53 protein-coding genes and 2 pseudogenes (1 of these 55 only partly in view) are annotated in these 57,671 nt (G+C 42.1%); 17 read left to right on the forward strand and 38 right to left on the reverse strand.

Translation table 11 applies throughout. The features are described from left to right. The coding region (locus HWQ58_RS26055; protein ID WP_292869255.1) for a CHAT domain-containing protein at positions 1–2,671 on the reverse strand (2,671 nt) is incomplete at its 3' end. An 81-nt stretch (positions 2,672–2,752) separates the two neighbouring features. Beyond that, the gene (locus tag HWQ58_RS26060; RefSeq protein WP_292869258.1) at positions 2,753–3,079 is read right to left on the reverse strand and encodes a hypothetical protein; all 327 of its coding nucleotides are present in this window, start codon (positions 3,077–3,079) and stop codon (positions 2,753–2,755) included. A 336-nt stretch (positions 3,080–3,415) separates the two neighbouring features. Here HWQ58_RS26060 and HWQ58_RS26065 point away from each other — a divergent pair, with 336 nt between their 5' ends. Further along, positions 3,416–4,120 carry a mobilization protein gene (locus HWQ58_RS26065; RefSeq protein WP_292869611.1) on the forward strand — a complete coding sequence of 235 codons (705 nt, stop codon included), beginning with the start codon at positions 3,416–3,418 and terminating at the stop codon, positions 4,118–4,120. A gap of 241 nt (positions 4,121–4,361) precedes the next feature. Continuing rightward, a complete protein-coding gene (locus HWQ58_RS26070; protein ID WP_292869260.1) occupies positions 4,362–5,084 on the forward strand; it encodes a class I SAM-dependent methyltransferase in 723 nt (240 codons plus the stop codon). Between the two features lie 8 nt (positions 5,085–5,092). On the opposite strand, the gene HWQ58_RS26075 is transcribed toward HWQ58_RS26070, so the two are convergent. From HWQ58_RS26075 to HWQ58_RS26085, 3 genes are all read right to left on the reverse strand, one after another. After that, positions 5,093–5,650 carry a DUF202 domain-containing protein gene (locus tag HWQ58_RS26075; protein WP_366838645.1) on the reverse strand — a complete coding sequence of 186 codons (558 nt, stop codon included), beginning with the start codon at positions 5,648–5,650 and terminating at the stop codon, positions 5,093–5,095. A 416-nt stretch (positions 5,651–6,066) separates the two neighbouring features. Next, positions 6,067–6,771 carry a hypothetical protein gene (locus tag HWQ58_RS26080; protein ID WP_366838647.1) on the reverse strand — a complete coding sequence of 235 codons (705 nt, stop codon included), beginning with the start codon at positions 6,769–6,771 and terminating at the stop codon, positions 6,067–6,069. Between the two features lie 13 nt (positions 6,772–6,784). Further along, positions 6,785–7,495: a cadmium resistance transporter gene (locus tag HWQ58_RS26085; RefSeq protein WP_292869263.1), complete on the reverse strand. Its 711-nt coding sequence runs from the start codon at positions 7,493–7,495 to the stop codon at positions 6,785–6,787. Between the two features lie 321 nt (positions 7,496–7,816). Between HWQ58_RS26085 and HWQ58_RS26090 the strand changes: the two genes are divergently transcribed. Then, positions 7,817–8,779, forward strand: a complete 963-nt coding sequence (locus HWQ58_RS26090) for a LysR substrate-binding domain-containing protein (protein WP_292869266.1) — start codon at positions 7,817–7,819, stop codon at positions 8,777–8,779. Positions 8,780–8,887: 108 nt separating this feature from the next. Here HWQ58_RS26090 and HWQ58_RS26095 read toward each other — a convergent pair whose 3' ends face one another. The 4 genes and pseudogenes from HWQ58_RS26095 to HWQ58_RS26110 form a co-directional block, all read right to left on the reverse strand. Then, complete coding sequence (locus tag HWQ58_RS26095) at positions 8,888–9,256, reverse strand: pentapeptide repeat-containing protein (protein WP_292869269.1); 369 nt, start codon at positions 9,254–9,256, stop codon at positions 8,888–8,890. After that, entirely contained in the window at positions 9,246–9,560 is a 315-nt protein-coding gene (locus tag HWQ58_RS26100; protein ID WP_292869272.1) for a hypothetical protein, read from the reverse strand. The genes HWQ58_RS26095 and HWQ58_RS26100 overlap by 11 nt, the downstream gene beginning before the upstream one ends. Before the next feature lie 179 nt (positions 9,561–9,739). Next, a complete protein-coding gene (locus tag HWQ58_RS26105) occupies positions 9,740–10,270 on the reverse strand; it encodes a hypothetical protein (protein ID WP_292869275.1) in 531 nt (176 codons plus the stop codon). A 121-nt stretch (positions 10,271–10,391) separates the two neighbouring features. Beyond that, positions 10,392–10,481, reverse strand: a pseudogene (locus HWQ58_RS26110) (DNA-binding response regulator); the annotation flags it as partial. Positions 10,482–10,670: 189 nt separating this feature from the next. On the opposite strand from HWQ58_RS26110, the gene HWQ58_RS26115 reads away from it, so the two are divergent. Genes HWQ58_RS26115 through HWQ58_RS26125 form a run of 3 tightly spaced genes read left to right on the forward strand, consistent with a single transcriptional unit; the run spans position 10,671 to position 15,681 of the window. Then, a complete protein-coding gene (locus HWQ58_RS26115) occupies positions 10,671–11,651 on the forward strand; it encodes an ABC transporter substrate-binding protein (RefSeq protein WP_292869278.1) in 981 nt (326 codons plus the stop codon). 9 nt (positions 11,652–11,660) lie between these two features. Continuing rightward, positions 11,661–14,324 carry a hybrid sensor histidine kinase/response regulator gene (locus HWQ58_RS26120; RefSeq protein ID WP_292869281.1) on the forward strand — a complete coding sequence of 888 codons (2,664 nt, stop codon included), beginning with the start codon at positions 11,661–11,663 and terminating at the stop codon, positions 14,322–14,324. Next, positions 14,314–15,681, forward strand: coding sequence for a diguanylate cyclase (locus HWQ58_RS26125; protein WP_292869282.1), 1,368 nt, complete (start codon positions 14,314–14,316; stop codon positions 15,679–15,681). The genes HWQ58_RS26120 and HWQ58_RS26125 overlap by 11 nt, the downstream gene beginning before the upstream one ends. Positions 15,682–15,757: 76 nt before the next feature. On the opposite strand, the gene aat is transcribed toward HWQ58_RS26125, so the two are convergent. Continuing rightward, a complete protein-coding gene (gene aat, locus HWQ58_RS26130) occupies positions 15,758–16,333 on the reverse strand; it encodes a leucyl/phenylalanyl-tRNA--protein transferase (RefSeq protein WP_292869284.1) in 576 nt (191 codons plus the stop codon). 102 nt (positions 16,334–16,435) lie between these two features. Here aat and HWQ58_RS26135 point away from each other — a divergent pair, with 102 nt between their 5' ends. Beyond that, complete coding sequence (locus tag HWQ58_RS26135) at positions 16,436–16,765, forward strand: hypothetical protein (RefSeq protein ID WP_012410384.1); 330 nt, start codon at positions 16,436–16,438, stop codon at positions 16,763–16,765. A gap of 70 nt (positions 16,766–16,835) precedes the next feature. Here the strand turns inward: HWQ58_RS26135 and rpsN are convergent, their stop codons facing one another. From rpsN to HWQ58_RS26165, 6 genes are all read right to left on the reverse strand, one after another. Then, positions 16,836–17,138: a 30S ribosomal protein S14 gene (gene rpsN, locus HWQ58_RS26140; RefSeq protein ID WP_292869287.1), complete on the reverse strand. Its 303-nt coding sequence runs from the start codon at positions 17,136–17,138 to the stop codon at positions 16,836–16,838. Positions 17,139–17,214: 76 nt separating this feature from the next. After that, positions 17,215–17,904, reverse strand: coding sequence for an endonuclease III (gene nth, locus HWQ58_RS26145; protein WP_292869291.1), 690 nt, complete (start codon positions 17,902–17,904; stop codon positions 17,215–17,217). After that, positions 17,880–18,980 (reverse strand): RIP metalloprotease RseP, encoded by a 1,101-nt coding sequence (gene rseP / locus HWQ58_RS26150; RefSeq protein WP_292869294.1) that lies wholly within the window; start codon positions 18,978–18,980, stop codon positions 17,880–17,882. The genes nth and rseP overlap by 25 nt, the downstream gene beginning before the upstream one ends. 124 nt (positions 18,981–19,104) lie before the next feature. Beyond that, positions 19,105–20,385: a serine--tRNA ligase gene (gene serS / locus HWQ58_RS26155; protein ID WP_292869297.1), complete on the reverse strand. Its 1,281-nt coding sequence runs from the start codon at positions 20,383–20,385 to the stop codon at positions 19,105–19,107. A gap of 193 nt (positions 20,386–20,578) precedes the next feature. Beyond that, positions 20,579–20,920 carry a hypothetical protein gene (locus HWQ58_RS26160; protein WP_292869300.1) on the reverse strand — a complete coding sequence of 114 codons (342 nt, stop codon included), beginning with the start codon at positions 20,918–20,920 and terminating at the stop codon, positions 20,579–20,581. Between the two features lie 317 nt (positions 20,921–21,237). After that, positions 21,238–21,816 carry a DUF3611 family protein gene (locus tag HWQ58_RS26165; RefSeq protein WP_292869303.1) on the reverse strand — a complete coding sequence of 193 codons (579 nt, stop codon included), beginning with the start codon at positions 21,814–21,816 and terminating at the stop codon, positions 21,238–21,240. A gap of 616 nt (positions 21,817–22,432) precedes the next feature. On the opposite strand from HWQ58_RS26165, the gene HWQ58_RS26170 reads away from it, so the two are divergent. Next, positions 22,433–22,780, forward strand: a complete 348-nt coding sequence (locus HWQ58_RS26170) for a PadR family transcriptional regulator (protein WP_104909191.1) — start codon at positions 22,433–22,435, stop codon at positions 22,778–22,780. A gap of 52 nt (positions 22,781–22,832) precedes the next feature. Then, positions 22,833–23,363, forward strand: coding sequence for a cofactor assembly of complex C subunit B (locus tag HWQ58_RS26175; RefSeq protein ID WP_292869307.1), 531 nt, complete (start codon positions 22,833–22,835; stop codon positions 23,361–23,363). 449 nt (positions 23,364–23,812) lie between these two features. Here the strand turns inward: HWQ58_RS26175 and HWQ58_RS26180 are convergent, their stop codons facing one another. Beyond that, positions 23,813–24,130, reverse strand: coding sequence for a DUF3155 domain-containing protein (locus HWQ58_RS26180; protein ID WP_041566316.1), 318 nt, complete (start codon positions 24,128–24,130; stop codon positions 23,813–23,815). 288 nt (positions 24,131–24,418) lie between these two features. Between HWQ58_RS26180 and HWQ58_RS26185 the strand changes: the two genes are divergently transcribed. Next, positions 24,419–25,774 (forward strand): HAMP domain-containing sensor histidine kinase, encoded by a 1,356-nt coding sequence (locus HWQ58_RS26185; protein ID WP_292869310.1) that lies wholly within the window; start codon positions 24,419–24,421, stop codon positions 25,772–25,774. 396 nt (positions 25,775–26,170) lie between these two features. Here the strand turns inward: HWQ58_RS26185 and HWQ58_RS26190 are convergent, their stop codons facing one another. The 4 genes from HWQ58_RS26190 to HWQ58_RS26205 form a co-directional block, all read right to left on the reverse strand. Then, positions 26,171–27,058 carry an aldo/keto reductase family oxidoreductase gene (locus HWQ58_RS26190; protein WP_292869313.1) on the reverse strand — a complete coding sequence of 296 codons (888 nt, stop codon included), beginning with the start codon at positions 27,056–27,058 and terminating at the stop codon, positions 26,171–26,173. Positions 27,059–27,183: 125 nt separating this feature from the next. Further along, positions 27,184–27,939: an SDR family NAD(P)-dependent oxidoreductase gene (locus HWQ58_RS26195; protein ID WP_292869316.1), complete on the reverse strand. Its 756-nt coding sequence runs from the start codon at positions 27,937–27,939 to the stop codon at positions 27,184–27,186. 91 nt (positions 27,940–28,030) lie between these two features. Continuing rightward, positions 28,031–28,996: an NADP-dependent oxidoreductase gene (locus HWQ58_RS26200; RefSeq protein ID WP_292869320.1), complete on the reverse strand. Its 966-nt coding sequence runs from the start codon at positions 28,994–28,996 to the stop codon at positions 28,031–28,033. A gap of 311 nt (positions 28,997–29,307) precedes the next feature. Beyond that, positions 29,308–29,445, reverse strand: a complete 138-nt coding sequence (locus HWQ58_RS26205; RefSeq protein WP_292869627.1) for a hypothetical protein — start codon at positions 29,443–29,445, stop codon at positions 29,308–29,310. 8 nt (positions 29,446–29,453) lie between these two features. Here HWQ58_RS26205 and HWQ58_RS26210 point away from each other — a divergent pair, with 8 nt between their 5' ends. Continuing rightward, positions 29,454–30,218, forward strand: coding sequence for an AraC family transcriptional regulator (locus HWQ58_RS26210; RefSeq protein WP_292869617.1), 765 nt, complete (start codon positions 29,454–29,456; stop codon positions 30,216–30,218). A 405-nt stretch (positions 30,219–30,623) separates the two neighbouring features. On the opposite strand, the gene HWQ58_RS26215 is transcribed toward HWQ58_RS26210, so the two are convergent. The 4 genes and pseudogenes from HWQ58_RS26215 to HWQ58_RS26230 all read right to left on the reverse strand — a co-directional run bounded on the left by HWQ58_RS26215 (position 30,624) and on the right by HWQ58_RS26230 (position 37,971). Continuing rightward, positions 30,624–31,865 (reverse strand): S-layer homology domain-containing protein, encoded by a 1,242-nt coding sequence (locus tag HWQ58_RS26215; protein ID WP_292869323.1) that lies wholly within the window; start codon positions 31,863–31,865, stop codon positions 30,624–30,626. 417 nt (positions 31,866–32,282) lie between these two features. Then, positions 32,283–32,864: pseudogene (locus tag HWQ58_RS26220) on the reverse strand (S-layer homology domain-containing protein); the annotation flags it as partial. A gap of 1,707 nt (positions 32,865–34,571) precedes the next feature. Continuing rightward, complete coding sequence (locus tag HWQ58_RS26225; RefSeq protein WP_292869326.1) at positions 34,572–35,285, reverse strand: conjugal transfer protein TrbI; 714 nt, start codon at positions 35,283–35,285, stop codon at positions 34,572–34,574. A gap of 403 nt (positions 35,286–35,688) precedes the next feature. Continuing rightward, entirely contained in the window at positions 35,689–37,971 is a 2,283-nt protein-coding gene (locus tag HWQ58_RS26230) for an NACHT domain-containing NTPase (RefSeq protein WP_292869329.1), read from the reverse strand. A 162-nt stretch (positions 37,972–38,133) separates the two neighbouring features. Here HWQ58_RS26230 and HWQ58_RS26235 point away from each other — a divergent pair, with 162 nt between their 5' ends. Further along, complete coding sequence (locus HWQ58_RS26235) at positions 38,134–38,331, forward strand: hypothetical protein (protein ID WP_292777771.1); 198 nt, start codon at positions 38,134–38,136, stop codon at positions 38,329–38,331. 330 nt (positions 38,332–38,661) lie between these two features. Next, on the forward strand, positions 38,662–41,688 hold the full coding sequence (locus HWQ58_RS26240; RefSeq protein WP_292869332.1) for an SMC family ATPase: 3,027 nt from the start codon (positions 38,662–38,664) through the stop codon (positions 41,686–41,688). Between the two features lie 18 nt (positions 41,689–41,706). Here HWQ58_RS26240 and HWQ58_RS26245 read toward each other — a convergent pair whose 3' ends face one another. The 13 genes from HWQ58_RS26245 to HWQ58_RS26305 form a co-directional block, all read right to left on the reverse strand. Then, on the reverse strand, positions 41,707–43,128 hold the full coding sequence (locus HWQ58_RS26245; protein ID WP_292869335.1) for a peptidoglycan-binding protein: 1,422 nt from the start codon (positions 43,126–43,128) through the stop codon (positions 41,707–41,709). Positions 43,129–43,393: 265 nt separating this feature from the next. Continuing rightward, positions 43,394–43,903, reverse strand: a complete 510-nt coding sequence (locus tag HWQ58_RS26250; RefSeq protein ID WP_292869619.1) for an SH3 domain-containing protein — start codon at positions 43,901–43,903, stop codon at positions 43,394–43,396. A gap of 288 nt (positions 43,904–44,191) precedes the next feature. Next, positions 44,192–45,703 carry an AAA family ATPase gene (locus HWQ58_RS26255; protein ID WP_292869338.1) on the reverse strand — a complete coding sequence of 504 codons (1,512 nt, stop codon included), beginning with the start codon at positions 45,701–45,703 and terminating at the stop codon, positions 44,192–44,194. Between the two features lie 183 nt (positions 45,704–45,886). Beyond that, positions 45,887–47,041, reverse strand: coding sequence for an AAA family ATPase (locus HWQ58_RS26260; protein WP_292869340.1), 1,155 nt, complete (start codon positions 47,039–47,041; stop codon positions 45,887–45,889). 106 nt (positions 47,042–47,147) lie between these two features. Next, positions 47,148–47,792, reverse strand: a complete 645-nt coding sequence (locus HWQ58_RS26265) for an AAA family ATPase (protein WP_292869343.1) — start codon at positions 47,790–47,792, stop codon at positions 47,148–47,150. A 241-nt stretch (positions 47,793–48,033) separates the two neighbouring features. Further along, positions 48,034–48,552 (reverse strand): YceD family protein, encoded by a 519-nt coding sequence (locus HWQ58_RS26270; protein WP_292869346.1) that lies wholly within the window; start codon positions 48,550–48,552, stop codon positions 48,034–48,036. 161 nt (positions 48,553–48,713) lie between these two features. Beyond that, positions 48,714–49,241 (reverse strand): R3H domain-containing nucleic acid-binding protein, encoded by a 528-nt coding sequence (locus HWQ58_RS26275; RefSeq protein ID WP_292869349.1) that lies wholly within the window; start codon positions 49,239–49,241, stop codon positions 48,714–48,716. Next, positions 49,238–50,389 (reverse strand): membrane protein insertase YidC, encoded by a 1,152-nt coding sequence (gene yidC, locus HWQ58_RS26280; protein WP_292869352.1) that lies wholly within the window; start codon positions 50,387–50,389, stop codon positions 49,238–49,240. The genes HWQ58_RS26275 and yidC overlap by 4 nt, the downstream gene beginning before the upstream one ends. Positions 50,390–50,434: 45 nt before the next feature. Beyond that, positions 50,435–50,560, reverse strand: coding sequence for a hypothetical protein (locus HWQ58_RS26285; RefSeq protein WP_292869355.1), 126 nt, complete (start codon positions 50,558–50,560; stop codon positions 50,435–50,437). A 48-nt stretch (positions 50,561–50,608) separates the two neighbouring features. After that, the gene (locus HWQ58_RS26290) at positions 50,609–51,001 is read right to left on the reverse strand and encodes a PH domain-containing protein (protein WP_292869358.1); all 393 of its coding nucleotides are present in this window, start codon (positions 50,999–51,001) and stop codon (positions 50,609–50,611) included. Further along, on the reverse strand, positions 50,988–51,410 hold the full coding sequence (rnpA, locus tag HWQ58_RS26295) for a ribonuclease P protein component (RefSeq protein WP_292869361.1): 423 nt from the start codon (positions 51,408–51,410) through the stop codon (positions 50,988–50,990). The genes HWQ58_RS26290 and rnpA overlap by 14 nt, the downstream gene beginning before the upstream one ends. Positions 51,411–51,435: 25 nt before the next feature. Next, positions 51,436–51,570, reverse strand: coding sequence for a 50S ribosomal protein L34 (gene rpmH, locus HWQ58_RS26300; protein WP_099102484.1), 135 nt, complete (start codon positions 51,568–51,570; stop codon positions 51,436–51,438). Between the two features lie 179 nt (positions 51,571–51,749). Beyond that, a complete protein-coding gene (locus HWQ58_RS26305; protein WP_292869364.1) occupies positions 51,750–52,262 on the reverse strand; it encodes a DUF2808 domain-containing protein in 513 nt (170 codons plus the stop codon). A 799-nt stretch (positions 52,263–53,061) separates the two neighbouring features. Between HWQ58_RS26305 and HWQ58_RS26310 the strand changes: the two genes are divergently transcribed. The 4 genes from HWQ58_RS26310 to HWQ58_RS26325 all read left to right on the forward strand — a co-directional run. Further along, positions 53,062–54,228, forward strand: a complete 1,167-nt coding sequence (locus HWQ58_RS26310; protein ID WP_292869367.1) for a Re/Si-specific NAD(P)(+) transhydrogenase subunit alpha — start codon at positions 53,062–53,064, stop codon at positions 54,226–54,228. A gap of 31 nt (positions 54,229–54,259) precedes the next feature. Next, entirely contained in the window at positions 54,260–54,553 is a 294-nt protein-coding gene (locus HWQ58_RS26315) for an NAD(P) transhydrogenase subunit alpha (protein ID WP_292869370.1), read from the forward strand. Further along, complete coding sequence (locus HWQ58_RS26320) at positions 54,550–55,956, forward strand: NAD(P)(+) transhydrogenase (Re/Si-specific) subunit beta (RefSeq protein WP_292869373.1); 1,407 nt, start codon at positions 54,550–54,552, stop codon at positions 55,954–55,956. The genes HWQ58_RS26315 and HWQ58_RS26320 overlap by 4 nt, the downstream gene beginning before the upstream one ends. A 545-nt stretch (positions 55,957–56,501) precedes the next feature. Further along, positions 56,502–57,671, forward strand: partial view of a tetratricopeptide repeat protein gene (locus HWQ58_RS26325; RefSeq protein WP_292869376.1) — the 5' portion only. The gene runs 372 nt beyond the window's last position; the window shows 1,170 of its 1,542 coding nt (coding positions 1–1,170); its start codon is at positions 56,502–56,504; its stop codon lies off the right edge, out of view.

Consider the following 57,671-nt stretch of genomic DNA (forward strand, 5'->3'; position numbering starts at 1 on the left):
CGCCGATTTGTTCATCGATGGCAAGGGATTGTTGATAAAGGGCGATCGCTTCTTCTATTTCTCCTTTATTGGCTTTGATCTGTCCTAAGTTGATCAACGTCGCCGCTTTGCCTTGGACATCGCCGATTTGTTCATCGATGGCAAGGGATTGTTGATAAAGGGCGATCGCTTCTTCTATTTCTCCTGTATTGGCTTTTAGCAGTCCTAAGTTGTTAATAATTGCTGCTTTTTCTTGTTCGTCTTCTGCTGGACAGCTATCCAGGGCTTTTTGATAATGCTCTTGTGCTTTACTGACTTCACCCAGTTGGTGTTCAGAGTAAGCTAACTCATGTAACACGAAGTAATTTTCAGCAAGTTCTAAAGTTGATTTGCATAGTTGAACAGCTTCCCGAAATCGGCTTTGATTTCTCCAACGCCTTGCCAACTTTGTCGTTTCTAAAGCAATATCATCTACTTCTCCTCGCAACGCCAGTCGATGAATTTCTAAGCATTCTTCATCACTTGTGTTTTCTATCTCCTCATACCACAAACGATACAACACCTCAGCCGCTTGCTTATACAAAACTTCCCCATCCTCTGGTAATTGCACAGGCAAAATACGCGGCACTCGTAACGCCTCATCATAGCTCACTTCCAACAGCCCCAACGCCACCGCCTGACTAATATAATGTTCCAAATTGGGGATACTATCACAAACTGCGGCTAAAGCTTCCCTGGGTACTGGCAACTCAAACACCAATCCCCGTGACAAAATCTCTTGCATGGTTGAATCCATCTGTTGCAGCAGCGCCTCTGCCAAAACTTGCTCTCGCAACTCCACCGGATCTGCTGCTAACTGATTCAAAATTGCCGCCACATCAACTGTTGCATTTTGCAGAATCTTATCCAACCATTCCAGCAAGCGGGGATTCCCATCTGCTAATTTTTGCGCCTGTAATTTTAACGCCTCATCCACCTGAGATGTAGCATTAAAGGCTGTGAGGCGACTAAACTTTTTTTGTAAATCTGCACCTTGCAGTGCATCTAAAGGCTGCTTGTGGAAATACTGCAACTGGGTAAATTCAAAATCGTAACGGCAAGTAATAATGATACGGTGCGATGTGTAATTGTCTCTAATTGCCCAAACTAAAGCAGTCAATACCTCTGCTGCTTCCGATTGCAGCACATAACTCTCATCACGGGGTTCTAAATTCACTTCAAAGTTATCTAGCACCAATAAAAATGGCTTTGCTCCCTCATGCAACTGCTGAAAAACTCGCCGCAACCGAAACCTTAATTCTTCATCGTAATTTTGTAAGCTTTTGCGTTGTTCGTTATCATCCAACTTTTCCGCCAAGCGATTCACCAAACTCGCTTCATCAATCCTCCCCACCCAAACAACGCGCTCAAAATTCGGCAGTCTGTCACACAGCCTAGCTGCTAAACTACTTTTACCCAAACCACCCATACCATAAATCAACACCCCAATTTCATCGGTTGATTGACTCAGTACCCGCAAACAATTTTGCAATTGACGGCGACGACCAACAAAACTCTCCCGCGTCGCGACTTTCACCTTACCCGCAAGGTCTAAAAACTGGGTAGAAACAGAAGGCGGTGGTGCTGGTTTCCGTCCACGAGTATGCAAAGTTGTAACTAGAGAACTTGGTAAATTGCCCCCTGCATACAGCCGCAACAAATGCCAATCCCGCGCCTTGTTCTTGATTAATGCTTGGTATATACTAGCAACAGCCTCAGCGATCTGCTTCCCGGCTGACAATTCCTGATACAATGCGGCAGCTGCGGCTGTCGCATCCGGATCTAAAACCTTTTGACCCCAACCCAAAACCGCTTTTGCACCGGATTTGAGCAATTCTTCAGCCATTGAAGGCACAGAACCGGAATTGCCAGCTTGCCCAGTGCGACACCCAGAGACAAAGATGAGTTTCGGCAATCGAAATTGTAATTCTTGGGCGATATCCTTAGCACTGGCATAGAAAGCTTCACCTGTTGTCGTTTCTGTAATAAAGCGCGGTTGCCCATCTTGTAAAGTAGCATGACCCGTCAGGTGTAAAACATCAAAATAATCCCTGTCGTAACCATCGACTAAATAACCCAACTCCGACAAACAGCCGCTTTCTTCTACTGTCAGTGCTAAAGGTTGCCGCTTTGTCGCCTCCAAAATCCGTGCTTCCTCTCCCTCAAAATCCAGCACAGGTTCGATATCCAGAGGCGAAGTTGCCATAAACAAAACTTGTAGCGCTCGGTTTTCTGGTTCCTCTTCAATAGTCAATTTTTTTACCGTGCTATCTGACACCCACCGCACTGGGACAATAGCCGGGACTTGCTCAACCAAAAAGCTAACGCCATCGTGCAGCACTTCCCAAGGCAGATGGGCGAGTTTCTCGGCTGCGGCGATCGCCAAAACAATCCCCTCACGCCGATACTTATCTAGTAAGGGTTGCAGAGTGCGATCGCCCCCATCCAACCAGTTATACAACCGCCGTCCAGTTACTTTATAATCCTCTGGTAAATCTGCAACGTAATAATCTCGTTCCGCCAACTCAATCAAATCGGCGATTTCTGTTAGAGGAAGCGATCGCTTTTCATACTGGTTTGGATTATCAATAAAGTAACGTAGCTCTACGTAATTCTCATCAACTGTTTTGAGGTCGAGGTGGAGGGTTTGCACGTTCTCAATCTTGAGACTTCAGTATTTACCCCAAGTCTACCACCCCCAATTCCGTAACAACAGACGCGATTAATCGCGTCTCTACGATTCTAAAATTTGGCGAATCTGTTCCAGGGTTGCATCCTCTAAAAGAAGTCGCCTGCCATTGCGCCCGACAATCAACACCTTTTCAATTCTTTTACCAGATTGCTTGGCTTTATACTCTTGATACCACTTACGGATTTGTTCAGCAATGGCGATCGCACCCCCAACAATACCAACGATGGTAGCAACTGTTGCTGTTACTCCTTCTCTTTGGGGTGCATCTGAACTCACTGCATAGTTACCAGATATACCAGGAATTGCCAAAAGCGCCTCTGTTGCTGCGATCGCATCTTCTCCCGCGATCGCCAACTGAATTTCTGCCATAGTGTTGATCTGCAAGTAACTCCAGGCTTATTTTAAACAACATCCCAAGGCAATTTCTTCTAAAAATTCCTAATTCTTGTCGTAAAGAATGTCTGGAAACCTAAATTTTCGGTTTTTAGTTCTCAATCAACTTATAACAAGGGGCTTAAGCCCCTTGTTTTGTCTTAGTCCGCGCAGACTGACTTTAACTGTGTAAAATGAGACTGTTGAAAAACTATATCCAAATCACGGTTATACTTTCTCATAAAACCACCAAAATACTTGGGGGCAATGGCCAAAAAGTTCTTAGTTTAGGAAAGATATATCAGACTTTAATAACTATTAGAGGTGGCTGTAATGCCGACGATTCATTTTGTGGATGGTGAAAAAGGCGGGGTAGGAAAGTCTCTCTTTGCCAGGACAATGATTCAGTATTGTTTGGATAAGAGAATCCCATTTGTACCAGTGGAGACAGATAGATCGAATCCAGATGTTGCAGGGGTATATAAGGAGATATGTAAGTATGCTGTGTTTAGTGAGAATGAACGACAGGCAAATAAGGCAGATAGAATATTTGAGTGGGCGATAGAGAAGCCAGTAATTGTGAATTTAGCCGCACAATCGCATAGAGCAGTACAAGGGTGGATTGAATCTAATCAATTACTTGAACTAGGAAGTTCGCAGGGAGTGATGTTTTGCAAATGGTTTGTATCGACAGGAGGATACGACAGCATCAACCTGTTTACTCAGTCAGTGAATACTTACGGTGATAAAATTCCTCATATTCTGGTGAGGAATTTAGGGCTGTGTGATGATTGGGAGCATCTAGAGTTAGACTCTAACTATCAGAACATAGTAAATAAATATCAGATAAAAGTTATAGATTTTCCGAAGTTAGCATACAGAGAAAGAAACATAATTGACCAAAATCGCCTGACTTTTGCAGAGGCTAGAGAGTATAAAGAATTTGGGATAATTGGGAAACAGAGAATAGTGAATTTTTTGAAGCTTGCTTATGGTGCTTTTGAGAAAGTAGGTATCTGGTATGAAAAAGTTGAATAGTAGTCATTAGTCATTGGTCACGCCCCTTTGGGGAAGTCAAAAATCAAAAGTCAAAAGTCAAAAACTAAGAACTAATCACCATGTACAAAGGAAAAGTGACAAATGACAAATGACGAAGGACAAATGACAAAGGACAAACCTTAGCAGGAGATTGGATGGGGGTGCGATGGCGTACCCGCCCGCCGTAGCGATCGCTTTGCGAATTTGACTACAATCCTTAGAAAGAGTAGCTAAAACCTAAATGTCTAAAAAGCCCGATTCGCAGTTTCAAAATCTCTTTAGTTCACCCAAATCAACTAACTGGGACGAAAGATTAGCCCAAATAGCCTATCGCTTTAACCGAGAATATCAACGCGAAACCTTTGAACTGCCAGCAGAAGTACAGGCAATGCCGATATTCCACGAGTGGATTGCTGGGAGTTTCTCAGGGAGAATTGCTTCCCCTTTTTGGGAAATTGCTAAACCTCAAAAAAACCAACACTGTATAGATATTGGCTGTGGGATCAGCTTTTTAATCTATCCTTGGCGGGATTGGCAAGCATTTTTTCATGGGCAAGAAATCAGTAATGTGGCGCGCGATACCTTGAATTCTCGTGGCCCACAGTTGAATTCTAAGCTGTTCAAAGGTGTTGAGTTGGGAGCAGCCCATCAGTTAAACTACCCATCAGAGCAGTTTGATCTAGCGATCGCCACCGGATTTAGCTGCTATTTTCCCCTCGAATATTGGGATGCTGTACTAGCACAAGTCAAGCGGGTGTTAAAACCAGGTGGACATTTTGTGTTTGACGTTCTCAATCCAGAACAGCCTTTAGCGGAAGATTGGGCAGTTCTGGAAACCTATTTGGGTGCTGAGGTGTTTTTAGAGCCTTTGGCTAAGTGGGAAAAAACGATTAAGGCCGCTGGTGCTAAAATAGTGACGCATAAATCGGGGGAATTATTCGAGTTGTATAAGGTGCGATTTTAAAAATCTTATTACTCAGGGATAAGTGGACTCATTGGATCTAAGGAAGTTGTAAAAACAAAATAGATTACCCCAGTGCCGAGAATCATCACAGCGAGACTGAACAGCAACACCCACCGATCTGTTGGTTCGTAAGTATCTTCTTCAATATCACGACGGACAGCAAAATAGTGTACTGTTGAGAGCCACACCGTCATTAAACCCACCAGTGAGAAGACTAAACCTAACTTCCAGCCGTTACCAGGACGGGGTATCAAAGGTACTTGGAAGGCACGCAAACGCACGATGACGACACCAAAACCTAAAAGAGCGATCCCTGTCCGCATCCAAGCGAGGTAGGTACGCTCATTTGCCAAGTGATCTCGAATTCTGGAAGGATTCAGTCGTCCTGGCTTTTTTTTATTTTTATCTTCTTCTGTGGGTTTCAATTTTAACTGCATCAATAACACCCTTATCCCTAAAGCAGCTTCTGTCAAAAAAATGCGCAGGTAGTAAGAAATCTCTTTCCAGATAACTTGCACCCAGTGCAATAGTTGCGCTACTGAAATATGCTTATTGTGATTGTACATTTTTCCAAAATTTATTTTAATGCAGATATCGAAATAAAACAACCCTGACCGAATAATTCGGAACTGATAATTGATGTTATGGAGCAACTGTAAGTAATAAGATTCATAAAAAAACAGCCAAGATCAGAGAAATTTTTCACCAGTTTTTGTCCTGTTTTTCTCTGAAATTGGCTGTTACCCTGTTGAAATTGAGAACAATTTATAAACAGTTATAAGTCTAAATTCTTACCATACACCTAGTACCGCAAGGCGGAAGTCAAAAGTCAAAAGTCACGCATAATTGTATTCCAAGCTCTTGCGCCATTTGAAATGGTGAGGCAGTCCGGTCTTGGGGGTTCCCCCCATGAGGAACTGCCTCACCCAAAGGGGTATGTTTATTTACGCCATGTACTAGTAACTGTTTAACGTTCAATGATTTAAGACTTCATGGTAGGCGCATTGGGAACCCGTGTATATATTATAGCTTGTGATACATTCGGGATAAACCAGTTAACTTCGTTAGCTTTGACAATTTGAGCATTAGGAATGTTGATTTCAATTGCAGCAGTATCTGGATTAGTTTTAATTGTTAACTTACTGCCATCAGGTATCTTAATAGCGACTGCCTCTGTAAATTCTTGAGCTTGTCCGTCTGCGGTTAAGCCTGTAATTGTGGCATCATTTGGCAGATAGAAGCCATCACAATCCCAGTTATTTTTAGTGGACTGACCATCAGCTAGAAAATATAGAGCGTTCTCGTACATGGCATCGTCATCCTCTTCCTCATTTGGTCTTTTGCCATATACTGCTATGGTGTTACCTGTTTTGTTTTCGCATTGACCCCAATTGATTCCTGTCTCTAAAGCATATTTTTGGAATGTTAACTCATCGATTTTCTGCTGAATTTGCTCTGGTGTGACACCTTCTACTTGAGTTTGGGCTTCTTTTGCTTGAGTCAGTTTATCAAGCGTTTTCGTGACTTCGATATAATCAGGGTTTTTGCTAAATTTTGGTTTATCAGCAAAAGAAGGTTGAGCAAAGGCGAAATTAGCGACAATCATTAAGATAATTAGCAGAGATTTCCAGATTTTCATGTTTTGATTCCTGTTGATAGGTAAGATATTTTGCTGTTGGGAATTCATAATGCACTTCTTTTTAGACAATTAGTTTTTCTTGTTCTTCACTCAACGGTTGAGTATTGAAACCTAAAATTAATGAGAATGTATAACTAGAAATTACAGATAGAAGAGTCCAAGTAACATTTTCTGTGACAATAAACACGCCCAAACCAATCAAGATACAAGGTACAAAAGTCTTGCCATTTTCAGTTAAAAAGTTTGCGATCGCAGGCAAAGAGGTTAATTTACAAGCGGTATAACACCATACACCGACTAGGGTAAAAAATACACTTAGTATTACCAGCAGACTATCTAATTCTGAGTTGGCAAACAGAGGTACATAGACACTGATATTATCACTACCATTGGCAAAGGCGATCGCAGCGACATTGCAAGTTTGGGGAGAGAGAAAACTGCTAACTATAGAGGGACAAGACGGCTCAGTTTCTTCTTCGGCTTCCTCAGATGAATCCTCTTCGCGTTTTAGTAAACTGCTCATACCAATGATTATTGGCATAAAACCAAGTAGTCTAATCCAGTCCTGCGGTATGATTAGTCCACCTAAGAAACCAGGAAGGCTAGCAACGATCAATGCTGCAAAACCGAGATACTGACCAGCAAAGATGTGACGACTGCGAAACGTTGCACTTATTTGTGAAAAAAACAACGTCAGAATGACAATATCATCAATGTTGGTAGCAGTGAATGCGGTAATCCCTGTGGTAATTGCAGTTACTAAATCGTTCATTTGTGAATGTCCTTATTTTTATGCTTGGGCATTGGGCATGGGGCATGAAGAAGAGACAAGGTAGACAAGGAAGAGGGGGGAGATAAGGGAGAGACTTGTTCAATAATTCCCCCTTGTCCCCCTCATCTCCCCCTGCTCCTCATGCTCCTCCTGCTCCCTGCTCTCCTGCCTTCCCTGCTCTCGACTTGGCCGTTTGATTCCGTGCCGAAGCTTTGATTTATACTTTAGTCAAACTAACCGATAGAATCAAATGCTTTTATTTGTCAAAATGATAAATGAAAGTGATTAAAATTTTGACACTAAGTCTTAGGGATACGATAAATGGCAGGAATGACGCTTGAGCAGCTAAAAATCTTTCTAGCTGTGGCGCAGAACTTACACTTTACTCGCGCAGCAGAGGAGCTTTATATTACACAACCTGCTGTCAGTGCAGCAATCCACAACCTAGAGCAAGAATACGGAGTGAAACTATTCCATCGGATTGGTCGCCATATCGAGATTGCTGAAGCCGGTAAATTACTGCAAGTGGAAGCGCAAAAAATTCTCGATCAAGTTTCCTTGACAGAAAGGGGATTGCGAGAATTGAACAATCTGCAACGGGGTGAATTGAAATTAGGGTCGAGTCTGACAATTGGTAACTACTGGCTACCAAGTAAGATTAGTGAGTTTAAGAGCCAATATCCTGGTATCCAGATTGACTGTACCCTTGCCAATGCAGAAACGATTTGTGTCGGTACAGCGATGGGACAGTTTGATTTAGGTTTGGTGGAAGGAGATGTAAAGCCAGCGCTTCAGAATACTCTGGAGTACGAAATAGTGGCGAGCGATCGCTTACAAATTGTGGTTGGTCAAAAACACCCTTGGTTTGAGTGGGGAGAAATTGATTTAAGCCAACTAACTCAAACTCCTTGGGTGATGCGGGTGCGAGAATCTGGTACACAGCAAAGGTTTGAGGAAGCGTTGCAAAATTGGGGGATTAATCTCAGCGAACTGAATGTAATTTTAGTGTTCGCCAGTGGTGAGATGGCAAAAGCCGCGATTGAAAATGGCGTAGGCGCAACTGGAATTTCTGAGTTGATGGTAAAAAAAGAAATCCAGTTGGGGACTTTGCGGGCAATTCGAGTTATTGATAATAGAGAAGGTAACGGTGCAATCGCAGAAATAGTTCGGCCTTTTTTCAAAATCAAGCATCGTCAGCGTTTTCAAACTGCTCTTTCCAAAGTCTTTGAACAAATGTTGATATCGTCTATGTTGGATGGTTCACATCATTTATCAGTTATTTAAAGGAGACTGGGCATTGGGAAAGAGGAGGCAGGAGTTCTTTAATTTTGAATTTTGAATGCGTGAATTTTGAATTGATTTCTCCCTCATCTCCCCCTGCTCCCCTGCTCCCTACACCTTCCGCATATTTCTACTGATAGGGTCAAAACCTCTAGAAAACCGCGTACTTTCATCGTAGTAAGCGCCAGTCAGATTCGCTCCATACAACTTGGCATAATTAAGTTTTGCTCCCCGGAGATTTGCTTCATTCAGATTGGCACCGCTCAAATTAGCTCTAGTCAAATTCGCTTTAGCTAAATTAGTTCTACTTAAATCTGCTCCCCAGAGTTTAGCTTTAGCTAAGTTAGCTCCACTCAAGTCAGATCCCCATAAATTAATTCCAGGCAAATCGGCTCCAATCAGCTTGTCCTTACTCAAGTTGACGGCTGGAAAATATCTTTCTCCTGCGGCAAAACGCCTTTTTAATTCTTCAGCATTCATGCGTCACGTTGACCTTGTTTAGCAATACAGAAGTTATTTGTTCCCATTCCTGGCTTAGTTCTCCTGAAAATTCTGGCTGACCACTGCGTTGATACCAGAAATGGGCATTTTTCAAATCGCCTTCTTTACGGTGCAGATAAGCATGAACCCAAGCACTGTCAGCATCACTGGCATTTGCAACTATTTCATGAGCTTTGCTCCAATCACCTTTGTTGTCATACCACATTGCTTGCAGCCCTTTTGGTAGTGTTTGAGGACATGGGGGCTGCTTTTCGATCAATCGCAGGAATTCCTCTGTATTCACGATCGCCACCTAACAAGTATCAAACTTCTATCTCTAAGATACTCCTCAGTTTCAGGGGAAGATGGGATTGGGGACTGGGGGAGATGAGCAGGGAGCAGTTGCAGTAAGTTTTCCCCTCTGCCTCTGTGCCTTTTTTCAATGCCCAATGCCCAATGCCCAATGTCCAATCCCTTTCACATCTACTTAACTGGAATAACTTCAAACTGGAAAGTACCAATCAAACGGTCATTAATATAGACTTCTATTCTATGCTTACCAACTGGATCGCCAGGGGCGATTGTCCAAAAATTCTCAATTACACCTTCTGGAGCCGACTGTGTGCGCCGTGTTACAGATGTCTTGCCGTCTACTGATATTGAGAAATCTTCACCATTATCTGTACCCCAAGTTTCTGGAGGTTTTGGTAAATGCAAGACTTCACGCCATTTCACTTCACCTTGGTAGTTTTTGAGTTTAATCCGCCATCCGTAGGTGTTTCCTTCCTGAAGTGGCACTCTTGTTGTCTGGAAAATGGTAACGTTTCCTTTGGAGTCAACTCTCTTTAGACCAAACTCGGTGTTACTGACAGTAATCTGTTTTGCATTCGTTGGCGCCGGAGATGATATGGCATTTTCTACCAAAACAGAAGTAGCGTTGATTGGCTCAGAACTGATGATCCCAGATATTAGCCAAAAAGCAGCTAGCACAGCAGTAGTAGTCCAAATTCTCATTAGTATGGTTTTCCTGTCAGACTTTTAGTACTTATTCAAGTAATCTGCCATGTTTTCCGGGTCAAGGTTAGCGATGGTTAGACAAAGACGAAATTGCTTTCAGAAATTTGGCGGATTTAATCAACCCACTGACTTTGGTCAATATCCAATCTAAAATCAGTAAATCATAGTCTTTGCGAAAAGCAAACCATTGCGCCGTCCTTTCTCCATCTGCGTAGGCGTAGCCCGCCGTAGGCATCGCATTCTTGCGGTCAGAATTTCTAAATATTGAAGCAATTCCAACAACCAAAACTCCTTTAATACAATCACCGACGAAAATTACACGGCAATTTAAATTTGAACTATTAGTTTATTTACCTGAATCTTTGATTAGCAATAATTAAAAAACATCAAATATTCTATGCTTAAACTACTCAGATACATTAGTATTTTCATCATTACTGCCTGTTTACTACTTGCTTGTAATACTTCAGCACCAACTGAAGTAAAACGCCCTGCATTGAAAGTTATATTTGCATCTTTTGTTGGAGAGCTTCCAGGCATCATTGCTCAAGAAAAAGGATTTTTCAAAGCCCAAGGGGTAGATGTGGAACTAATTCATAAACAATACGCCCAATTGGAACAAGCAAACTTCAATGCGGGTAAGTATGATGGTATTACGTCGTCCTTGGGAAAGTTTATAATCTTGAGTGCCACAAATCCAGATATACAAGGTGTGATCGTTATAGATGAATCAATAGGAGCAGATGTGGTAATCGCCCAATCAAAAATTAAAACTGTCGCTGATTTGAAAGGGAAAAAGTTGGGTGCAAATCTAGGCAGTTTTAGCGAAGTTTTCGTGACTGAAATGTTGAAAACTGCCAATTTAACTAGTGATGATGTGAACTTGGTTCAATTAGAGGCTTCAGAAATTCCTCAACGCCTGAAAAATAATACGATTCAAGCCGGACACACTTGGCAACCCTATCTCTCTGAAGCGATGAAATTAGGGGGAAATATCCTATTTACTAGCAAACAAACCCCTAGCTTGATTTCAGATTTGATTATCTTTCGTGGTGAGACAATCCGCGATCGCCCCGAAGACATTCGTGCTTTTGTGCGAGGATGGCTGCAAGCCTCGACCTATTGGAAAGCAAATGTTGAGGAAGGAAAAGCTATTATCAGCAAAGCGTTAAAAATTCCGCTTGATACTCTCTCTCTAGAGGGAATAAACCTAACTGATTTAGGTGAAAATAAAAAATATTTTCAATCTAGCAACCCTAACTCCATTTATAAAACTGCCAAGATATATGCAGACTTTTTTGTTCGCTCTGGAAATATGAATCGCATTCCTGAGTTAAAAAGTTTGTTTAATTCTTCCTTTATAAACTCTCTCCCCTAGTTTGAAGCTATGCAGCACTCTTTTTTGGGCGGCATTCGTACAAAGTTAATCGCTTCGTTTCTCGTTGTTGCTTTGATTCCATTGCTGTTATTGGCATTTGTCAACAAACAGACAACCGAAAAAGCACTAACTGACAACGCCCGACAAGCCCTATCTGCGGCGGCAAACGAAACTGCTAACAGAATAGATGCCTTTATTGATGGAAATCTCAATGCCGTGCGCGTAGAGGCAATTTTACCAGGTTTGGCAAGCTATCTCAGCTTAAATCCAAAACAGCGAGATGACAGCCCCGAAATGCAATTGGCGACAGAAACATTAATCCGTCTCAGTCGCAAAGATATGCTCAATATTCTCTCTTATGCTTTGCTCGACTCAAACGGTAAAAATGTATTGGATACACGTACACTGAACATTGGCAAAGATGAATCAGTTCAAGATTATTTTAAAAAACCGCTACAAACTGGTTTCTCTTTTGTTTCTAGTATGAAGCAGTCGCCGACAATTCCTGACCTTATTACCCTCTTTTTTAGCAGTCCGGTTCGCAATGCCAAGGGAGATATATTGGGTGTATTGCGTGTTTCATACAATGCTACTGTTGTTCAGCAGTTAGTAACTCGACAAACTGAACGAGCTGGGGCAAAATCTTTTGCTATTCTTTTAGATGAAAATAATATTTATCTGGCACATAGCATTGCACCAGAACTGCTTTTTAAATCAATTGTACCTCTGCCTGACCATATTGCAAATCAACTGCAACGGCAACGCGGTTTGCCTAATTCTTCTGTCAAAGAATTGGCAACTAATGAGTTAAAACTTAAACAAGTATTAGAGAATAAACAGTCGTATTTAATTTCTCCTTTAGAAGCAACAGGTAATCAGGTTAACCTAATTGCGATCGCTCGTTTGCAATATAAACCTTGGTCTGTGTTGTTTGCACGACCCCTTGTGGTTGCCCTAGCGCCTGTAGAAAAGCAAATTCGTGACGCAATTTTTCTATTTGCATTTATCGCTGGAGTAGTGACAATCATCGCTTTTGTCATTGGGCAACTGCTAACAAAGCCAATAATTCACCTTACCAATATAGTTTTCCAGTTTACCGCAGGTAACTTAGATATCCGCGCCAAAAATAACTCAAAGGACGAAATAGGTCAACTGGCAAAATCGTTTAACAACATGGCACTTCAGTTACAAACATCTTTTGAAACTTTGGAACAACGGGTACAGGAGAGAACATCAGAGTTAGCCATTGCTAAAGAAAAAGCCGAAGTAGCAAATCAAGCTAAAAGTTTATTTATTGCTAATATGAGTCACGAATTGCGATCGCCCCTCAATGCTGTTCTAGGTTTTTCTCAATTAATGTTACGCGCTAAAAACTTGCCTGCCGAGCATTATGAAAATGCCGGGATCATTTATCACAGTGGCGATTATTTACTAACACTCATTAATAATATTCTCGATTTATCAAAAATAGAAGCGGGTAAAACTACTCTTAATCCCAGAGACTTTGACCTGTATCGCTTGCTAGATGACTTAGAAGATATGCTGTATTTACAAGCAAGCAATCAAGGCTTAAATTTAATATTTCAACGTAGTGAAAATCTCCCATGTTATATTTGTACAGATGAGTTAAAACTCCGGCAAGTATTAATTAATTTGATTAGTAATGCCATTAAGTTTACTCACAAAGGAACAATTAGTTTAACAGTAAATAATAGTAGTGAAGAAATCATAGATATTTTAACTCTTAATTTTAAAGTCTGTGATACAGGAGTAGGGATTGCAGCCGCAGAATTACCCAAACTATTTAATACTTTTTCCCAAGCCCAAGCTGGAAAAGAATCACAAGAAGGAACAGGTTTAGGTTTAGCAATTAGTCGCAAGTTTATTCAGTTAATGGGAGGAGATATTTCTGTTGAAAGTAAATTAGGAGTAGGGACAACCTTTAAATTTTATATTCAAGCAAAATTAGGTCAAGAAACAAATAGCAATACTTTAGAAGGACATCCAAAAGTATTAGAACTTGCACCAGGACAACCTATATATAAACTATTAATAGTAGATGATAAAGCTATTAATCGCCAATTATTAATTAAACTTTTACAACCATTAGGGTTTGAGATGAAAGAAGCTAGTAATGGCAAAGAAGCGATCGCTATTTGGAATGAATGGGAACCCCACCTGATTTGGATGGATATGCGAATGCCTGTCATGGACGGTTACGAAGCTACAAAATATATCAAGTTCACTACCAAGGGGAATGCTACAGCTATAATTGCTCTGACAGCAAGTGTTTTAGAAGAAGAAAAAGCGATCGTCCTTTCAGCCGGATGTGATGACTTTCTCCGCAAACCTTTTGCAGAACATACAATTTTTGACACACTAGCCAAACATCTTGGTGTCAAATATATATTTGCTGAAAATAATTATTCAAACTTGGAATATACAGAAAAAAATCCTTTAACATCTAACAATCTCATTTGTATGTCTCAAGAATGGATTAATCAATTCTATGAAGCTGCTTTAGAAGCAAATACTAATCGTGTTAGAGAATTAATTAGAGATATTCCTAAAACAGAAACTTTTTTAATTCAATCTTTAACAAAACTTGCCCGTCAATTTGAATTTGAGGAATTGGTTGATTTAGCCGAACCCCTGAGAAGCAATGAATCTTGATTCTGATAAAGAAAATAAAGGTAATATTCTCCTTGTAGACGATAGTCCCAAAAATTTACATTTATTAAGTGATTCTCTGGTCAAACTCGGCTACACTGTTCGCAGCGTCACAAGTGGGCGGATGGCACTAAAAACAGTAAAGGCGAAGCGACCAGATATCATTCTTTTAGATATCAAGATGCCAGAGATGGATGGCTATCAAGTTTGTAGAATTCTGAAAGCAGATGAAGTTCTACGCACCATTCCCGTTATTTTTATTAGTGCTTTAGATGATGTTTTCGATAAAGTGATAGCCTTTGAGTCAGGGGGCATAGACTACATCACCAAACCCTTTCAGATGGAAGAAGTTGTAGCGCGTCTAGAAAATCAGTTAACCATTCAACGTCAGCAACGGCTTCTAGAACAAGAAAATATTAAGCGTAAGGAAACAGAAGAGATACTGTATCAGTCCAGGGCAATGCTAGCCAGCATTTTGAATAGTTCGCTAGATGGTATTGCCGCGATGCAAGCTGTCCGCAACCCTGCAACTGGGGACATTGAGGATTTCCGTTGCTTAGTTATCAATCCTGTGATTGCTAGAGCCTTCGGAAGCAAATGTGAAGAGGTGATTGGCAAATTAGTACTCAAAAAATTCTTAGCCCGTCTAGAACCAGAACTTTTTAATCACTTTGTTAATCTTGTCGAAACAGGGGAAGCTTTAAAACGGGATTTTTACCATCCATTAGGTAATTCTTGCTGGTATCACTTTGTCGCAGTCAAACTCAATGATGGTTTTGCTATTACCATACGCGACATCACTGGACGTAAACAAATTGAATTGGCTCTCCAAGATGCAAATCAGAAACTAGAACAACTGGCAAATTTAGATAGCTTAACTCAGGTGGCTAACCGTCGTTGCTTTGATGCACGACTGCAAGCAGAATGGAGACGCCTTGCACGAGAACAACAACCCTTGTCACTAATTATGTTTGACGTTGATAAATTCAAACTTTACAACGATTACTATGGTCATCTTGCAGGCGATGATTGTCTAATGAGGATAGCGCAAATAGTGCAACAGACAATTCATCGTCCTGCCGATTTAGTGGCGCGTTATGGTGGAGAAGAATTTTTGGTACTCTTGCCCAATACTGACTTAGCAGGAGCGATTAAAGTAGCGCAAAGTATTCAGCAAGCAATTCATGCTCTAGCTATTCCCCATGTACAGTCTGATATCAGGAATATCATCACCGTTAGTTTGGGAATTACCTCTCGCATACCCATTTGGAACATCAGGCCAGATATACTCATTGCCTCAGCAGATAAAGCACTCTACTGTGCCAAACAAAATGGGCGCGATCGCTATTATAATGATTAAAACATTTTTTATAGCAATACCTTTATTCCCGGCACTACTACATCAGTAACAATCACATCCGGCTTTTCTGGCAAAATTACACTAAGTTATAAGTACGTTGCAACGCTTGCTGAAATAAAGATTGATATTCTTCATGCCCAACCCGATAAGCACCAAATCTTTCCAAATGGGGATTCATCATTTGGGCATCAAAAAACACAAATTTTCTCTGACGCAATCTTTCTACCAACTTTACCATCGCCACCTTTGAACCTTCGGGAATGCGGTAAAACATCGACTCGCCAATAAAAGCCCCACCAATTACAATCCCTAAAATTCCCCCAGCGAGTTCCTCACCTTGCCAAGTTTCAAAACTATAAGCATAACCACTCTGGTAAAGCAGCCAGTAAATCTTTTTTAATTCCGGTGAAATCCAGGTTGTCTCTCTGTCAGCACAGCCAGCCACCACAGCCTGAAAGTCTCGATTAATCGCCACAGTAAACCGCTCTTGATTCAGAACGCGCTGCAAAGACTTAGGATAGCGAAACCTCTCATCCAAAGGAATCAAAGTCCGCTCGCGACTTCCGTACCAACTCAGGCGATCGCGCTCATCAGCCATGAGAAAATAGCCTTGTGCATAGCCCTCAACAATAGCGGCGATATCATATTGCATAAATAAATATAAAAAAACACTCTTAGAAACGCAATTTGATCCTAAAAAATCAACCTCAGCGTTCCTTAGCGTTTCCCTCCGCGTCCCTCTGCGTTAAAAAAAATGACTCAACCAATTCCACCCATCACCCTACCACCCCCTGAAAACCCCCTGCTCGAAGGTGAATGGTTAAGAGAACGCTTACAACGGTGGCTAGATACAGAATTTATCCCCGAAGCAGTAAACCAAAACATAGCCCAACGAGCAGCACAGATTTTTGTGCGTCAACGGATGGAAGGAGAAAATGACCTTGGTTCTCTGGTAATTGCCATTGTCACAGAGATGCAGTCCTATGATTTTTCCAATAGCTTCTACGGAGAGTTTGCGATCGCCAACGCCGTCAGCGATCTACTCTTAGAAAGTCTGGGAATTGATAAGTGTTGTGGTCAATAATATTTTGTCATTTGTCCTTTGTCCTTTGTCATTTGCTAATGACTAATGACTAATGACTAATGACTCTTGACTACCAACTAGCCTTAACAACTCCAGGCAAAAGACCTTCATGCGCCCATTCTCGCAGCACGTTCCGAGACAACCCAAAATCGCGGTAAACACCTCTAGAACGACCAGTCAACCAGCAACGGTTGCGGTGGCGGGTGGGCGCACTATTCCGGGGTAGCTGTTGAATCTTCCGGTGGATTTCCAGTTTATCCAAAGGAGATGCTGCACTTCTGAACTCTTCTAAGAGAGCTTCTCGCTTGTCAGCATACTTTTCGATCAACTTGGTGCGCTTTTTCTCGCGCTCAATCAAGCTCTTTTTTGCCATAAATTCTCTAACTTATTTAAAGACACCGTTTTCCATTCTACAGTCTCTCCATCAATTCTGGGGTTACTTGTGTCGCTTATCCTACAACCACTGGCTTATTTGCAGCAGGACATAAATCGGCAAGCTCACAAGCAACGCAGACGGGAGAGCGGGCTTTACAAATAGCACGACCGTGATAAATCAGCCGAATTGACCAATTTTCCCAATCAGGCTGAGGCAATAAACCCATTAAATCTTGCTCAATCCGAACCGGGTCTTTTGCTTGAGTTAAACCCAAACGTTCGCACAGGCGCTTAACGTGAGTATCTACTGTCACCCCAACATTAATGCCATAACCATGACCCAAGACTACATTTGCTGTCTTTCGCGCCACACCTGGAAGCTTTAATAATTGCTCCATTTTGTTGGGGACAACAGAGTTAAACTCAGTGACAATCATCCGACATGCGGCTTGAATGTTCTTGGCTTTATTGCGATAAAATCCGGTTGAACGCACCAAGTTTTCTAATTCTACTAAGTCAGCGATCGCTAAACTCTCAGCATCAGGAAACCGAGCAAATAAAGCTGGTGTCACCTTATTCACTCGCTCATCAGTACACTGAGCAGAGAGAATCGTTGCCACCAACAATTGTACTGGCGTTGAGTAATTCAAAGAGCAGGTAGCATCTGGATAAAGACGCTTCAGCCGAGCTAAAATTTCTAGCGCCCGTTGCTTTTTAGATAACGATTTGCGGGTAATGCTCACTGGAACAATTTTTGTACCCATTCCAATTGGCTAGTTAATTGGGTAGTTTCTTTGACGATCAGAAAAATTCCTAAGCCTAAGAGTAACACCAAACCGGTTTGCATTACACCTTCTTGAATCCGGGCGGGTACAGGCTTACCGCGTAAACCTTCAATCAGCAGAAAAGCGAGTTGTCCGCCATCCAAAGCTGGTAAAGGCAAAATATTGATAATAGCCAAGTTAATGCTGATAATTGCCGCAAAAGACAACAAGTTTACAGTATTGTCCTCAGCTAATTTTGCACCGATTTTGACAATATTAACTGGCCCAGAAACTTGTCCAGCAGTTTGTTGAAAGTTGGTAATTAACTGCCCAAAACCACTGAGTGTCCCCACAAATAATTGTTGAAACCTGTTAGCAGCAATGCCGAAAATTTCAAAAGGACTATTAGGACGGCGATAAACTGCTGTACCATTGGGGCCAAGTTCAATGCCAATTACACCTTGGCCTTTATCTCCCAGCTTTGGGGTTAATTTTAGAGACTTTGGTTGGTTTTCATGTTTTATTTTTAGTTCGATTTGCTGATTGGCATGAGTTTTAATTTCTTTTGTGAGAAAAACTGTCGCTTTTTCAGAAGCGGGGAGTTCCTGACCATTAACAGCCAGAATAATGTCTCCTTCCCTAATACCTGCTTGGTAGGAAATAGATTGTTCATCAACCGGCTTGACGATGACACCAGGTTGAAAGTTAATCTTCTCTGGAATGCCGACAATACCCAATTGCAGAGCCAACACCAAGTAGGCAAATATTAAATTGGCGATTACTCCGGCACTGATAACTATCGCCCGGTCTAAAACTGGACGGTTACGCAGCAGATTTGGGTCATTGGGTGGAACATCGCTATCGGGGTCATCATCGGGAAAACCCACAAAGCCGCCCAAGGGAAAGGCGCGGACAGCATATTCGGTTTGTGAACCTTGGTACTTCAAAAGAACTGGGCCAAAACCCAAAGAAAAACGGTTAACGAGAATGCCTTGAGAACGTGCTGCAACAAAATGTCCCAACTCGTGTACCAAGATCAAAACAGCCAAGACTGCGATCGCTGCTAAAACTGACATAGAGTAAATTAGTGAAGATATTAAGCTATAGTTATCTCCATTCTAATTGGGCATTGGGCATGGGGCATTGGGCATTGGTCATTGGTAAATAACAAATGACAAAGGACTAATGACAAATGACAAATTATAAAACTTCACGTCCCAAGTAAGGTTGCAACACTTCTGGTATCCTTACCGTCCCATCAGTTTGTTGATAATTCTCCAAAATTGCTGCCATCGTCCTTCCTACCGCCAAACCCGAACCATTTAGAGTGTGTACGAACTGAGTACCTTTCTTCCCCGCCTCTTTGAAGCGAATATCAGCCCGTCGCGCCTGGAAATCTATAGTATTGGAACAGCTAGAAATTTCACGGTATTTGCCAGAAGAGGGCAACCAAACCTCTAAATCATAAGTTTTGGTAGAGGCAAATCCCAAATCTCCAGTACTTAAATTTACTACTCTGTAAGGCAACTGCAACGCCTGTACAATTGCTTCTGCATTCCCTACCAATTTCTCCAGTTCATCAAAAGACGTACTGGGTTCGACAAACTTCACCATTTCCACCTTGTTAAATTGATGTAGGCGAATTAATCCCCGCATATCGCGCCCATAACTACCAGCTTCGCGGCGAAAACAGGGAGTAAAGGCACAGTGGTAAATAGGCAAATCTTCAGCAGCGAGAATTTCACCCCGGTAGAGATTTGTAAGTGGAACTTCCGCCGTAGGAATCAGCCATAAGTCATCATCAGCACATTTAAAGCTTTCTTCCGCAAACTTGGGTAACTGACCGGTTGCTGTCAAAGACTCAGTATTCACTAACAGCGGTGGACTGACTTCTACATATCCAGCTTGAGTATGGAGAGTCAACATAAATTGAATTAATGCCCTCTCCAATGCCGCACCAGCGCCCATCAACGTCACAAAGCGACTTTGGGCAACTTTTACAGCTCGTTCAACATTGAGAATACCCAGCTTTTCGCCAATTTCCCAGTGAGGAAGAATATTCGGGTTTTGGGGAATGTACTTATCACCCCAACGCCGCACCTCTACGTTATCTTCCTCATTCTTACCAAGGGGTGTAGAGTCGCTTGGTAAGTTGGGAAGCGCCAACACAAGTTGAGCAATTTCAGCTTTGAGGTCTTTTTCTTGGGGTTCCAGTTGACTCAACGTAGCTCTAACAGAGTTACCTTCATGCCGCAAAGCTTGAATTTCTGGGTCTTGAGGATTGACCCCAGATTTAATCTTCTGGCCGACAATTTTACCAATTTCGTTGCTCCGGGCTTGAAGTTGACTACGCGTCCCTTCAAGTTCCCGTTGTTGCCGATCTAACAGTAATATCGGTTCGATGTCGTATTTACCACTACGACTATTCAATCGTTCTTGAACTAATTGCGGATTTTCCCGTATTTGCTTAATATCCAGCACAGATTTTTCTCAGTTTTTAGCCTAAAATCTTCCTGTCAATACAGTTAACACATAAGCATTTAGCATATAGTAATTTTGCTTTGCTGTAACTGCAAAAACAAAGTTTATTAGAAAAATCAGTCTTAATCTTTGAGCAAGATTTTACCCTAGCATCATTGCCAGGGCTAAGAAACCATATAATGCATTAAACCAATCATGAATTCGTATTTTGAGTCACTGTCGTTTCAGAAACCTGAGCAAGACTCTGATCATTACCATTATTGTTATCAACGGCTGCAAACGTCCTTTGAGTGATATTCGGTGGTTCCTTATCGTCTCTAGTTTGTCCAGGTGAAGGTAACCAGTATGCAAGCACACCTGATAAACCACCCCAGTAAAGCGCAATATTCTTATCGTCCTCTGCTGGCGAGCCAAGCTTGAAAATGCACAGCCCCAATACGATGCTACTAAAGAAAACCTGTACGCCAAATCTCCATACGTCTTGATTAAATTTCTGTGCTGGTTGATTTCTCATGGTGTCAAATTGATTTTTCATGGTGTCAGACTTCTAAAAAAGGTACATATTATCCCTGTGCTAGTTTTGGCATCACCTACTACTACAGCGTGGCAAAATTCCTAATTACGCTCGTACCTTTACAGGGATCTTGTTACGTGCAGCGTGCCGCTTTCCTGACTCGCTAACGTAATTTGTAATTCCTATACCGCAAGCGTTCCATTGATTTGAATTACGCAGTGCTGTACTAATAAGATGTTTTTCAAGGATTATGTAGTTGTCTTCACACCCAGTTTTGTCCGTTTCGGAAAAATTCTGATTAACTTCTTTATACTTTTGAAAACTCAGCACTGATAATATTAGGGTCGGTTAATCCGATTGAGCAACCAAAGTGACGCAATAAGCCCTGCAAAGTGGGCTGAGACGGTGTTAGTGTTTGCCTGCACCACAAGCATATCTAGACCGCTAATAATTCGGGTAGGGTCAAAAAATTGGGTAGTTATCGCTTGGGGAGAAATGGATCTTGCTACCAGTGTACCAACGATCGCCTGCGCCCCCAAAAGAGTCACCAGCGTTCCTCCTAAATTCACCCATACTCCTAAGCGTAATACTTGCACAGTCTCGCTTTTCCGAGGGCGGTTGCTAGGATTGGAGGATTCCAATTGCTTGCCAATTCTCGTGTAACGGTAAGCTAAATAAATGCCCCCACCTAAAACAACCAGTCCACAAATTGCTAAAAATACACCAAAACCAGTCCCAGGATTATTAGTAGGACTGCCAGCTCTTTGATTAAAGATGGCGAACAGCAACACAATTATGCTAGAAACAACGCCTAGTACTAGCTGAATCCAGAAGCTAATCCAACCTATAAGGCGAAAAGTTTGGGCAATTGCCCTAAGAGTTGAGGAAGATGAAGGGGCATCGGGAGTTTGTGACATAGCGATCGCCAATGTGCTGGGTGCTTGATTAAGGGAGGCGAGGACGAGGGGACACGGAGAGTTCTTTCCCCTGGTTTTTAGCGCCTTCTTTGATAAATTTACTATTACACTTGCTAAATAAGACAAGAAATTCTGCGATCGTGGAAATTAGAAGTAGTTACTTTAAGTGTGTCTACCGACGTAGCAGCTCGATCCCAGATATATCCCCTAGCTTAAGATTTTAGAATTTGCATTGGGAAAATCACTGTAAAACAAAGTGTTTATTAAGTTTTACAGACAAAATAGCATTTTACCTGTAAAATTTCTTCGATGGCATTTTATTGCTTAAGCAGTTCTAACCAGCTCGGCATCAGTTAACACCAAGATAGTGACTTCCTCACTGTCTGTTCGCTCCTCACCACACCGTATCGAGCTTGAGTGGGGTACATTATTTTGTACTCCTAAAACTCGCCAAGCCCCACAACTTCACAGGCGTGGGTAATTGTTTGATGTTTACGCAATGGATATCTAGTCTAAGTAGCTTTATTATGTATTACTCACGTAGTAGTAGCACTGTATACTGACTACAAGGATTGTAGACTTTACCTTAAGGCATTTTTTTAGCCATTCACTAACCATGAAACTTGAGGATATATATCAATTTTTTGAGAATCCTCCGCCAACTTACCTTTGTCAGGAACTAGCAGTTTGTTACATACTGTCTGTTTTATTACAAGGTGAATCCTACGGAACCGAGTTGATCGAGCAATTAGAAACTGAGTATCCCGTCTATCGGCTTTCAGATACCGTACTTTACAGTGCAATTAAATTTCTGGAAGACCAAAGTGCAATCACTGGATATTGGAAGAAACTCGAAGGACGGGGGCGCCCCAGGCGGATGTACCAAGTTTCTCCCGAATGGCAAGTTCAAGCTCAGGATTTAGCTTTTCAATGGCTTGACTACATCAACAGGAGGAAAAAGTAACGAATAATTGATAATGAATAAGTCTCCTCCAGTCAAACACTAACAATTAGTTATGGATACTGCTATTCTGCCATCTACGTTCCTGCTAACCTTGTTGTTATCGGTTGGGCTGTTTTTCTTTATTCGTGCCTCGACTAAAGACCGCACAGAAATGGCCCAACTAGTATCTGAGCAAGATGAAGCTGTTTTAATGTCTCAATTAAAAGAGTATTTTCGATCGCGGTCTTACCGAGTGGCAGCAGTAGACCGAGAACAAAATCAGGTAACTTTTGAAGGTAATGTTCGCCCTAGCTGGTTCTTAGCTATATTTCTAACTTTACTGGCAGCTACTGGGATTGTTTGTCTATCTCTGGTGGCATCCCTGTTTTTTTCTAGCCTCAGTACCCTTGTTCTGGCGATGGTACTGCTATCGCCTTTAAGTGGTCTATTTTATTGGAAAAAATCTGGAAGACTTGAGAAGGTGTCGCTCAAAGTAGAAACAACTCAGAGCGAACAAACCTCCTCAAGTAAGGTAACTGTAGTTGCCCATCGAGATGAACTCAGTGAGTTGCAGAGGACTCTACAGCTCAAGCCTGGGAAATAATTGTTGATTTTTGCGACCATCTCTTAACTATGATATGCAGACTTCTGACCTGACCTACTATGCAGGCAATGGAAAGTAGTCAGGAGAAAATCAAGATTGCTGCTTTGTCAGTTTTCCCCACAACTTTGGTCGTGGGGAAAAATTTAAATTCATTAACTTAAATTTATTGACAGAGCTTACTTAACCATCTACGGCATAAGAGCGCAACTTCACTCTTCCTTTTAGAGGCACTTGGCTCTATACCCACTCCCTTCTGCACAATCAAAGTAGTATCAACCCATGCAATCTAGCGTGGTTTGAAACAGGTTCACTTTCCAACTACCTGGACTAGATTTACTGGCAAATCAGCTACAAACTAAAAAAAAATTAAATTTTGCATAAACTTAGCAATTTTGCCAGTTAATAGTAGTCAGGAGCCACATTCAATGCTCAAGATGACCATCTATGGTTCATCGACTAGCTAAAGCAAGAGGTTCTTGACCTGGTGAAGGTTCTAACACCCTCAAACTAGGAAACAAGAAATGGTTTTCCTCTACGTATTGAGCACCAAACAGTCCCTTTTCTGCCCAGAAATAACGATCTGTAGTGTGTTCATTTCGCTTTACAAGTAGCAACGCCGGTGGCAAAATCCCTTCAGCTTGAATGAATCTTCTCGCTGCTGTCACAGGCTTTTCTTCGCCACTTTCGATACTATATTGAGGCACGTGCTCCAAAATGCGCCGTCCTTCCTGACGACGACGACTCTTCCTTTTGCGTCTCCTTGCCAATCTATTGTCCTCCTCTTTCAAGCTTATAGATTGTAGTGATAGCTACAAAATACGTCGTAATTATATAGGTTCTAGTTCAGAATATCAATACTTTTTAACCTTTAAAGATAAGAAAGTTAATATATTTGAAACATAGAGAAAACAAAATTACCTAAGAATATAATCTCTTAGTACAAACCATCTCTAAGAAAATTTTAGTTAAGCTTTATTAAATGAGTGAGGTAAAAATTTAAGTATCCTCTCTTACATCATGCCTCAAAATCTATAATCTTGAGCAAAAGCTAAAAAATGTTAATGTCTGCCAGTTCTGATTTTCTTGCTCTGTGTCGAGAGCAAATAGCGCTACTAACCCAAGGGCTGGGAGCGACTTTAAGTATTGTGTACCTAACACAAGAATTGGTAGATACTCCTTCCGGCGATGCCAAACTGATTCCTGTGGTGATTTACCCGGAAACAGCATTATTACCCCAAGGAGAGGAAACTATTGAAGCGACGGCATACAAGCAACTTCAAGTCGGAAATGCGTTTATATTACCCAATCATCAAGGAAGGTTATTGACACCGGCTTCAGAATCTCCAACTTCATCACAGGAGTCTGACATACCAGATGCGTCTCAACCCGATCTTAAAGAGGAATACCTACTTAGTGGCAACCAAATTGTTTTACCTCTGATTTATGAGGGTGTGATGATGGGGTTACTGGTGACACGCAGGAAAGACCGGGCATGGAATGAACACGAGCAAAGTCAAATTCAACGGATAGCCCAAACATTAGCGATCGCTTGTATTTTAGATCAGCGGCGAGCATGGTTTGAGGAACAGTTGCGCGAGCAACAAATTCTCCAAGAAAAACAACGGGATTTGCTGGATAATCTGTTGCATCAGTTTCGTAACCCATTAACAGCATTACGGACTTTTGGCAAACTGCTATTAAAGCGACTACGACCAGCAGATGCTAACCGAGATGTGGCAAATAGTATTGTCCGGGAAAGCGATCGCCTCCAAGAATTACTGCAACAATTTGAGCAAGTAATTGACTTGACAGAGGCAGATTTAGCACCACTACATCTACCGGAAGATGGAGTATTTGTAGAAGCAAGTATCCAAAAAGACGCTAAACCGCCGCTATTATTACCGGGAACAGGAGATAAAGCAGTTGACTGCTCGTTAGCAGATATATTAGAACCATTATTAATATCAGCCAAAGCGATCGCCCAAGAACGAAAGCTAAAACTAATAACTGAAATTCAAGATAATTCATCTCTAGTGCGTGCCAACGTCAAAGCATTACGAGAGGTATTGACTAATATTATTGATAATGCTTTGAAATATACTCCCACTGGCGGTAAAATTTTGATTCAGGCGGGGCAAGAAAAAGCTCATTTTCAGGGAATAGTCATTAGTGATAACGGGCCAGGCATTCCACCCCAGGATTTAGAACATCTTGGAGAACGGCATTATCGGGGTGTACAAGCGCAAACAGAAATCCCCGGCACAGGTTTGGGGTTAGCGATCGCTAAACAATTAATAGAGCAAATGCAGGGCGAAATCGAGATTTTCAGCCCTGCAATCAACTCTAAGCTAACTTCACCTAATAGACCAGGAACTACTTTTATTATTTGGTTACCGGAAGTTGAGAATTAGTCTATTGAGAACGGGTTAAGCCTTTCCAAGTAATAAAATAACCAATTTACAGCTATTTGAGCCTTAACTGAACCGTATTGTCTCATGCCCGACTTAGATTCAGACAATTCTGAATGCCTAGCTAAAATTCGTCGCATCGGAAAAAGAAATGTGCTGTTCTAGTTCATCAACTGGCTGATTTTACTTAATAGTCTTCGATTTTTCCAAGCTTCAACGTAAAGATTGCTAAGTCAAGCCGCAACTTAATTGACTTCATTAGTTCTTCGGTGAAGTGATACCAATTTGAAAAAAGAATGCGACAGATACATACTCTCAAACCTTTGTTCTGTCTGGCTTTCTTAATGCATGAATTTTAAATTTTGAATTGGTATGACTTAGCCTTAGACAATAATGTTTTCACTGAACCGCAGTTGTAGCGATCGCGTCGAGATCTGCGATCGTTTGCGGTGAAAGTTGCAAATCTGCCGCTTTGATGTTTTCGTGCAGATGACTAATGGATGACGTTCCGGGAATTAACAGGATGTTCGGCGATCTCTGAAGCAGCCATGCCAATGCGACCTGCATCGGTGTGGCTCCAAGTGATGCTGCGACAGCATCGAGCGCTGACGATTGCAACGGATTGAACCCGCCCAGCGGGAAGAACGGCACATAAGCAATTCCCTGCTTCGCGAGGTCGTCAATGAAAGCGTCATCTTCCCGGTGCGCTAGGTTGTACTGATTCTGCACGCAGACGATTTCTGTGATAGTTTGCGCTTTTGCCAATTGCTTAGGAGTGACGTTGCTCAGACCCAGGTGACGGATCAACCCCTGTTTTTTGAGTTCGACTAGGGTCGTCAGCGGCTCTGTAAGAGAACCCTCCGATGGTCCATGACCGTCACCCATCAGTCGGAGATTGACAACATCGATCGTCTTGAGTCCGAGGTTACGCAGGTTGTCATGAATCGCCTCGGTCAGATCCTGCTGTGATAGCGCGGGTACCCACGATCCATCTTCAGGACGACGCGCTCCAACCTTGGTGACAATCACTAAATCTTCCGGGTAGGGATGCAGTGCTTGTCGGATAATCTGATTCGTGATATGAGGTCCGTAGAAGTCGCTGGTATCGATATGATTAATGCCAAGTGCGATCGCTTCGCGCAAAACAGCAACGGCTGCATCCACATCTCGCGGCGCACCCCATACATTCGGACCCGCGAGTTGCATGGCACCATAGCCTGTGCGCTTCACTGTGATTGAAGTGTTCGGCAACGTAAAAGTACCGCCAAGGTTCGTTTGCTCAGACATATTGCTACTTTCTCCAAGAATTTTTTAGTGATTTAACGAAAGCAATTTTGAAAGTCCATTTCTCATTGATGTCGCTGCGTGCGATCAAAGCCCTCTCCTGCTGATCGATAGATTCCTATAGCTTGTCATTGTTCGTTGCGGCTCGCGAATATTTGCTCATAGTCACCGTTCCTTTCAGCAAATCGATGTGCTTTGACACGATTAACAAGGATTTCGCCGTGGGGCGGGTTGGGAGTGCTGAGAATCTGCATCACTTCAGCAATAAAGTCAGCAAGTGGCATTGCGGCAGGATCAGTCGCCTGACTAGCCCCGCCAAGCTCCGTTTGTACATAGGGTGGGGCAAGTTCAAGAACCTCCACGGAGGTTTCTTGAAGCTGAACGCGGAGCGACTGCAACCAAGAGTGCAGAAAAGCCTTGCTCGCGCAATAGGTCGGATATGGACTGATGGGAACGAAAGCCAAGCCAGAGGTGGTGGTGATGATCGTTGAATGCGGTTGCTGTTTGAGAGTCGGGAGGAGTGCCGCCGTGAGGTGAAGTACACCGACAACATTAGTCTGAATCGTAGACTGCATCACGGAGAAATCGATCGGATCTGAGGTTAGGTCTTCCGTCTTACCAATTCCGGCATTGTTGATCAGAACATTGAGTTTAGGGAACTGCTCTCGAATGCGGGACGCAAAGGTTTCGATGTCCGCCGGGTCTTGAACGTCAAGTTGAATCCCGTGCATACCGGAGTGAGCGGCGGTGATTTCGTCGAGAAGATGTTGACGACGACCCGCGATGATGACTTGATTACCGCGTTGATAGAACGCCTCGGCAAGCGCACGACCGATGCCGCTTGTGCCTCCAGTGATGAGGATGGTGTTGTCCGTGAGATTCATAGGTATTTTTCCTGCAAAGATGTACAAAATGAATGATGTCAGAGTTTGTTGAGAGTAAAGTTGTTGTAAAAGCTGGAAATTCAATCAGCGCTTATTCGCCGCTCACGCGCAACACGATTTTGCCCAGATAGTGCTGTTTCATGGCATCCTGCGCTTGTGCCGCCTCTTCCAGCCCAAATGTCTGTGCGATGTGAACTTGAAACTCACCGATACCGATCAATCGGTTAAGTTCGTCTAACAATATCGGGTCGGCGAAGCCATTTGCCTTCTTGAGTTCCACACCGTCGGGCGCTTTGGGTTCGGGCATCACGCCATTAGGAAAGGCGATAATTCCGCCCTGACGCACCAAACTCAGCGTGGATTGAACGGTGTCGCCGCCCACCAGTACCAGCGCGGTATCGAAGCCATCGGGCGCAAAAGTGCGGGCACGTTGGGCAATGTCGTCGCTGTGTCCGTCCACCACTTCATCAGCACCCAATTGCTTGGCCAACGCTACACCGTCTGCACCCGATGCGATCGCGAAAACGTGTGCCCCCATACGTTTAGCCAGTTGCAGCGCGACGTGACCGACGCCACCACTCGCGCCCCACAGCATTAATTTGGTTTCGCTGCCTATTCCCAGCGCCTGCAAATTGTTTAGCGCTGTTATACCAGCAATGGGTAGCCCGCCTGCCATCAGCATATCGAGACTATCGGGCATCGGCGCGATCGTTTTTTCGGAGACAACAACGTATTGGGCATAGCTACCGCCCTTGTAGTTCATGAAGCTCTGGGCGTAAACGCGATCGCCAACAGCAAAACGCTCAACGCCGTCGCCAATGGCAACGATCGTGCCTGCACATTCGCCGCCTAGCACACGCGGAAAGTGAACTTCGTTATACACCAGCTCACCTTCACGCTCCATCTCATCCCAGATGCCAACTCCGGCAATCTCGATGCGAATCAAAACTTCGCCTGCATCTACCATAGGCACGGGTAAGGTGTGCAAAGTCAGCTTGTCAGCATGACCGAACTCGTCCACAGCCATTGCTTTCATTTGTTGGGGAGTATTTTGCATAAATGGGTTCTCCTGCTTATTGCTTGAGTTGTTATTGAGGGGTTCAAAGGTGTAAAACTGCTTTCAAAGTTTGTTTGGACGGATTGCCATTTCCTCCAAGAAGTTTCTAATTGTTTTAGGAAAGAAATGCGGCATCGTTCTTCGGACTTTTTAAGGTCTTGCTTGAGATGCTTTCATCCTACGAATTCGATTCAGCGTTTCCAATGCCTAAAACTCTTTGATCCTTGCCTAATTCTCCAGCATGGATCACTTGAAGACATTCTATAATCGTGTAGGGCATTGAATGAGTCGAGGCTTTACCGTGACTTTCGTTATCCCCAATTCTGAGGTAGTTGCAGATCAGTGCCAAGCGCTGGCGGCATTAGTGGCGCGGTACACCGAACCCAATGGTAACCTTGTCTACCCAACTGCGATCGCACCCTTAAGCTTTTCGCGATCAAATGCGTCATCTGCCGTCATTTACCAGGATTATGAACCGCGTTTGGCCATTCTCGTTCAAGGCAAGAAAGACATAATACTGGGAGAGGAAACGTATCCCTATGAGATCGGGCAATGTCTTGTTGTCTCAGTTGATCTCCCCATCGGTGGGTGTATTGTTGAGGCGACAACCGATCAGCCGTATTTAGGATTAAAGCTGACCCTAGACCCAATGCAACTTTGTGAAATGGCTGCTCAAATGAATTTTAGTTCAGCGAAGAAAGAGAACTCTGTCCGAGGCTTATTTGTGAGCAACGCTGATCCCACGTTGCTTGACTGTGCCCTTCGCCTCACTAAGCTCTTAGATACGCCACAGGATGTTCCCATGCTGGCACCGATGATGATTCGGGAACTCTACTACCGTCTGCTGATCGGGGAACAAAGTGAAGCCGTGCGTCAAATTGCTACATCTGGCAGCAGTATGCAGCGAATTGCTGAAGCGATCAAACGGATCAAGTCTAAGTTTACTCAGCCGATGCGAGTCGAGGACTTAGCAAAGCAGGTGAGAATGTCTACTTCGTCGTTTCATCAGCACTTCAAACAAGTGACCTCAATGAGTCCACTTCAATATCAAAAGCAGTTAAGACTGTTAGAAGCCCGTCGCCTGATGCTGACGGAAGATTGTGATGCAACCTCTGCTGCCTACCAGGTTGGGTACGAAAGTCCCTCACAGTTCAGCCGTGAATATTCACGCCTGTTCGGTGCGCCACCGATGCGAGACATCGAACGGTTACGAACGGCTTGACTTAGACTTCTTTCAAGGATGGAATAAAAAACAATAGAGCGATGTCTACGACAAGCCGATGCAGTGTCTACGCTTATGGTCGTGATGGAAAACTCCAACAAAGTCGCATAAAATCCTTATTCTTTCCTCAACTTTCAAAACTTTTTAGTCTACTGAAAGTACCAATCATTGAAATTATTTTTTTTTAATAATACCTATAAAATTAGTCTTGTCTCACCTCTAAAGCGCTATTATCACTCTCATAAATTAATAAAAAACCGCGTAAAAAATTTGCTTAACTTAAATTTAGTTTAAGCAATTTTCTAAAAATTTTTAGTTTGATAAAAAAACTAGCGTAAGTACTGTATACATACAATATACAGCATTTACGCTATTCTTACAATTCGGCTTTAGATGTACTAATGACTATCTTAATGAAACCAACAAGTTTTGATTGATGGTCATTTGTAAATCGGTATTAGGGTCAATGGCGATTAAGTCAACACTATTCTTACCAAAGAACAGACCAACCAACGCACCGATCCCAGCACCACCCAAGACTTCTTCTGTGGCAATGGCGTGATCGCCAGTGACAGCAGATACCGCAGTTGCCGCACCTGCGCCCAATACAGTATTCTTGATAATTGAACCAATACTAGTACCCTTCTTAACGGTTTCAGTTTTGGTAATAACGTCAGAAGTAGCATTAAGCTGATACTCTTGACCACTGGCCAAAACTAGTTTCTCGGCAACGAATTGAGAACCGCCTGTAGCAGGTTTGAGTTGACCAATAACCTGACTACCAGCAGGAATCACTACAGATCCGTCTTGTGTCACCACGTTTTGGGATACTGTCAATGTCAAGGGCGATGTTTCATCCTTTGTAACTAGAATTTTTTCTGCCTTGTCATACTTCACAGGAATAGCAGTCCCTTGGGGAATTGTGACTGATACTGGTGTTGGAGTAGTAGACCCGACAGCCACGACATAAGGTGAGTTAATTGCTGAGGCTTGATTAGAACTAACTAATGCTTGGTAGATAAAAGCTGCTACTTGGGCGCGAGTAGCAGTTGCAGTTGGATTCAGGAAGTTCACATTCGGATAGTTCACCACAATTTGCTTTTGGGTTGCTGCGGCGATCGGGCTACGGGCATAACTAGCGATGTTAGAGGCATCGTTGAAGTATTGCAGAGTGCTTTCGGTATTGCCACTGGGACTATATTCCAAACCGTTAGCGAGGGAAACTAAAACCTGTTCGCGGGGAATAGCCTGGTTAGGCTCAAAGCGATTTCCCGGATAACCAGATAAGAAACCAATGGTATAAGCTTGCCCAATTGCACTGGATGCCCAATAGTTGCTGGGTACATCAGCAAAATTGATTGCTGGCCGTTGCTGGGCTTTTTGGAAAGCTTTGTTGACCATCGCAGCAAATTGAGCGCGTGTCACCGGTTCTTCTGGGCGGAAACTACCATCAGGAAATCCGGCAATTACACCTCGCTGTGACAATTGTTGAATAAATTGTGCTGCCCAATAGTTAGATGAAACATCAGAAAAAGTCGTTTGAGCTAAAGATGGTGAAGCTGTAATGAAAGGAGCTACAGTACCAACTGTGACGCTCAAAGCCATGAGTGCAGCTGTTCTAGATTGCCAACGATTTAAGTTAAACATTATTTTTTTTGCTCCAGTTCTATTATTTTTTTACTGTTAATTAGTTAGACATTTACTAAAGTACAAAGTTCCTAATTTTTTTGCTTTTTGTAAAAACCATTACTTTAGTCATACACTCATAATTAAAAGAATTTATGCCAAAATAACTAGTTAATAGGAGTAATGTAATCAAGCTATTACCTATTAGCAAATTTTCAAAAAGACAGGTACTAATTGAGACGATGTAGAGAAAGAATAGTTGCTGTTAAATAGACAATTTTATAGTTAAAAGTGAAGGCGATCGCACACTCTAGTTAAGGTAGCGATCGCCTATTAAATAACTATCTAAGTCAACAGATTCTAATTGTGACTGATATAGGTGTTGAAGTAGTAGACCCGACAACTACTGTATACGGCGAGTTAATTGTTGAGTCTTAACACGATATAAGGCGAGTTAATTGCTGAGGCTTGATTAGAACTAACTAATGCTTGGTAGATAAAAGCTGCTACTTGGGCGCGAGTAGCAGTTGCAGTTGGATTCAGGAAGTTCACATTCGGATAGTTCACCACAATTTGCTTTTGGGTTGCTGCGGCGATCGGGCTACGGGCATAGCTAGCGATGTTAGGGGCATCGTTGAAGTATTGCAGAGTGCTTTCGGGATTGCCACTGGGACTATATTTCAGACCGTTAGCAAGGGCAACCAAAACCTGTTCGCGGGGAATAGCTTGATTAGGTTCAAAGCGATTTCCAGGATAACCAGATAAGAAACCAATGGTATAAGCTTGCCCAATCGCACTGGATGCCCAATAGTTGCTGGGTACATCAGCAAAATTGATTGCTGTCCGTTGCTGTGCTTTTGGGAAAGCTTTGTCGACCATTGCGGCAAATTGAGCGCGCGTCACCGGTTCTTCTGGGCGGAAGCTACCATCGGGAAATCCGGCAATTACACCTTGCTGAGACAATTGTTGAATAAATTGTGCCGCCCAATAGTTAGATGAAACATCAGAAAAAGCAGTTTGAGTTGAAGATAGCGGGGAGCATCCCACTGTGATGGGTTTGTCTTGCAAAGGATAATTGACTGGATCGCAAACAAAACCTGCCGAATTAGCCTGTATAGAAGTCCGCGTTGGCGGATTTTGTGTCTCTGACTGTGATTTCCAATCGTCAGATATTTTTTCAATAGTGGGATGCTTACTTAAAAACTCTGAATCTGCAACAATATCGTGAGGTCCCTTAACACTTATCTTAGAACTATTAGAAGTATTGAGATAGATATTATAGTCATAAACAACGTTTTTGTTTTTAGTGTTATTATTAATATTTTTTTCAGGAAAAGCATAGAGGATGTTCCTGAAAATTTTGACATCAGATGACGTATGAGCAAATATTTGCCCACCATTAAGTTCTGGACTCTGATTGTTTAAAACAGCTGTGTTATTTACAATATCAACATGATCGCTAAAAAATGCATGAATCCCCGATCCACCATTCTTATATGCAAGATTGTTTTTAACTAAAGTACGTCCTTTATATGCACTCAATTTTGAGTTGTCTTGATTTCTTGTACTATCGATAATAATGCCATTACCATCTGTGATCTTTCCGACTGCAATCCAAGGGATGTACATGCGATTGTTGTAGGTCTTATTGTTGGTAACAAACATCTTGTATCCCTGGTTGTTGTCAGAATTCCAATTATTCAACATTGAAATACCACTAGAACCATAAACACCATACCAGGCATTATTAAATACCACATTATTATCTATTGTCACATAGTCTGCTTGAATCGCTGAAATACCTGCTCCTCCACAGTCATGCGCTTTGTTGTTCAAAATACGGATGTGATGAACATGACCATTGGTTCGTCCGTCAACGTTGATACAGTTTCCATTCGTCAGTGGGTTTAGTTTGTTAGTCTTCTCACTCATCGCATAATCAAGGGTTATATTGGCATTGTTTCCTATAACCTCTAGCCCGTTGATCTCAATATATGAAGCTTTATTTGAAATCGTGATCCCATTCCATGTATTGTGCTGAATTTTTGGGAAATGCCCAGGATATGCTTTATACTTAATCCATGCATTTGCAGTTCCAGAACGTTTAATATTTACTACATTTCCAGCTTTGCCTATATTTTTGTATACTCCGTTCATAATCAATACTGTATCGCCAGGGTTAGTAAGGTCTGCTGCCTTTTGAATTGTCCTAAAAGCTGATGAAGTAGAGAGTCCGCTATTATTGTCGTTTCCACTACCACTAACATAGTATGTTTTCGGTGTTGAATTCTGGCTGATTAGGTTGTCGTGGCTGGATAGACTCATTTCTTTGTTTGTGGATATCTGACGGACGTTTTCAACTAAAGATACTTTTATACTTTCTCCCTGAGCCGAAAGACTTAATACCAGGGGAATTGCAAGATATGTGCTTAAACCGAAACCTTGAATTACCACAAGAAAAGGCTCCTTAATCGCTACTTACTACTTAACAAAAGTATCAGGATATTCCAGAATTTTGAATACTCTTTTGGATACAAAATACAATAGAGCCAACTTTTAAATAAGTATTCCAATAAATATTCATACTGATTAAGACGATATAGAGGTGGAATAGTTGCTGTTCAATAGAATTTTTTAGGGTTAAAAATAAAAGCGATCGCACACTCTAGTTAAAGTGGCGATCGCATATCAGGGATGATTAAATTCACAACTTGAATGAAGTTAAATCTAGTAGCGGGATTGTGGTACTAAATTCAAGTTAGAATTCAATGTGAGCCTTAAATCCTGTTCAGGTCTGAGGACAAAAGCATTTCCTTCTTTTTTCCGCAATAGTACACTCGCACCTGCACCCGCAGCCGCACCAATAACAGGTTTTAAATCGTCAATTCTGTTGTTGCCAGTAATTAGTGAACCTAAAAGACCAGCACCCCCACCAATAGCTGCGTCAGTTAAAACCTGATTGGTGTTGGGCCCCTGTTTAACTCTTTGAGTTGTGGTGTATGTCCGAGAAGTTGCATTAATCGACTGACGCTGACCGTTAGAAAATTCTAATTCTTGAGCGACAAACCTTACGCCTTTTCCTTGGTTATCATTTCTATCTCTAGAATAACCATCTAAGTCAACAGGTTCTAGCCGTCCATTTATTTTAGTACCAGCAGGAATTAAGACATTTCTATTTCTATCGATAATGTCGTTCGCTATTCTCAAGGTTAGAGATTTACTTTCCCCAGGAGCAATAGTAATTGTTTCTTTTTCGTAGGTTACAGGAAAAGCAACTCCAAAAGGAATGGTAACGTTTCCGTATTGTCCAATTCTGTCTTGGTTAATTCTATATTGTGCATTAGCAGGAGCCAAGCTCAATAGGGGACTAATGACGGTTGTAGTAACTGCCATTACCATAAGTGCAGCAGTTCCAGATTTCCATTGATGTATGCGAGTCATAAGAGGATTGTCCTTTATGTATGTGATGTGTTTAATGACGAGGATTCACTGAGTTTGTTTCTGACTGTTTTTGAACCTGTCTATAGGCGTATACAAGTACTTATTATGATGGGAAGTCTGTGCGCTCGCGTGGGCGTAGCCCGTCGTAGACATCGCTGTTCAGAATTTGTATCCTGCTAATGCGCGTTACTAAAATTAAAGGTGAGACGCTCATAGGACGCAAAATGAGTATGATTTTGTTCCAGAATACTGTTTTATTACTTATGTCCACATATCTTCAGCCATCAAATAGAGGCGAATAGGCTGGCTGTGAACTCTTACTTTTATTCTAGATTTATTTGCTAGAAATTGGAAAATATTTTTGCTTTCTTAACGAATGATTTAGTATTTGCTATATGGGTATTTAAGATTGTTGCTGGCGCTGTTTAATCTCTGCGATCGGTAATAGCAAAGTATCTTCTATTTGCTGTCGCACTTCCCGGCTGACATAACAATCGCTATTCAGGCAATCCACCAATAATAAATTGGCATTGTAATACTTGTTAAGTAATCCTTTCTGGTGCTTGCTTAACTGCCAATCACTATCAATTCTGCGATACCTCATTATTACTGCTCTTAATTGCTGAGTCCAATTTTGACCGTTTGTTTTCCACCATTGTTCATGGATTTTCAAGTCTGTTTTTGTTTCAGGTAGTTGGTTTATGAGTGGTAGTAATGCTGATTTTAGACCGAAAATAAGACTGTAAGTTAATTTACTAATATAATCATCTTTTCTATACTTAAAATTAAAAAAAAGTTGAAGTCGAGGACTAAGTATAAAATTAAACTCAATATAATCTCTAGTATCGTCGTTATTAATGACAGTCCAGAATCCAGGGTAAGAGATAAGACAAAAATCAAGGTCTATTCCTATACAGCTATTACTAAGAGAAAGATTACGCCCCAGTATAAAAGCAAAGTAAAACTCGCGAATAACTGCTAACTGGTAAGGAACGTTAACTGAAAGAGATTTTTTACTTATCCACTTTAGAAACTGCTGCAATTTATCATCATTAGCTAAAAGCGAATCGACTTGATTTTTCATCAATAACAACACATGATCTGCATTTGGCGACATTCCAACTGCTAGCAATAAAACTTCCCGCCAGCGTTTTTCAGTGATGTGGCTAACAAGATTTTGCAGTGCTTCCTCTGATGACTGTCTCACAACCACAAATTCTCTAGCTGTAAAATACTCATGAAATGTGAGGTGAGAAAATGAGTAAATCCCTTTTGCCCTTGCTACAACTAGTCCATGATGATGTTCAATTGAACCCAAAACTTGCTCACTGTCAACTTGCAATGCTTCTTCGTCAGTATTAGCACCGGGTAAATTACGGATGTATTCTGTAATATATTGCTCTGCTACTTTCTGCTTGAAGAAATATTCACTCCTTTCAAAAGTAGTCAACGCCATTTTGCTGAGTAAATCTTCTTTGCGTTGGACTGATAGCTTTTTGTAAATCTGATTGCGTTCAATTCCCCGATTGGCATCCCATTTTTTTAATAACGCATCCAGTCCTTCTTTATATAACTCAGAACGATTTGCAGGGAAATCTCCTGACTCTTCAAATGCTAAACAAAGCAACGTCAGCAGTAGCGGACTTGCAGCAAGTTGTTTAATGCGGTTATTCTCTTCGAGACGTTTGATAAAAGTCTCTGGTTTTACAGCTTTATCTTTAAACCAGTTATTGGCAAAGTTGGAAATTTGGTCATCGTCAAAATCAGCAACTTCTACCTCTGTGAACTTCTCAAAGGTATACTTGCGTGCTGCAATACGACAAGTCATCACAAACTGATTTTTTGAGAAACGATCAGAAAACTCACGAATTTCCTTTAATACACGGTTACTATCCTCTTCTTTAACTTCATCCAATCCATCTAGTAAAACTAATGCCTTGCCATAGGTTAGTACATCTCGGATAGAAGAGATAGGATTTATCATCTCTTCAATGATGTGTTGCAATAATCCAGGTTTGTTTGCAACTTCCGCAAAGTTTTTGAGGTTAACAAAAATCGGGACACGTTTAGCCTGAAACTCACCTCCAATACACTGAATCGCTAAATACTTCAAAAATGTGGTTTTACCTGCTCCTGGTTTCCCCAAAATTATCAGCTTGGAATATTTCTCAACCACTTCCAGTCCTGGCACTCGTTTTTCAGTAATTCTGTTAAGTCCAAAGAGGTCAAAATCCTGGCTGCTACAGTGCTGCAATAATTCATCAATTCCTAACCGCTGCTGTCCAGTGATTTTCTCCAATATATTGACACTGGTGTAAATGTCATTTAACCCAACGGGTTGAGTCATATCTAACACCCGCATTGTGCCACAGCGTTCTTGAATGAGAGGTTTTATTTTTTCGCGTACTGTTTGTACGATCGCATCAATATCAATGCTGTTATCTTGATTAATCTCTGGTTCACTGGCTGGTTCAGCAACTATTTCTTCCCACTCTAGGTCTAGCCTGTCGCAAATCTGGACAAAGAGATTGCGGTCAACAGGTTTACCTGTAAAGAACTTTCCGATCGGCTGGCGAGTTACTTCTAAATCTTCAGCTAATGCTTTTTGAGTTAAGGAACAGCGAATTAAAGCTCTTTTTGCTTTTTGGATACCTTCTAGAGAACAGGAAAGCGATCGCCCGGACATAAGCTAACCACTACACTTTTGCTGATTCTAACTACCAATTTGGCAATTCATCCTCATCGCATACACAACTCATTCATATCTCAAACCTGTATTTAAGCCTAGAACAAACACTCACCTGTCAAAGTATGGATGTAGTGATTCAAACAATTTGGGAGTGGGTCAATGTTATCCAAGAAATTTCCTTCAAGAGATGAAGTGCTGGCTGTTGTAACACTGATTATGGTGATTGGTTCTCTCACTCTTGCAGTTATCGACGAGAAGAGTCGCCCTCCATTTCTAGATTTAACCAAATTTGCTGTCGGTACATATATTGGATTGTTGATACCTCGGTCTAGATCAAATGATAGCGATCGCAACTAGCCAATAACAATCCTAAATAATTCCTAAGAGACAAGATCCCCGACTTCTTTGAAAAGTCAGGGATCTGTAACTTTCAATTCTCACAAATCAAAAAAGAATGTTTTCTTCTCAGACAACAGAAAGAAATAACAAAAGCCTCCTGGAGAGTTTCATTTTTCTCCGAAGACAGTAAAACTTTTTCATGCAATAAGAAAAATTGACTGATAGTATTGTAAATTTTTGTAAATTTGATGTCTTCAAGACTAGAAACCTGATATCAAGATAGCTAAACTAACAAACAGTGCATCTGTACTGTTATTTATTAAAAGTAGATGTGGCGCTATAGCCTGAATGATCCCAGTACAACTTATCCTCAAAAACTTTCTCAGTTACCGTGATGCAACTTTAGATTTTGGCGGTTTGCATACGGCTTGTATTTGTGGTTCCAATGGTGCGGGTAAATCTTCTCTTTTGGAAGCAATCACTTGGGCAATTTGGGGTGAAAGCCGCGCCACTGCTGAAGATGATGTCATCTATTCTGGCGCGAAAGAAGTTCGGGTTGATTTTACTTTCCAAAGTAACCAGCAAAAATATCGGGTGATTCGTACCCGAATTCGGGGAGGTACTAGCGTCCTTGAATTTCAAATAGAAATCCCATCTGGGTTTCGCTCACTCACTTGCAAAGGGGTAAGAGCAACCCAGGATTTGATTTTAGAACACATCAAGCTTGATTACGATACATTTATTAATTCTGCCTACTTACGTCAAGGTCGTGCAGATGAATTCATGCTCAAGCGTCCCACAGAACGCAAAGAAATTTTAGCGGAGTTGTTGAAACTCAATCAGTATGATGATTTAGAAGAACGGGCAAAGGAATCTTCTCGTCAGTTCAAAGCACAGGCACTAGAGTTAGAGCGTTCTTTGGAGTCGATCAAAATTCAGCTGCAACAACGCGAAATCACCCAAGCGCAAAGAGTAGAGTTAGAAGCCGAACTCAACCAACTGCAACAAGTGCAAGCTTTTGATAATATTCAATTACAAAGTTTGCAAGTTGTCCAGCACCAGCGCCAAAATTGGGAACAACAACTCAATTTTATAAAGCAGCAATACCAAAATCTTACCCAAGATTGCGATCGCCTCCAACAAGAACAATCAGCTATTGGCTCTCAGCTATCAGATTTAGAAAAAATATTACACCAAGAAGCTGAGATTAAAGCTGGATACGCCCAATATCAAAGTCTACAATCTCAAGAAGAAGCCTTTGCTGTCAAATTTGAAGAACACACCCGCGCTGGGCAAACTCGCCAACAAAAGCAACAACAGCTTACCAAACAAATTCACGAAATCGAACGGCAACTACAACAAGCCCAAGCGCAGCTAGAAGCTTTGCAGCAACAAGAGCGAGATATTCAACAAACTTTAACTAAATCAGGTGAAGTCGAAGCTGCTTTGGCACAACTAGCCGCAGCACGTCACCATGTTGCTCGTTTAGATCAACTGCAAATGCAAGTTACTCCCTTGTTGCAACAACGAGCAACTTTACAAAGCCAACTCGATCGCACTCATGCTGGTTTAGTAGCGCGACTCGAACAACTCCAAAATACAGAGAACCAATTGCAACGCCAGCACGGCCGCCAACCGCAACTACAACAAGCGGTGATGGATGTAGCAATCCAGATTGAGGAACTGGAGAAAAAGCGGGTTTATCTGCAACGAGTCCAAGAAAAAGGGCAAGAAAGGCGGCATTTTATCGAACGTCTGCAAGCTCATCAACGGGATTATGAAAAACTGCTGGGAGAATTAGAGCAAAAATTGCAAATGCTGCAAAATCCTGAAGCACTTTGTCCATTATGTGAGCGTCCACTGGATGAACATCACTGGAGTCGGGTAGTGGAAAAAACCCAAAGTGAGTTAGAGGATACTCAAGGACAGTTTTGGGTAGTGCGGGAACAATTGGCTGTGTCTGACAAAGAAATTCAGACACTCAGGCAGGAATATCGTGATATATCCCAACAATTGGCGGGCTATGATGGTTTACGCGAACAACGGGGACAGTTGGCAGCACAGTTAGAAGCAACAACTGATGTGCAACAACAGTTACAACAAATTGCTGCTGAAAAACAGCATTTAGAGCGATCGCTCCAAGCTGGTGATTACGCTCCCGATAAACAAGCCGAACTCCGGCAGCTAGAGCAATACTTGCAACAAGTTAATTATAGTGAACAAGACCACGCCCTCGCCCGGAGTGAAGTTGAACGGTGGCGATGGGCAGAAATTAAACAAGGGCAAATTAAAGATGCGACTAAGCGACAAGCGCAACTATTAGCCCGAAAACCAGAACTCCAGTCCCAAATTGCCCAATTACAAGCCAGAATCCAGCAGGATCAGATTGATTCTGAATGTGCTAAACAAATCGCGGCTCTTGAGCGTCACATTACCGAAATTGGCTACAGTTCTGAGCAGCATAACAATCTGCGTATGGCTGCAAAGAAAGCTCAATCTTGGCATTTGCGGTATCAACAACTACTATCAGCCCAGCAGCAGTATCCGCAACTCCAGACGAGGTTGCAAGAGTTAGAGGAGTCTAGAAGCGCCAGAGTAACGGAGCGCCAAAAACTCGGCAGCCAAATCGAAAGCATTATTCAGCAACTACAAGCAACAGCTAACCCATCTGCCCAAATTCAAGCTTTAGAGCAGCAGTTAGCAATACGTAGACGGCAACTTGATGAGCAAATAGCTAAGCTGGGGCGTTTAGAACAACTGGCGCATCAACTGGAAACGCTACAAATTCAATATGAACAACAGCAGCAGCAATTACAATCTTGCAAGCAGGAATATCGGGTTTATCAGGAATTAGCGCAAGCTTTTGGTAAAAATGGTATCCAAACACTGATGATTGAGAATGTGTTGCCACAACTGGAAGCCGAAACAAATCAACTACTTTCGCGGTTGAGTGGGAATCAGTTTCATGTACAATTTATTACTCAAAAAGCTGGTCGCAGTGCTAAATCAACCAAGAAAAATGCCAAGCTGATAGACACCTTAGATATTTTAATCGCCGATTCTAGAGGTACACGAGCTTATGAAACTTACTCTGGTGGTGAAGCTTTTAGAATTAACTTTGCCATCCGTTTGGCTTTGGCGAAATTATTAGCGCAACGGGCGGGGGCGGCGTTGCAATTGTTGATTGTGGATGAAGGTTTTGGTACACAGGATGCTGAAGGATGCGATCGCTTGATTGCGGCGATTAATGCGATCGCCTCCGATTTTGCCTGTATCCTCACCGTTACCCACATGCCCCACCTCAAAGAAGCCTTCCAAGCCAGGATTGAAGTCAATAAAACTCAAGAAGGTTCACAGTTGAGCTTGTCAATTTAATTACGAATTACGAATTAGTTAATTGTATTTTACCCGTGCATCAAGACCTAACGAGCGGAGCTTTTTTGTTAGTGTTTCTGCTTGGGCGCGATCGCTAAATGCTCCAGCATTCACGTAATCCCCTAGATTGGATTGCTCCGCGATAGCATTGGGTATATATTGTTGTACTTTACTTAGAGTATCATTACTGGAAATGGGAATTATTACTCTGTAAGGATTATTAGCAACTAATGTATTGCCATTGGTAACAGGTATTACATAGTCATTGGCAGGAGGTAATGCATAGGGATTAGTGTCAGCTAATACATAATCATTATTTGGAGTATAATTGCCTCCAGTTGAACCATTTAACCCCAATGCTTCCCAAGTTTGCCAATCTACATTTCCAGTGGAATTAATTCGAGAATATTGCTGGAATGCAATCACAGATTGTCTGGTGTAATTGTTGAAAAGTCCATCAGGATTAGTATTAGAGAAACCCAACTGCGCCAAACGCTCTTGAACTAATCTGACATTTTCTCCGCGATCGCCTACAGTTAGATAACTTCTACCTGGTTGTTGAGTACCACCTGTGGAGACTCTACGCACTGAGTCCAAAACTTGGACATTAGCAATGCCATCAACAGGTAGTCCATTATTTCGCTGGAATGCAATTACAGCTTCTCTAGTCATTGGGCCAACATTCCCAGTGGCATCAGCATTTAAATAACCTAGCTGCCGCAAACGCACTTGGAGTTCTCTGACTTGTTGAGTGGAAAGACTCGATCTTCCTGAAGTCGGAGAGGAACCCATTAGTGCGTTCCAAGTTTGTCGATTCACAATTCCGTTAGCAGTTATGCGATAATTTCGCTGGAATGCAATTACAGCATCTTTAGTAATTGGTCCAAAATTCCCAGTGGGATTAGTATTAAAGTAGCCTAACTGCCGTAGACGCCGTTGTAATCTTGTGACGGCTGTACCAGTTTTGCCTTGAGAAAGAGTAGGATATTGACCAACTGGCGAGCGCGATGCGCCACCGATATTTCTATTAGAACTTCTACTTTGACACGCTTGTTGCAAGGCTCGTTGAGTACTAATACCCACAATTCCATCAGCCGATATTCTATTGGCTCGCTGGAATTTGATCGTAGCATTTTGAGTCAAGCTAGCAAACTTACCTGTCACCGGGCCGTTAAAGTAGCCTAACTTTTTTAAACATCTCTGGGTACTGCTAACTTCAGGCCCGTTACTTCCGATTTTCTGAAGTGCTAAAGCTTGCCCAGCAATACTCAAAAGCCCCGTAATCAGAGCCACAGACAAAAAACGCATTGCAGCACCAGTCGATAACTTTTTCCAATTTAAAAATTTGAAATTAACTACGATAGGAACAACCTTGATGCTTTCGGATGCCTCGTAGACTGAGGCAAGCTTGATTAAATGGCTAGCTACCCCTGTTTTCACTTGCTTTTTTCAAGTTGATGACTAGAAAAAAGTATACCACTTACCTGTGTAATAATTACTTTTCGTATGATTCTTTATAAGTAAGTGTCCTGGGGAGATGAGGGAGATGAGGGAGATGAGGGAGATGAGGGAGATGAGGGAGATGAGGGAGATAGGGGGGCAAGGGGACAAGGGGGTAAACAAAACTCCTAACTCTTAACTCTTAACTTCTAACTCAGCACTCAGCACTCAGCACTCAGCACTCAGCACTCCTAATGCCCCATGCCTATTGTTCATTAACTTTTTCAGTATTACCTGCTTTCACCCAACCTTCTTGTTCGCTACCTTCCAAACGGATCTTTTGCCAAGCCTTATCGTCGCTTTCTGACAAAATAATAATTTTTTGATTAAAACCAACTCCACCAATCTTTTCAGATTCTTGATTTGGTTGCGATCGCAAACTCAAGCCTTCAGCCCAACTAACACGCCCTCGGTAAGCTCCCGATGGTAATGGTTTTGATGATGGGGTAGCCTTTGGTGATTCTGTGGGAGTAGAGGTTGAGCTTGGAGACGATTGAGTAGGTGTCCCAGGTGTAAGAGCGGGCTTACTTCCTCCAGGCTCAGTTTTTTTAGGAGCTTGGGCTTTCACCGAAGGACTATCATTGGAATAAATGGGTTTGGCCGGTGCTATGCCGGTGCGATTCATAAAATAGAGTGCAATTGCAGCACCGCCACCTATTAGCACAGCGATCGCTAAGAAAAACCCCAGTATAAACTTTGTTAAGCCAGACAACATAATTAAAACCTGATTATCAAGAGTCAAGAGTGAAGGTGAGCCAGTCATCTGCGTATTTCCCCCATTGAGGAGAGTTGTGTTGAACTGGCTCTGACGGGTTACGAGTAGAGAAGCAAGTAACCCATCAGTATAAGAATCAATAGTCCATAATAATTCATCATTAACTATTGACTTTTGACTAACTCATTATTGTAGCTATGCTGAATAGACATCTAGTGAAATTAAATATGCGTTATCGAGATCCTTTGTAGAGACATAGCACTGCTACATCTCTACATTTTTTTGGGTTCACGTAGTGCGCCGGAGGCGTTCGCTCAAAGGACTGTGTTTGGATGCTAAACGCGCTCTCCCAGCAGCAGCCCATTCTTGGAGTTGCTGAATTTGTTCTACAGCAGTTCGTGCCAAGGGTATAATCTGACTGGCTGCTTCTAAAATATCATCGGTAGCAAAGTCGCGGTTTTGGCTAAATCCAATATGCATCGCTTCAATTAAAGTTTGCTCAATCTCTGCCCCAGAAAAATCGGGCGTTTCATAGGCTAACCTTTCGATGTCATAACTTTTTAAGTTATGGGGGCGCAGTCGGGATAAATGAACATCATAAATTGCTTTTCTCTCTTCTTGGGTAGGCAAACCCACAAAGAAAATTTCATCAAATCGCCCCTTGCGGAGCATTTCCGGCGGTAAGGCTTGAATATCGTTGGCGGTGGCGACGACAAACACGGGTGAGCTTTTTTCGGCTAGCCAGGTAATAAAAGTACCAAACACACGGCTGGCTGTTCCGGCATCACCTTTGCTACCAAGTCCGGCAAAGGCTTTATCTATTTCATCAATCCACAAAATACAGGGAGCGAGGGCTTCAGCTACTTGGATCATTTGGCGAGTGCGAGATTCTGATTCACCTACTAAACCACCAAATAACCTGCCCACATCCAGACGTAGCAGGGGTAAATGCCAGTGATGAGCGATCGCTTTTGCGGTTAATGATTTACCAGTCCCCTGAATACCCACTAACATTAAACCACGGGGGTGCGGTAATCCGTACTGTCGCGCTCTATCAGTAAATGAGCCTCCTCGACGAATCAGCCAGTCTTTCAAGTTATCCAGTCCGCCAATATCAGAAATTTGCTCAGTGGCGGGGTAAAAGTCCAAGATTTGGGTTTGGCGGATAGTTTGGCGTTTTTCTTCCAAAACCAGATCCACGTCTTCTGGTTGCAATTCACCGTGAGTAGCGATCGCTTTTGCCAAAACCCGGCGAATCCGTTCCATCGAAAGTCCTTGACAAGAGCGCACCAAATCATCTAAAACTTTTGCAGAAAGTGAGTTACCAGTACTTTGTAGTAAGCGATCTACCTCAGTTTTAATTTCTGGGGCGGCGGGTAAGGGAAACTCGACGACTGTTAGCACTTCAGTTAAGTCGTCAGGGATGGCGATACGTGGCGACAGTAGGACAATATTTTTTGGTTGCGACTTCAGGAGTCGGGCGAGATTGCGAAGTTTGCGAGCGATCGCTACATCATCTAAAAAGCGATGATAATCTCGGAGAATCAAGACCGCAGGTGCGGAAGCTGGTAATTTTTCGATGAATTCTAAAGCTTGCAACGGATTACGTCGTCCAAAGCCAACATCATTCGGGTTTCCTTGATAGCCATCGACAAAATCCCAAGTATACACCGGGCGATTACCCTGGTTGGTGGCTTCTTCCCGGATAGCTGCTTCTACCCGCTCCTCCTCATAAGTAGGAATATAAATCAAGGGGTAGCGGGCGCGTAGCAGCAGTTTAAACTCTTCACGGAAGTTCATATATAGCTGTGGTTATTAGTTCTTCTCTCATTGTTCAGGTTTGTATCACCTCTAACAACTAAAAAACCAACATCTACCAGTTCATAGCGGTTGCGAGTGCGATCGCTCTATGTAAGATATTCCTTAAGGGTGAGCGATCGCTCGGTTGTGGTGATTGGGATTAGATAATCAGTATAAAAATAACTACTGACTTTTATGTAAAAAATTTCTTAATTCTTCAGCCAATTCAGACAATAAATCAGGTTTATTCTCAACTAGCCATTCTGTAAGCTTTTTAGAGTGTTTAGTCTTTCTAAATTCCAATTTATTCTCACATAATTCTTGAAATAAACTTGAAAGTATATTTGCACCGTGAATCTTAGATAACCAATTATTATCTGAAACTTCTTCTCTTTTTACACCTTGAAGCAGATAGGATTTTTCCTGTTTAATTTTGTCAAGATATTCCTGAACCTGAGTAATATTGATAGGTGTTTCTAGCCATGTAGCTTCTTCATTTATTACCACTGATATAGCTTCAGAGTAAAGTAGATAATTTTCATACATGGGTAGGTGTAAAAATGTCACACCTCTCTTTTTTAGTTCTTGAATCTTTGTTTCTGTCTTACTCTCTCTATCAAATATAAATCCAATGGCTGGCGGAAATAGAGTTGCTCCCGTTGTGAGTTTTTTATAAATATCAAAAACAAGGTCAGACCGTTTTCCATCCAAAAGAGCATCAGTGCTATTGACAGATAAAATTTTAATACCCATTAATATTGTTCTTGCAACTTTCTCCAATATCAGTGGAAAACATTTCTCCTCAGTTTGTCCTTCCACCCAGAGAATACTATCAGCACCGAAAACGTCGGATAACCTAACTCCAAGTTCAGCTAAAATTTCGTTTTGTGACTCTATCTCTTTTGGATTTATTACTGATGCAGTTGTTTCACAATCTTGATATTGAAGTTTAATAATAGTAGATGGATTCGCAGATGCGATAATTTCTGGCGAATGAGTAGCAATAAAATATTGGTGCTGCGGAAATTGTTTAATAATTTCTATAAGTTTTTTAGCTGCACCTGGATGTAAAAAAGATTGTGGTTCATCAATAATCAACGTTCTATGTTCTTCAGAAGAAACTAGAATATACAAAATGGCTAGTACTTGACTAACTCCACTTCCACAGGATGAAAGAGGAAGTGATAAATCATTTCTATGAAGATTATCTGTATTCCAAACCAGAATTTCAACATTTGTATCATTTCTCATTACAACAGATATCCATTTTATTTCTGGTAAAATATCTGAAACTAATTTATTGAACTGAGCAAACATTCCTGGAATTTTACCCTGCAAGATAAAGAGTACTTCCGCAAGATTAGAAGCGTTTGATTTTAGGTTTATATCAGCTTTGCTCTCACATTTGCAAATCCCAATATTTAGACGTTCAGCCTGAAATCTATTAAATACGATTTTGAAATTTATTAAATAATTTATAACCTATGCTTTCTTGAATTTTTCCACTATAATTAACAAAAGGTTCTTGTACAATGCCGTCATCATCTGAATAAGATGTAGTTTCTTCAATAACTATCTGGTAGCTCTGATTATATTTAATTTTGTAAAAAACTTTCTCAAAAGCTTGTTTATATGATTCAAAATTAAGTAATTTTATTAAACTCCTATTCTCCATTTTTATATTAGGCTGCAAAAATAAACTTGTCTGTATAAAATCAGGATTTTCTAAAAAATCTTTAAATTGTCTAACGGCGTATCTCACAGATTCGTCGATAGCGCTCATATATTGGCTATGATACTCATTTGGATTATATTCATATTTATCAGCAAAAAAATAATAGTTTTCAGTTGCTGCTCTAGGAATTCCAATAATAGATAATTTTTTTATAAAACTTCGCAATTCTTCTTTTTCAATCTTCAAAGTAATTTCTATTTTCGATTCCTCTTGTATACTCGAAAGCTTATTTGGTAAAGTCTTTAAACTTTTGTAAGGATGATTTTCAAACTCTAGCGTCAGTACCTCAAGTAAAGAAGTTTTTCCCGCATTATTTCGCCCAACAATAATATTAATACCTGGTGAAAATTCCATTAGTCCAGAGTCGAGATATGACTTATAGTTAAATACTTGCAGCTTCTTAATAAACATTTTGTCTCATTTCTTGAGTTAATTTTATTATTAGCAATTTTACATATTTTGCCAAGTAAAACCGAAGAAACCCGGTCTCTTAGAGAAGCCGGGTTTCTATGGAAATGTCATAGATTAGCTTAGTAAACTACTGCATAAGTTGTAAGACTTAAAGTGAACAAGTGATGCACCGTAACGCGTCTTACTATCCTGGAAGTTGTTTTTTCAGTGCTTCCAGAGAAGCCCAACGGTGATCGACTGGAGTTTCAGGACTATCAGAACTATCAACAGTACTACTTACAGGAATACCTGGACAATTGCGATCGCATAATTGGCGCAGGGGTATTGCCAAACACATCTGCTCATATAGCCATTCGTTGGGATAAAAATAACCATCGGGCGGTAAGCTTTCCAGTAAATCTTCCATAACCACTTCCCTTTCTAAAGGCAAGTCATTTGGCTGATTTGCAGTTTCGTCTAACCAGATGATTTCCTTCGTATCAAGCCCTAAACGGCGATTGTATTGCTGCAAGCAGCGGTTGCAGGTACAAGTAATAATTGTTTCTGCCTGACCCGACACTTCCAGGTAATTGCCATGATGTTGCACGCGCACATGACCGCGAACTGGTGTTAACGTTTCTAGACCAGGCAGAAATTCCTTAACTTGAACTTCCTCTGTTCGCTCCGATGCTCTAATTAGCTGCGGAATATAAATTGCGTCCATAGGATTTGTGAGACATCCTCACTAAAATTTATCTCGATTACCAGCAATTATACTGATACTGAATCTTTATTTTATCCCTTAAGAACAAGAGAAATTTTGAAATTTGAAATTATATATGGTTATGAGTTTTCAATTAACTCCAAACTCATAACTCCTAACTCCTAACTTCTAACTCCTTCCAACGAAGCTGGACAGACAACCAGATGACGATGTGGCTCTTTACCGCGACTGAAGGTTTCTAAATCTCCAAATTCCTTCAAGAAGGTATGAACTTGACGCCGTTCAGCAGAACTAAGAGATTTGATTTCCACTTCTCTACCAGAAAAGCGCACTTCATCGGCTGCTGCTTCTGCTAATGCGCGAATTTCGGCTTCTCTTTTAACCCTGTAGCCATTTAACTCAATGGTGTAAGAGGCTTGTTCTTCCGGGGGTTGGCTGAGGTTTAGAACCGAATTTGCTAGATACTGAATCGCATCTAACACAGAACCATCAGCACCGATTAATAGCTGGATTTGTTCTGATGTCAAATTGGTTTGGTCAATAGTCAACCAGTAGTTATCTGGTTCTGGGGAATCACCATCTTGAGATTGGGCAGTTTCTAAATGACCCTGAATCTCAGTAGGTATTCCAGTAAGTTCCAACAGAGTTTTTAACCACTGCTGACCTCGCTGCATCGGAATGTCGCTCATGATCCCCCTGTCGCCTTTTTCTTAGGATTTTTTGGTTCAAACGGTAATGCTTTTTGTTCTGTGACTGCTGCTTCTTTCTCCTGGGTTTCTACAATTTTTTGCAGTTCCTCTGGTAGAGGTTCGCGGGAGAGAAGATAAGTTTGTGCAGTCTGGAAAATATTACCAATCACCATATACATCAGTACCCCAGCTGGTAGGGGAAAGAACAAGAACATCCCAGAAAAGATGACGGGAGTGATTTTGTTAACTGTATCCTGCTGTGGATTGCCACCGCTGGAATTTTGCCCAGAAAGCATTTGGCTAACATAAAGGCTAATTCCAAAGAAGACGATCATGGCGACAATATCCCAATGAATTGTGCCATCTGCATCTTGTGCGCCAACCCTGCCTAAAGCATCAATAAATAGAAAGCCTTTTTCTGCTGCCAATCCAGGAATTGTTCCTTGAATAGTAACTTCTCCCGGTTGCAAGGCTTCTACATTGCCCTGGGTATCAATTTTTATCCTATCTTCACCTTTGGTAATTTTCCAATCAGGAATCAGCTTATTTTCTGGGTGTTCTGCTAAAAGCACCTGAAATGGTTTACCCTCAACAGTCTGATACTGTATCTTGGTTTGTTCTCCCACCGCTAATTTGTTTCCGCTGGGAATAATAGCAGCTACTTTAACGTGTTCCCCATCTGCAACATAAATGTTTTGAGGAGCAGTGGCAAAGGCTTGCGGTTGAATTTGTTCGATTTGTTCTGCAGGAAGAATTTGCAGGTTAACGCTGTAGTTTGCACTTGCAAAAGGCGAACCCCGCAAAGTGGCAAACAGCGCTAACAAAACTGGCATTTGCACTAGTAATGGAAAACAGCCTGCTAAAGGGTTGCCAAATTCTTTTTGGACATTAACCATTTCCTCCTGTTGCTTTTGCGGTTCATCCTTATAGCGCTCTTTGATTTCTGCCATCCGCTTTTGCATCAGAGGTTGTACAATTCGCATTTTCCGCATGTTGCGAATTGAGCCAGCACTCAGGGGATAGAGCGCGAAGCGGACTATCAAGGTCAAAGCAACGATCGCTAATCCGTAGCTAGGCACAATACCATAGAAAAAGTCTATGATTGGCAGCATCACGTTGTTCGAGAGAAAGCCGATACCAAAATCCATTATTCTGAATTCAACCTGAGGTACTGTAAACTGAATCTAATTTATCTAAATCATGATTTGTCGGCGACTATCTTTCGCTACGGATAGCCGCACATTATAAATGGGGCGTTGGGCACTTGTACTGAGCGACTTGCCTTGAGCGAAGTCGAAAAGAGCCGAAGTATTGGGCATTGGTTGTTCGCCCTCATCTCCCCCTGCTTACTCTGCTCTCTACTTCCATCACTTATTGACAGTGCCGCTAAATTCGGGATTTTTTGCAGCAATTCTTTCGTTAATGTAGTCATAGACTTCGCGAAAATTGGGAATTGCGCGCAATTCGAGACGACTGCCGTTCTTTAGAGTGATCGCCATATCTCCCCAAAAGCCAATGCCACGGGGGACTTTGACGATTTTGACAATTTCTGAGTAAATTACGTCAGTGCGATCGCGCCCCTGCCAACCTCCGGTAACAGTAATTCGGCGATCGGTGATGCGAAAACGCAGCCACAATGCCCTGACAATTGCCCCAACTGCTAATGGTATGCCGACAATGGTTAGCCCAATCAGCAGGTTGACAATTAAATCCCCAACATGGGGGCCACCTTCATAATAAACATCTTCACGAATTCCCATCGAACACCTCAGCTTGTGCCAACAACTGCTCTAATTCTTGCAGAAATTGTGGGCTTACGCACTTAGATTCTGCTGCTGTGGGTTTGACAATGAATACTAGCCGCCATCCTGGTGATAATTTTGGCAGCAAATTGTGTAAAGCAGCAGTAATTTGCCGTTTAATTCGGTTGCGAACCACTGCCCTTTTGCTGACTTTTGTGCTAATCGAAATGCCAATCTGCGTACTGGCAAGATGTGCTGAGTCAGTTGCTTGTGTAGTCTGGGTGGCAGTGTCCAAAGGAGGTTTTGTTGAACATAACGGCTTTAAGGCTCTCAATGTTAAATAAGAGCCATGACGCCGAATTCCTTCTCGGAAAACTGCCTGGAAATCCTTTCGGGATTTTAGCCGATTTGCTTTGGGCAAAGCCACAGATGCTCTTTTAGCTTGATATGCCCTAGACGCTCAGACGGTGACGTCCTTTTTTTCTTCTGGCGCTAATCACGTTTCTGCCGTCTGGTGTCCGCATCCTGGCGCGAAAACCAGAGGTTCTTTTTCTCTTACGACTAGTGCCGCCCAGTGTTCTTTTCATACTGTTCTCCCCTTAGGTGATTTTTATAAAAACTCACAATCTCTAATTGTATCACTTTGTGAGGGAATTGGGAATTGGGCATGGAGAAGAGATGAGGGAGACAAGGAAGAGGGGAGAGATTTATTCAATAATTCCCCCTTGTCTCCCTTATCCCCCTCATCTCCCCCTGCTCCCCACGCTTAACTAATGCTCAAAATCCATGTTCCCATATAGCGCAGTAGTGGTACATCCCCAGGGGAGAGCACTTGACAGTTAAAATAGTAAACTCCGCCGAACGATGGGTTTTTCACGTTAGATAACACTACCTCAACTGCACTACCTGCTGGCACTGGCTCTTGAGGAAAAATATTAATCAGTTTACCTTCTTTGTCCCACTTCACCTCAGAAAGCGGAACTGCTTTGCCTTTGACTCGGACTTCAATTTTTTTCTGGTCAAAAGTTCCTTTGTAATAATCAGGGTAGGTAATTGCAAATTGACCAACCGCTAATTTCATTCTTTTGGCTGGAATTCTTAATATATAACGATCCCAACCATTAGCTTGTCCCCCAAAATCTAACCTAAAGGGTAGCTGATTTTCTTGTTTGATGCCGCTAAAGAGCGTAAATCCAGGTAAGCTTTGTGCCAAAGTTAAGGCTGGTAATCCAGTAACCAAAAAGCTAGTCACGGCTAAAGCAGAAAGTAAACGTCGCATAATTGGGCTTCCTCTACCAAAATATAAATCTGTTATCTAAAATAACTGTGTGTTAGTATTCTTTACTAAACTTTACTACTGGCTTCCTGACAATGGACGTTTAATTTCAAGAAAAAGTGCCATCCTCCCTGAAGTTTAGGCAACAGTAAAATCACTTAGTACTAAATTAAACATATATTAAATTTACTTCATTACCCTTATAGAGTCCTGATTTGATTACTAAGTTGGTCAAATTTGAACTAGATAGAAATACTGCTAGGATGGGATTGTGTTGACAAATATGTATAAGTGTATCTAAATTTGAGAATTTTGTTATAAAAATTGAGCCAGGCCATCAGCGATCGCCAGTTAAGTTGGGCTAAATTGATTAAAATAAGTTGAATTGGAATCGAAGTCGTAATTATTAAAATTTGATTGGGAAATTATAAAGCTTTCAAAATTCGGTCAATATTACTCTATAAGAAAGGAATACCAAAATTTCTCAATCCCGAAAACAAGTTAAAGATAAAGATGCAAAATTTGGGAATCAATTTAGGATGTGCAATACGTAACCCTGTTTGCAACTATCTGAAAATATGACATCTGCGAGCGGCAAAGCGGAAAGTCCGATCGGAGGGAACCTCCGCTCAGAACTTTACAAAAAAAATGAGGCTTTGTCTGGAGAGCTAAGATTCAAGGTTCAATCTACAAGTAAAATTCATGGCTGATGTTCCTGCCTAAGTACTATGAGCGCGGAACATCCCTCGTCTGGACAATCGCTTACTAAGCAGAGATTAGGTATTTATCTTCAGGAGATTTCATGAGAATAGCAGTTGCTAAAGAAATTGAAGTTTGTGAACGTCGTGTGGCATTAATTCCTGACACAGTTGCCCGATTGGTAAAACAAGGTTTGGAAGTTTGGGTAGAAGCGGGTGCAGGAGAACGCTCATTTTTTAGCGATCCTGACTATGAAGCTGCAGGTGCCACAATAATCAGCGATACTGCCAAATTATGGGGTGAAACAGATATTCTGCTGAAAGTCAGTCCACCGCAAGAACGAGAAGATGGACGCTCAGAAATTGATTTGTTAAAGGAAGGGGCTGTTTTAGTCAGTTTCCTCAATCCCTTGGGAAATCCTGTTGTGGCGCAGCAACTGGCAAATCGGAAAGTCACAGCTTTGAGTATGGAAATGATCCCCCGTACCACCAGGGCGCAAAGTATGGATGCTTTGTCCTCGCAAGCTTCATTAGCCGGTTACAAAGCAGTATTAATTGCCGCGGCGGCGTTACCGAAATACTTCCCGATGTTAACCACAGCCGCAGGCACGATCGCTCCAGCGAAAGTATTTATTATGGGCGCTGGTGTAGCCGGATTGCAAGCGATCGCCACCGCTAGACGTTTGGGAGCAGTAGTAGAAGCCTTTGATATTCGTCCCGCCGTCAAAGAAGAAGTGCAAAGCTTAGGGGCAAAATTCGTTGAAGTCAAATTAGACGAAGAAACCGTCGCCGCAGGTGGCTACGCCAAAGAAATTTCTGAGGCTAGCAAACAACGTACCCAAGAAGTTGTCGCCGAACACGTCAAAAATTCTGATGTGGTAATTACCACCGCCCAAGTTCCTGGGAGACAAGCACCACGGCTGGTTACAGAAGAAATGGTGGCACAAATGAAACCCGGTTCAGTGATTGTAGATTTAGCTGCTGATCAGGGTGGTAACTGCGCCTGCACAGAACCCGGTAAAGATATTGTGTGGAACGGTGTAACAATTATCGGCCCCATCAATCTCCCGTCATCGATGCCAATTCACGCCAGCCAATTGTATGCCAAGAACGTAACATCGTTGATGCAATTGCTAATTAAAGACAAAGCTTTACAGGTAGACTTTAGCGACGACATCGTTGATGCAGCTTGCGTTACCCACGCTGGTGAAATTCGCAATCAACGAGTGCGGGATGCATTACAAGCATTGAGCGGCGTTGGAGCAGGTTAGTAGCCAAATTACTATAAGGAGTTTTGATTTCATGACAGAGGCATTACTTGCTGCTTTGTTTGTATTTGTTTTGGCATCTTTTATCGGCTTTGAAGTTATCAACAAAATCCCACCGACTCTCCACACGCCCCTAATGTCAGGCTCAAACGCGATTTCTGGCATTTCGGTACTTGGGGCAATAGTGGCCTCAGGTGCTAGAGAAACAAGTGTGTCAGTAATTCTCGGTTTAATTGCTGTAGTACTAGCTACAGTCAACGTTGTAGGTGGCTTTCTAGTCACAGATAGAATGCTGCAAATGTTCAAGAAGAAGGAGATTAGGGCGTGAGCGACTTTTTACCAACTGGCATTCAGCTGACATATTTAGTCGCTGCATCCTTATTCATTTTTGGTTTGAAAAAGCTGGGTTCACCAGCTACAGCGCGAAACGGTAATGTGATTGCATCTGTGGGGATGCTGCTGGCAATTGTAGCGACAATGCTAGATCGGCATGTGTTGAACTACGAGATGATATTGTTGGGCTTGGCGATTGGATCGGGAATTGGGGCGATCGTTGCCTATAAAGTCCAAATGACGGAAATGCCCCAAATGGTGGGTTTACTCAACGGTTTAGGTGGTGCGGCTTCAGCATTAGTCGCCGTTGCCGAATTTTGGCGATTATTAGATTCTGGCGCACCCGTACCTTTAGATGTGAACATTTCCATGCTATTGGACGTGTTAATCGGTGGCGTTACCTTCACAGGTAGTTTTTTAGCCTTTGCTAAATTGCAAGGTTTAATTAGCGGTTCCCCGATTACATTTCCTTTCCAGCAACCATTTAACCTGTTGCTTCTGGGTGCTTATTTGGTAGGTAGTGCCTATTTAATCATCACACCAGATAGCTTACCCATATTCTTAGGAGTGGTAGCTGTTTCCTTAGTGCTGGGTGTGATGTTCGTCATCCCCATTGGTGGCGGCGATATGCCGGTGGTAATTTCGCTGTTGAACTCCTTGTCAGGTGTGGCGGCTGCTGCTGCTGGTTTCGTGGTGATGAACAATATGTTAATCATCGCTGGGGCTTTGGTAGGAGCATCTGGCTTAATCCTCACCGAAATTATGTGTAAGGCAATGAACCGCTCTCTCTTCAGTGTGCTGTTCAGTGCTTTTGGTACAGGATCTACTTCTGGCGGTGGTGCTGCTGGTGGTGGTGCAACCGATCAAACTGTCCGCAGCATCGATCCCGAAGAAGGGGCGATGATGTTGGGTTATGCCCGTTCTGTGGTAATTGTGCCTGGTTATGGTATGGCAGTTGCCCAAGCGCAACATAGCGTCCGGGAATTGTCAGATCAGTTAGAAAAAATGGGCGTTGATGTCAAGTATGCCATTCACCCTGTTGCTGGGAGAATGCCGGGACACATGAATGTGTTGCTAGCAGAGGCAAATGTGGCTTATACCCAGTTGTACGACATGGATGATATTAATCCCCAGTTTGAACAAGCGGATGTGGCTTTGGTAATTGGGGCAAATGATGTGGTAAATCCGGCGGCGCGAAGTGATGTAAATAGCCCGATTTATGGTATGCCGATTTTGGAAGTAGATCGGGCGAAGCAGACGATTGTGATTAAGCGCGGAATGAGTACGGGTTTTGCCGGTGTAGATAATGAGTTGTTCTACAAGGATAAAACTACGATGCTTTTTGGTAGCGCTAAAGATATGGTGTCGAAGTTGGTTTCGGAAGTGAAGCAACTTTAACGAACCGCAGAGGCGCAGAGAGCGCAAAGAAAAGAATTTAGAGAGTTTGCTTGCCTTGGGGGTTTGATGCTTCTGGGGCAAGTTTTTAACATTGTGGTCGAAGGTTAAGCATTATCGGGTTTCTTCAACCCTTAATTGATTTAGTTATTGGCATTCGTGAGAGTTTAAGATAAAATCATTTTTGTCAATTGGTAATTTTACTGAGAATCTACCTAAAAAATAAGTATTAAATTAAACTTTAGACGCGCGCGATTTTGAGGCAGGAATGATGCTTTTAAATGTGACGCGTAGACGTAGCCAGCCGTAGGCATCGCTAGCCCAAAAATTCTGTTGAATAGCCCGATTTTTAGCATAATTTTAAGTACTATTACTCATTGACAAAAGCTCTATAGCTTTAACCTCTCACCGATGAGTTATCGGTGGTGTTTCACGCAAATCTCATCCTTCTGTTTAATTTTTCGTCACATACTTATCAATTTTCCTGCCCACTTACTTAGTTTACAATTGGTAACAGCTTCCGTAACATTACCCCATACTCGCAAAACATGACAAATAATTTTCAAGAGCGAGCAAATAATTTTTTCAACCAAGGAATTGAGCAAGTTCAAGCTGGTCAACTTCAAGCAGCATTGCAGTGTTGGCAAGAAGCACTACGACTTTACCAGCTTTATGACGATCGTCAGTCCGAGGCAATTACATTACTAAATTTGGGCAATGCCTGCCGTGACCTCAACCAATATCCACAAGCGATTGAGTTTTCAGAGCAAGCTCTATCTATTTTTCGCTACAGTAGCGAACTACAAGGGGAGACTAATGCATTGATGCTTATAGGTAGTATTCGCTACAACAGCCATCAATGGAGGGCGGCAATTGAGTACTACCAGCAGGCGCTTAGACTTGTTCAACTTTTGTCAGACCGAGACACAGAGTCACACGCGCTGACTTCTATTGGTAATGCTTACGTCAATCTGAAGCAATTCCAGCAGGCTCTAGCATCCTACCAGCAGGCTTTGCCCATTTTTCGTTCTAGGGGAGATCGTCAAGGAGAAGCTAACGTACTTCAGTATCAGGGAACTGCCTACTACAGCTTTGGACAATTGCAGAAAGCAATTGAATGCTATCAGCAAGCTTTGCTACTCTATCAAGCCATTGGGGAATATGCAGAATCGGCTAAAGTGCTGACTAATCTGGGAAACGCATTTGTTAACATACACCAATTTCAACAGGCAATTGATTACTACCAACAAGCAATTTTTATTTTTCAACAAATCGGTGCTAGTCATGCAGCAGCTTCTGTTCTGGCAAATTTGGGTATGGCTTACCTGAATGTCAATCAATTTCAACAAGCAGTTGAAAGCTATCGTGCCGCCATACCTATCTTTGAGCATTTCGGCAATTTTCAATCGCTTGTTCTCTGCTGCGAGCAAGCGCTACCGATTCATCAACAGCTAGGCGATAGACTTGGAGAAGCTAATACTTTAATTTGTCAAGGTTGGGCTTATAATAATCTCAGTCAATATGCACGGGCAATCGAGTGCTATCAAAAAGCTTTGCCTATCTTACGTGTGCTTAAATTACGCTGTGAAGAAGGAACTGCCTTAAATAGACTAGGTATTGCCTACGACAATATAGGTCAATATCAACAGGCAATTGACTTTTATCAACAAGCTCTCCCCGTATTTCAAGAAATTGATGCTCAACGAGACGTAGCATTC

The sequence above is a fragment of the Nostoc sp. LPT genome (genome assembly GCF_017115165.1).
In the GTDB taxonomy this organism is placed as follows: Bacteria; Cyanobacteriota; Cyanobacteriia; order Cyanobacteriales; family Nostocaceae; genus Nostoc.

Bases quoted from the DNA above. Each gene is read 5' to 3' on its own strand.
- HWQ58_RS26060 (WP_292869258.1), bottom strand. From the start codon at position 3,079: ATGGCAGAAATTCAGTTGGCGATCGCGGGAGAAGATGCGATCGCAGCA.
- HWQ58_RS26065 (WP_292869611.1), top strand. From the start codon at position 3,416: ATGCCGACGATTCATTTTGTGGATGGTGAAAAAGGCGGGGTAGGAAAG.
- HWQ58_RS26070 (WP_292869260.1), top strand. From the start codon at position 4,362: ATGTCTAAAAAGCCCGATTCGCAGTTTCAAAATCTCTTTAGTTCACCC.
- HWQ58_RS26075 (WP_366838645.1), bottom strand. From the start codon at position 5,650: ATGTACAATCACAATAAGCATATTTCAGTAGCGCAACTATTGCACTGG.
- HWQ58_RS26080 (WP_366838647.1), bottom strand. From the start codon at position 6,771: ATGAATTCCCAACAGCAAAATATCTTACCTATCAACAGGAATCAAAAC.
- HWQ58_RS26085 (WP_292869263.1), bottom strand. From the start codon at position 7,495: ATGAACGATTTAGTAACTGCAATTACCACAGGGATTACCGCATTCACT.
- HWQ58_RS26090 (WP_292869266.1), top strand. From the start codon at position 7,817: ATGGCAGGAATGACGCTTGAGCAGCTAAAAATCTTTCTAGCTGTGGCG.
- HWQ58_RS26095 (WP_292869269.1), bottom strand. From the start codon at position 9,256: ATGAATGCTGAAGAATTAAAAAGGCGTTTTGCCGCAGGAGAAAGATAT.
- HWQ58_RS26105 (WP_292869275.1), bottom strand. From the start codon at position 10,270: ATGAGAATTTGGACTACTACTGCTGTGCTAGCTGCTTTTTGGCTAATA.
- HWQ58_RS26115 (WP_292869278.1), top strand. From the start codon at position 10,671: ATGCTTAAACTACTCAGATACATTAGTATTTTCATCATTACTGCCTGT.
- HWQ58_RS26120 (WP_292869281.1), top strand. From the start codon at position 11,661: ATGCAGCACTCTTTTTTGGGCGGCATTCGTACAAAGTTAATCGCTTCG.
- HWQ58_RS26125 (WP_292869282.1), top strand. From the start codon at position 14,314: ATGAATCTTGATTCTGATAAAGAAAATAAAGGTAATATTCTCCTTGTA.
- aat (WP_292869284.1), bottom strand. From the start codon at position 16,333: ATGCAATATGATATCGCCGCTATTGTTGAGGGCTATGCACAAGGCTAT.
- HWQ58_RS26135 (WP_012410384.1), top strand. From the start codon at position 16,436: ATGACTCAACCAATTCCACCCATCACCCTACCACCCCCTGAAAACCCC.
- rpsN (WP_292869287.1), bottom strand. From the start codon at position 17,138: ATGGCAAAAAAGAGCTTGATTGAGCGCGAGAAAAAGCGCACCAAGTTG.
- nth (WP_292869291.1), bottom strand. From the start codon at position 17,904: ATGGGTACAAAAATTGTTCCAGTGAGCATTACCCGCAAATCGTTATCT.
- rseP (WP_292869294.1), bottom strand. From the start codon at position 18,980: ATGTCAGTTTTAGCAGCGATCGCAGTCTTGGCTGTTTTGATCTTGGTA.
- HWQ58_RS26160 (WP_292869300.1), bottom strand. From the start codon at position 20,920: ATGAAAAATCAATTTGACACCATGAGAAATCAACCAGCACAGAAATTT.
- HWQ58_RS26165 (WP_292869303.1), bottom strand. From the start codon at position 21,816: ATGTCACAAACTCCCGATGCCCCTTCATCTTCCTCAACTCTTAGGGCA.
- HWQ58_RS26170 (WP_104909191.1), top strand. From the start codon at position 22,433: ATGAAACTTGAGGATATATATCAATTTTTTGAGAATCCTCCGCCAACT.
- HWQ58_RS26175 (WP_292869307.1), top strand. From the start codon at position 22,833: ATGGATACTGCTATTCTGCCATCTACGTTCCTGCTAACCTTGTTGTTA.
- HWQ58_RS26185 (WP_292869310.1), top strand. From the start codon at position 24,419: ATGTTAATGTCTGCCAGTTCTGATTTTCTTGCTCTGTGTCGAGAGCAA.
- HWQ58_RS26190 (WP_292869313.1), bottom strand. From the start codon at position 27,058: ATGTCTGAGCAAACGAACCTTGGCGGTACTTTTACGTTGCCGAACACT.
- HWQ58_RS26195 (WP_292869316.1), bottom strand. From the start codon at position 27,939: ATGAATCTCACGGACAACACCATCCTCATCACTGGAGGCACAAGCGGC.
- HWQ58_RS26200 (WP_292869320.1), bottom strand. From the start codon at position 28,996: ATGCAAAATACTCCCCAACAAATGAAAGCAATGGCTGTGGACGAGTTC.
- HWQ58_RS26205 (WP_292869627.1), bottom strand. From the start codon at position 29,445: ATGACGCATTTGATCGCGAAAAGCTTAAGGGTGCGATCGCAGTTGGGT.
- HWQ58_RS26215 (WP_292869323.1), bottom strand. From the start codon at position 31,865: ATGTTTAACTTAAATCGTTGGCAATCTAGAACAGCTGCACTCATGGCT.
- HWQ58_RS26225 (WP_292869326.1), bottom strand. From the start codon at position 35,285: ATGACTCGCATACATCAATGGAAATCTGGAACTGCTGCACTTATGGTA.
- HWQ58_RS26230 (WP_292869329.1), bottom strand. From the start codon at position 37,971: ATGTCCGGGCGATCGCTTTCCTGTTCTCTAGAAGGTATCCAAAAAGCA.
- HWQ58_RS26235 (WP_292777771.1), top strand. From the start codon at position 38,134: ATGTTATCCAAGAAATTTCCTTCAAGAGATGAAGTGCTGGCTGTTGTA.
- HWQ58_RS26240 (WP_292869332.1), top strand. From the start codon at position 38,662: ATGATCCCAGTACAACTTATCCTCAAAAACTTTCTCAGTTACCGTGAT.
- HWQ58_RS26250 (WP_292869619.1), bottom strand. From the start codon at position 43,903: ATGTTGTCTGGCTTAACAAAGTTTATACTGGGGTTTTTCTTAGCGATC.
- HWQ58_RS26255 (WP_292869338.1), bottom strand. From the start codon at position 45,703: ATGAACTTCCGTGAAGAGTTTAAACTGCTGCTACGCGCCCGCTACCCC.
- HWQ58_RS26265 (WP_292869343.1), bottom strand. From the start codon at position 47,792: ATGGAATTTTCACCAGGTATTAATATTATTGTTGGGCGAAATAATGCG.
- HWQ58_RS26270 (WP_292869346.1), bottom strand. From the start codon at position 48,552: ATGGACGCAATTTATATTCCGCAGCTAATTAGAGCATCGGAGCGAACA.
- HWQ58_RS26275 (WP_292869349.1), bottom strand. From the start codon at position 49,241: ATGAGCGACATTCCGATGCAGCGAGGTCAGCAGTGGTTAAAAACTCTG.
- yidC (WP_292869352.1), bottom strand. From the start codon at position 50,389: ATGGATTTTGGTATCGGCTTTCTCTCGAACAACGTGATGCTGCCAATC.
- HWQ58_RS26285 (WP_292869355.1), bottom strand. From the start codon at position 50,560: ATGCCCAATACTTCGGCTCTTTTCGACTTCGCTCAAGGCAAGTCGCTC.
- HWQ58_RS26290 (WP_292869358.1), bottom strand. From the start codon at position 51,001: ATGGGAATTCGTGAAGATGTTTATTATGAAGGTGGCCCCCATGTTGGG.
- rpmH (WP_099102484.1), bottom strand. From the start codon at position 51,570: ATGAAAAGAACACTGGGCGGCACTAGTCGTAAGAGAAAAAGAACCTCT.
- HWQ58_RS26305 (WP_292869364.1), bottom strand. From the start codon at position 52,262: ATGCGACGTTTACTTTCTGCTTTAGCCGTGACTAGCTTTTTGGTTACT.
- HWQ58_RS26310 (WP_292869367.1), top strand. From the start codon at position 53,062: ATGAGAATAGCAGTTGCTAAAGAAATTGAAGTTTGTGAACGTCGTGTG.
- HWQ58_RS26315 (WP_292869370.1), top strand. From the start codon at position 54,260: ATGACAGAGGCATTACTTGCTGCTTTGTTTGTATTTGTTTTGGCATCT.